At 36.0% G+C, this 45,290-nt stretch carries 58 protein-coding genes and 7 pseudogenes; 49 read left to right on the top strand and 16 right to left on the bottom strand.

Going from position 1 to position 45,290, the window contains the following annotated elements; translation table 11 throughout:
* Window positions 1-254 precede the first annotated feature (254 nt).
* The 3 genes and pseudogenes from JCM19034_RS21300 to JCM19034_RS18700 all read right to left on the bottom strand — a co-directional run bounded on the left by JCM19034_RS21300 (window position 255) and on the right by JCM19034_RS18700 (window position 2,314).
* Window positions 255-368: a YfhE family protein gene (locus JCM19034_RS21300; RefSeq protein ID WP_156324063.1), complete on the bottom strand. Its 114-nt coding sequence runs from the start codon at window positions 366-368 to the stop codon at window positions 255-257.
* Window positions 369-517: 149 nt separating this feature from the next.
* Window positions 518-1,066, bottom strand: a complete 549-nt coding sequence (locus JCM19034_RS18705; RefSeq protein ID WP_197276452.1) for a GNAT family N-acetyltransferase — start codon at window positions 1,064-1,066, stop codon at window positions 518-520.
* A 339-nt stretch (window positions 1,067-1,405) separates the two neighbouring features.
* Window positions 1,406-2,314: pseudogene (locus JCM19034_RS18700) on the bottom strand (TIGR01777 family oxidoreductase).
* A gap of 107 nt (window positions 2,315-2,421) precedes the next feature.
* Between JCM19034_RS18700 and recX the strand changes: the two are divergent.
* Together recX and JCM19034_RS18690 are read left to right on the top strand one after the other, a co-directional pair.
* Window positions 2,422-3,219 carry a recombination regulator RecX gene (gene recX / locus JCM19034_RS18695; protein ID WP_062052164.1) on the top strand — a complete coding sequence of 266 codons (798 nt, stop codon included), beginning with the start codon at window positions 2,422-2,424 and terminating at the stop codon, window positions 3,217-3,219.
* Between the two features lie 15 nt (window positions 3,220-3,234).
* Window positions 3,235-3,543 (top strand): YfhH family protein, encoded by a 309-nt coding sequence (locus tag JCM19034_RS18690; protein ID WP_231687039.1) that lies wholly within the window; start codon window positions 3,235-3,237, stop codon window positions 3,541-3,543.
* Between the two features lie 41 nt (window positions 3,544-3,584).
* Here the strand turns inward: JCM19034_RS18690 and JCM19034_RS21295 are convergent, their stop codons facing one another.
* Together JCM19034_RS21295 and sspK are read right to left on the bottom strand one after the other, a co-directional pair.
* The gene (locus tag JCM19034_RS21295) at window positions 3,585-3,740 is read right to left on the bottom strand and encodes a YpzG family protein (RefSeq protein WP_082394232.1); all 156 of its coding nucleotides are present in this window, start codon (window positions 3,738-3,740) and stop codon (window positions 3,585-3,587) included.
* 23 nt (window positions 3,741-3,763) lie between these two features.
* Complete coding sequence (gene sspK, locus JCM19034_RS21290) at window positions 3,764-3,916, bottom strand: small acid-soluble spore protein K (protein ID WP_082394230.1); 153 nt, start codon at window positions 3,914-3,916, stop codon at window positions 3,764-3,766.
* An 89-nt stretch (window positions 3,917-4,005) separates the two neighbouring features.
* On the opposite strand from sspK, the gene JCM19034_RS18685 reads away from it, so the two are divergent.
* Window positions 4,006-4,272, top strand: a complete 267-nt coding sequence (locus JCM19034_RS18685; protein ID WP_062052162.1) for a YfhJ family protein — start codon at window positions 4,006-4,008, stop codon at window positions 4,270-4,272.
* A gap of 56 nt (window positions 4,273-4,328) precedes the next feature.
* Here JCM19034_RS18685 and JCM19034_RS18680 read toward each other — a convergent pair whose 3' ends face one another.
* Window positions 4,329-5,309 carry a metal-dependent hydrolase gene (locus JCM19034_RS18680; protein ID WP_062052160.1) on the bottom strand — a complete coding sequence of 327 codons (981 nt, stop codon included), beginning with the start codon at window positions 5,307-5,309 and terminating at the stop codon, window positions 4,329-4,331.
* Between the two features lie 84 nt (window positions 5,310-5,393).
* Here JCM19034_RS18680 and JCM19034_RS18675 point away from each other — a divergent pair, with 84 nt between their 5' ends.
* The 4 genes and pseudogenes from JCM19034_RS18675 (at window position 5,394) to JCM19034_RS22035 (ending at window position 7,732) form a co-directional block, all read left to right on the top strand.
* Window positions 5,394-5,705: a hypothetical protein gene (locus JCM19034_RS18675; RefSeq protein WP_062052158.1), complete on the top strand. Its 312-nt coding sequence runs from the start codon at window positions 5,394-5,396 to the stop codon at window positions 5,703-5,705.
* Between the two features lie 13 nt (window positions 5,706-5,718).
* Window positions 5,719-6,809, top strand: a pseudogene (gene mutY, locus JCM19034_RS18670) (A/G-specific adenine glycosylase).
* Between the two features lie 4 nt (window positions 6,810-6,813).
* Window positions 6,814-7,566 carry an SDR family NAD(P)-dependent oxidoreductase gene (locus JCM19034_RS18665; protein ID WP_062052156.1) on the top strand — a complete coding sequence of 251 codons (753 nt, stop codon included), beginning with the start codon at window positions 6,814-6,816 and terminating at the stop codon, window positions 7,564-7,566.
* Between the two features lie 25 nt (window positions 7,567-7,591).
* Complete coding sequence (locus tag JCM19034_RS22035; protein ID WP_156324061.1) at window positions 7,592-7,732, top strand: hypothetical protein; 141 nt, start codon at window positions 7,592-7,594, stop codon at window positions 7,730-7,732.
* Here JCM19034_RS22035 and JCM19034_RS18660 read toward each other — a convergent pair.
* Window positions 7,713-8,048 carry a hypothetical protein gene (locus tag JCM19034_RS18660; RefSeq protein WP_062052154.1) on the bottom strand — a complete coding sequence of 112 codons (336 nt, stop codon included), beginning with the start codon at window positions 8,046-8,048 and terminating at the stop codon, window positions 7,713-7,715. The two genes, JCM19034_RS22035 and JCM19034_RS18660, sit on opposite strands and share 20 nt — an antisense overlap.
* A gap of 18 nt (window positions 8,049-8,066) precedes the next feature.
* Window positions 8,067-8,288, bottom strand: a complete 222-nt coding sequence (locus JCM19034_RS18655) for a hypothetical protein (RefSeq protein ID WP_062052153.1) — start codon at window positions 8,286-8,288, stop codon at window positions 8,067-8,069.
* A gap of 105 nt (window positions 8,289-8,393) precedes the next feature.
* On the opposite strand from JCM19034_RS18655, the gene fabL reads away from it, so the two are divergent.
* The 18 genes and pseudogenes from fabL (at window position 8,394) to JCM19034_RS18565 (ending at window position 21,551) form a co-directional block, all read left to right on the top strand.
* The gene (fabL, locus tag JCM19034_RS18650) at window positions 8,394-9,146 is read left to right on the top strand and encodes an enoyl-[acyl-carrier-protein] reductase FabL (RefSeq protein WP_062052151.1); all 753 of its coding nucleotides are present in this window, start codon (window positions 8,394-8,396) and stop codon (window positions 9,144-9,146) included.
* Between the two features lie 60 nt (window positions 9,147-9,206).
* A complete protein-coding gene (locus JCM19034_RS18645) occupies window positions 9,207-9,428 on the top strand; it encodes a gamma-type small acid-soluble spore protein (protein WP_062052147.1) in 222 nt (73 codons plus the stop codon).
* Between the two features lie 304 nt (window positions 9,429-9,732).
* Window positions 9,733-10,259, top strand: a pseudogene (locus JCM19034_RS18640) (DUF402 domain-containing protein).
* A 262-nt stretch (window positions 10,260-10,521) separates the two neighbouring features.
* Window positions 10,522-12,259 (top strand): annotated as a pseudogene (locus JCM19034_RS18635) (ABC transporter ATP-binding protein).
* A gap of 302 nt (window positions 12,260-12,561) precedes the next feature.
* A pseudogene (locus JCM19034_RS18630) lies at window positions 12,562-13,148 on the top strand (FMN-binding negative transcriptional regulator).
* 452 nt (window positions 13,149-13,600) lie between these two features.
* Window positions 13,601-14,098 carry an RNA polymerase sigma factor gene (locus JCM19034_RS18625; RefSeq protein WP_062052145.1) on the top strand — a complete coding sequence of 166 codons (498 nt, stop codon included), beginning with the start codon at window positions 13,601-13,603 and terminating at the stop codon, window positions 14,096-14,098.
* 9 nt (window positions 14,099-14,107) lie between these two features.
* Entirely contained in the window at window positions 14,108-14,755 is a 648-nt protein-coding gene (locus tag JCM19034_RS18620; RefSeq protein WP_062052143.1) for a hypothetical protein, read from the top strand.
* Window positions 14,756-15,004: 249 nt separating this feature from the next.
* A complete protein-coding gene (locus JCM19034_RS18615) occupies window positions 15,005-15,556 on the top strand; it encodes a sigma-70 family RNA polymerase sigma factor (RefSeq protein ID WP_062052141.1) in 552 nt (183 codons plus the stop codon).
* Entirely contained in the window at window positions 15,549-15,812 is a 264-nt protein-coding gene (locus JCM19034_RS18610; RefSeq protein WP_062052139.1) for a hypothetical protein, read from the top strand. Before JCM19034_RS18615 ends, JCM19034_RS18610 begins: the two co-directional genes overlap by 8 nt.
* Window positions 15,799-16,116, top strand: coding sequence for a hypothetical protein (locus JCM19034_RS18605; protein WP_062052138.1), 318 nt, complete (start codon window positions 15,799-15,801; stop codon window positions 16,114-16,116). Before JCM19034_RS18610 ends, JCM19034_RS18605 begins: the two co-directional genes overlap by 14 nt.
* A gap of 35 nt (window positions 16,117-16,151) precedes the next feature.
* A complete protein-coding gene (locus tag JCM19034_RS18600; RefSeq protein WP_156324060.1) occupies window positions 16,152-16,337 on the top strand; it encodes a hypothetical protein in 186 nt (61 codons plus the stop codon).
* 185 nt (window positions 16,338-16,522) lie between these two features.
* Window positions 16,523-17,008 (top strand): GNAT family N-acetyltransferase, encoded by a 486-nt coding sequence (locus tag JCM19034_RS18595; protein WP_370622232.1) that lies wholly within the window; start codon window positions 16,523-16,525, stop codon window positions 17,006-17,008.
* A 55-nt stretch (window positions 17,009-17,063) separates the two neighbouring features.
* Complete coding sequence (locus tag JCM19034_RS18590) at window positions 17,064-17,621, top strand: histidine phosphatase family protein (RefSeq protein WP_062052134.1); 558 nt, start codon at window positions 17,064-17,066, stop codon at window positions 17,619-17,621.
* 179 nt (window positions 17,622-17,800) lie between these two features.
* Window positions 17,801-18,442 (top strand): annotated as a pseudogene (locus JCM19034_RS18585) (HD domain-containing protein).
* Window positions 18,443-19,229: 787 nt separating this feature from the next.
* The gene (locus JCM19034_RS24320) at window positions 19,230-19,358 is read left to right on the top strand and encodes a hypothetical protein (protein ID WP_269431731.1); all 129 of its coding nucleotides are present in this window, start codon (window positions 19,230-19,232) and stop codon (window positions 19,356-19,358) included.
* Between the two features lie 18 nt (window positions 19,359-19,376).
* Entirely contained in the window at window positions 19,377-20,171 is a 795-nt protein-coding gene (locus tag JCM19034_RS18575; protein ID WP_062052130.1) for a class I SAM-dependent methyltransferase, read from the top strand.
* Between the two features lie 500 nt (window positions 20,172-20,671).
* Window positions 20,672-21,166, top strand: coding sequence for a GNAT family N-acetyltransferase (locus JCM19034_RS18570; protein WP_062052128.1), 495 nt, complete (start codon window positions 20,672-20,674; stop codon window positions 21,164-21,166).
* 169 nt (window positions 21,167-21,335) lie between these two features.
* Complete coding sequence (locus tag JCM19034_RS18565) at window positions 21,336-21,551, top strand: hypothetical protein (RefSeq protein WP_062052127.1); 216 nt, start codon at window positions 21,336-21,338, stop codon at window positions 21,549-21,551.
* Window positions 21,552-21,574: 23 nt separating this feature from the next.
* On the opposite strand, the gene JCM19034_RS23600 is transcribed toward JCM19034_RS18565, so the two are convergent.
* Window positions 21,575-22,147, bottom strand: coding sequence for a LysR family transcriptional regulator substrate-binding protein (locus JCM19034_RS23600; RefSeq protein WP_231687038.1), 573 nt, complete (start codon window positions 22,145-22,147; stop codon window positions 21,575-21,577).
* A gap of 22 nt (window positions 22,148-22,169) precedes the next feature.
* The gene (locus tag JCM19034_RS23595; protein WP_231687037.1) at window positions 22,170-22,463 is read right to left on the bottom strand and encodes a LysR family transcriptional regulator; all 294 of its coding nucleotides are present in this window, start codon (window positions 22,461-22,463) and stop codon (window positions 22,170-22,172) included.
* A gap of 117 nt (window positions 22,464-22,580) precedes the next feature.
* Here JCM19034_RS23595 and JCM19034_RS25365 point away from each other — a divergent pair, with 117 nt between their 5' ends.
* From JCM19034_RS25365 to JCM19034_RS18530, 7 genes are all read left to right on the top strand, one after another.
* The gene (locus JCM19034_RS25365; RefSeq protein WP_370622223.1) at window positions 22,581-23,150 is read left to right on the top strand and encodes a hypothetical protein; all 570 of its coding nucleotides are present in this window, start codon (window positions 22,581-22,583) and stop codon (window positions 23,148-23,150) included.
* An 8-nt stretch (window positions 23,151-23,158) separates the two neighbouring features.
* Window positions 23,159-23,923: a 3-phosphoshikimate 1-carboxyvinyltransferase gene (locus tag JCM19034_RS25360; RefSeq protein WP_370622221.1), complete on the top strand. Its 765-nt coding sequence runs from the start codon at window positions 23,159-23,161 to the stop codon at window positions 23,921-23,923.
* Window positions 23,924-24,371: 448 nt separating this feature from the next.
* Window positions 24,372-24,599 (top strand): hypothetical protein, encoded by a 228-nt coding sequence (locus tag JCM19034_RS18550; protein ID WP_062052125.1) that lies wholly within the window; start codon window positions 24,372-24,374, stop codon window positions 24,597-24,599.
* Window positions 24,600-25,105: 506 nt separating this feature from the next.
* Entirely contained in the window at window positions 25,106-25,483 is a 378-nt protein-coding gene (locus tag JCM19034_RS18545) for an ACT domain-containing protein (protein WP_062052123.1), read from the top strand.
* 252 nt (window positions 25,484-25,735) lie between these two features.
* Window positions 25,736-27,187 (top strand): diguanylate cyclase domain-containing protein, encoded by a 1,452-nt coding sequence (locus JCM19034_RS18540; protein ID WP_062052121.1) that lies wholly within the window; start codon window positions 25,736-25,738, stop codon window positions 27,185-27,187.
* 44 nt (window positions 27,188-27,231) lie between these two features.
* A complete protein-coding gene (locus JCM19034_RS24315) occupies window positions 27,232-27,681 on the top strand; it encodes an EAL domain-containing protein (protein WP_269431730.1) in 450 nt (149 codons plus the stop codon).
* A 269-nt stretch (window positions 27,682-27,950) separates the two neighbouring features.
* Window positions 27,951-28,526 carry a GNAT family N-acetyltransferase gene (locus tag JCM19034_RS18530; protein WP_062052117.1) on the top strand — a complete coding sequence of 192 codons (576 nt, stop codon included), beginning with the start codon at window positions 27,951-27,953 and terminating at the stop codon, window positions 28,524-28,526.
* 44 nt (window positions 28,527-28,570) lie between these two features.
* Here the strand turns inward: JCM19034_RS18530 and JCM19034_RS18525 are convergent, their stop codons facing one another.
* On the bottom strand, window positions 28,571-30,121 hold the full coding sequence (locus tag JCM19034_RS18525; RefSeq protein ID WP_062052115.1) for a BCCT family transporter: 1,551 nt from the start codon (window positions 30,119-30,121) through the stop codon (window positions 28,571-28,573).
* A gap of 548 nt (window positions 30,122-30,669) precedes the next feature.
* Between JCM19034_RS18525 and JCM19034_RS18520 the strand changes: the two genes are divergently transcribed.
* From JCM19034_RS18520 to JCM19034_RS18505, 4 genes are all read left to right on the top strand, one after another.
* Window positions 30,670-31,113, top strand: coding sequence for a VOC family protein (locus JCM19034_RS18520; RefSeq protein WP_062052113.1), 444 nt, complete (start codon window positions 30,670-30,672; stop codon window positions 31,111-31,113).
* A 119-nt stretch (window positions 31,114-31,232) separates the two neighbouring features.
* Window positions 31,233-32,024 (top strand): DUF2935 domain-containing protein, encoded by a 792-nt coding sequence (locus tag JCM19034_RS18515; protein WP_062052111.1) that lies wholly within the window; start codon window positions 31,233-31,235, stop codon window positions 32,022-32,024.
* Window positions 32,025-32,339: 315 nt separating this feature from the next.
* Window positions 32,340-33,260 carry a PAS domain S-box protein gene (locus tag JCM19034_RS18510; RefSeq protein ID WP_370622230.1) on the top strand — a complete coding sequence of 307 codons (921 nt, stop codon included), beginning with the start codon at window positions 32,340-32,342 and terminating at the stop codon, window positions 33,258-33,260.
* Window positions 33,248-33,784, top strand: coding sequence for an ATP-binding protein (locus tag JCM19034_RS18505; protein WP_062052108.1), 537 nt, complete (start codon window positions 33,248-33,250; stop codon window positions 33,782-33,784). The genes JCM19034_RS18510 and JCM19034_RS18505 overlap by 13 nt, the downstream gene beginning before the upstream one ends.
* Window positions 33,785-34,219: 435 nt before the next feature.
* Here JCM19034_RS18505 and JCM19034_RS18500 read toward each other — a convergent pair whose 3' ends face one another.
* Window positions 34,220-34,462, bottom strand: a complete 243-nt coding sequence (locus JCM19034_RS18500) for a hypothetical protein (protein WP_062052106.1) — start codon at window positions 34,460-34,462, stop codon at window positions 34,220-34,222.
* 345 nt (window positions 34,463-34,807) lie between these two features.
* Between JCM19034_RS18500 and JCM19034_RS18495 the strand changes: the two genes are divergently transcribed.
* The 8 genes from JCM19034_RS18495 (at window position 34,808) to JCM19034_RS18460 (ending at window position 38,872) form a co-directional block, all read left to right on the top strand.
* Entirely contained in the window at window positions 34,808-35,185 is a 378-nt protein-coding gene (locus JCM19034_RS18495) for a YmaF family protein (protein WP_062052104.1), read from the top strand.
* 242 nt (window positions 35,186-35,427) lie between these two features.
* On the top strand, window positions 35,428-36,132 hold the full coding sequence (locus tag JCM19034_RS18490) for a hypothetical protein (protein ID WP_062052102.1): 705 nt from the start codon (window positions 35,428-35,430) through the stop codon (window positions 36,130-36,132).
* Between the two features lie 140 nt (window positions 36,133-36,272).
* Window positions 36,273-36,641, top strand: coding sequence for a hypothetical protein (locus JCM19034_RS18485; protein ID WP_062052100.1), 369 nt, complete (start codon window positions 36,273-36,275; stop codon window positions 36,639-36,641).
* Between the two features lie 22 nt (window positions 36,642-36,663).
* Window positions 36,664-36,813 carry a hypothetical protein gene (locus JCM19034_RS23590; protein ID WP_231687036.1) on the top strand — a complete coding sequence of 50 codons (150 nt, stop codon included), beginning with the start codon at window positions 36,664-36,666 and terminating at the stop codon, window positions 36,811-36,813.
* Window positions 36,814-37,057: 244 nt separating this feature from the next.
* Window positions 37,058-37,291, top strand: coding sequence for a hypothetical protein (locus JCM19034_RS18470; RefSeq protein ID WP_062052094.1), 234 nt, complete (start codon window positions 37,058-37,060; stop codon window positions 37,289-37,291).
* Window positions 37,273-37,458 (top strand): DUF2262 domain-containing protein, encoded by a 186-nt coding sequence (locus tag JCM19034_RS25355; RefSeq protein ID WP_082394222.1) that lies wholly within the window; start codon window positions 37,273-37,275, stop codon window positions 37,456-37,458. Before JCM19034_RS18470 ends, JCM19034_RS25355 begins: the two co-directional genes overlap by 19 nt.
* Before the next feature lie 272 nt (window positions 37,459-37,730).
* The gene (locus JCM19034_RS18465; RefSeq protein WP_062052092.1) at window positions 37,731-38,450 is read left to right on the top strand and encodes a nucleotidyltransferase domain-containing protein; all 720 of its coding nucleotides are present in this window, start codon (window positions 37,731-37,733) and stop codon (window positions 38,448-38,450) included.
* A gap of 113 nt (window positions 38,451-38,563) precedes the next feature.
* Entirely contained in the window at window positions 38,564-38,872 is a 309-nt protein-coding gene (locus tag JCM19034_RS18460; protein ID WP_062052090.1) for a TIGR04104 family putative zinc finger protein, read from the top strand.
* 92 nt (window positions 38,873-38,964) lie between these two features.
* Here JCM19034_RS18460 and JCM19034_RS18455 read toward each other — a convergent pair whose 3' ends face one another.
* The 3 genes and pseudogenes from JCM19034_RS18455 to JCM19034_RS18445 all read right to left on the bottom strand — a co-directional run bounded on the left by JCM19034_RS18455 (window position 38,965) and on the right by JCM19034_RS18445 (window position 41,598).
* Entirely contained in the window at window positions 38,965-40,032 is a 1,068-nt protein-coding gene (locus JCM19034_RS18455; protein ID WP_062052088.1) for an aromatic acid exporter family protein, read from the bottom strand.
* A gap of 18 nt (window positions 40,033-40,050) precedes the next feature.
* Window positions 40,051-41,348: pseudogene (locus tag JCM19034_RS18450) on the bottom strand (glutamate-1-semialdehyde 2,1-aminomutase).
* A 40-nt stretch (window positions 41,349-41,388) separates the two neighbouring features.
* A complete protein-coding gene (locus JCM19034_RS18445) occupies window positions 41,389-41,598 on the bottom strand; it encodes a sporulation histidine kinase inhibitor Sda (RefSeq protein WP_062052086.1) in 210 nt (69 codons plus the stop codon).
* Between the two features lie 142 nt (window positions 41,599-41,740).
* Here JCM19034_RS18445 and JCM19034_RS18440 point away from each other — a divergent pair, with 142 nt between their 5' ends.
* The 4 genes from JCM19034_RS18440 (at window position 41,741) to perR (ending at window position 43,586) form a co-directional block, all read left to right on the top strand.
* Complete coding sequence (locus JCM19034_RS18440) at window positions 41,741-42,115, top strand: ion channel (protein ID WP_062052084.1); 375 nt, start codon at window positions 41,741-41,743, stop codon at window positions 42,113-42,115.
* An 86-nt stretch (window positions 42,116-42,201) separates the two neighbouring features.
* Window positions 42,202-42,675, top strand: a complete 474-nt coding sequence (bcp, locus tag JCM19034_RS18435) for a thioredoxin-dependent thiol peroxidase (RefSeq protein WP_062052082.1) — start codon at window positions 42,202-42,204, stop codon at window positions 42,673-42,675.
* A gap of 65 nt (window positions 42,676-42,740) precedes the next feature.
* The gene (locus JCM19034_RS18430; protein WP_062052080.1) at window positions 42,741-43,043 is read left to right on the top strand and encodes a cyclic-di-AMP receptor; all 303 of its coding nucleotides are present in this window, start codon (window positions 42,741-42,743) and stop codon (window positions 43,041-43,043) included.
* A gap of 102 nt (window positions 43,044-43,145) precedes the next feature.
* Window positions 43,146-43,586, top strand: a complete 441-nt coding sequence (gene perR, locus JCM19034_RS18425) for a peroxide-responsive transcriptional repressor PerR (protein WP_062052078.1) — start codon at window positions 43,146-43,148, stop codon at window positions 43,584-43,586.
* Between the two features lie 166 nt (window positions 43,587-43,752).
* On the opposite strand, the gene JCM19034_RS18420 is transcribed toward perR, so the two are convergent.
* Window positions 43,753-44,109 (bottom strand): YgzB family protein, encoded by a 357-nt coding sequence (locus JCM19034_RS18420; protein WP_062052076.1) that lies wholly within the window; start codon window positions 44,107-44,109, stop codon window positions 43,753-43,755.
* 157 nt (window positions 44,110-44,266) lie between these two features.
* On the opposite strand from JCM19034_RS18420, the gene JCM19034_RS18415 reads away from it, so the two are divergent.
* Entirely contained in the window at window positions 44,267-45,139 is an 873-nt protein-coding gene (locus JCM19034_RS18415; protein WP_231687035.1) for a nucleotidyltransferase-like protein, read from the top strand.
* Window positions 45,140-45,290: the final 151 nt, after the last annotated feature.

The raw sequence follows: 45,290 nt of genomic DNA, 5'->3' as shown, positions 1-45,290 counted from the left end.
TTGGGAAGAAATTGCGTGAAAATGTATCTACGGGCGAATAGGTGTAGGACCCGGAAGAAAAATTGCGTAAAAATGTATCTACGGGCGAATAGGTGTAGGACCCGGAAGAAAAATTGCGTAAAAATGCATCTACGGATGACCAAAGTAGACTTGTCATCCACAGTCGCACAACAATGTGGCTTTCTAGATTAGAATCCGTACTTATTAAGTAGAAGCAGCACTGGCTTCGCTCCTCACAGTGCTACTTCTTAATATTATCTTCTCGCGGCACGGTCGGCTGCTCTAAATTCATGACCATAGTTCACTTCTTGTGCTTTTCGTAATTGTTTTTTTGCATCATCTTGAGTTCGGCGTTTTTTGTTTTCCATCATGTCACCACTTTCATTACAGGGTAGTATTAGGATAGACAGGTTAGTGGTTTTTCATGCTTCTTATAGAATATAAATAAAGCACTGGCTCAACACGCTTATCCCATGGGGGAACGTGGAAGCCAGTGCTGATTTGAAAAAAAGATGTCTTATGCTTCTTTCCTTTCGATTGATGGAGTTGATCTCATGAAATGCAAATAGTATAGGTCCTTTTCAATTTGAAATAAGTTATAGTCACCTTTTTGATTCAAAGCTGTGTAAATATCTGGGCGTAAATCGTTCGCGAGCGTACAGTAAGGTAACTTTAATGCTGCGTTATAAGAACGATCATTATGCTTACGAATCCGCATAAAAACAGTTTGAATATCGTAATTAAAAAATAACTCCTGGAAGAAGGCATCCTTTGCCTGTTTATTGTACCCGCGTCCAAAATACGGTGTGCCGAGCCAGGTTCCTAAGAAGCCAGTGTGATCGTCGATATCATATAAAGTGATCGTGCCGATAGGGGAACCCCATTCATCAACGATTGTTCTAGAAATTAATTCTCCGCGTTCCTCAGCTTCGATCATTTGTTTCGTTAAAAAGACGTATTCATCATATGACTGGGCTTTCTCTCTTACATATGGATAAACGGCTGGATCAGTTAACAATTCAAATAGTACATGACATTCAGCAACATCTCTTTGCTTTAAAATCATCAAAAAACCCTCCCTGTAGAGGGTAGAAGCCCGTTCCACCCTCGAATTTAATAATCAATCACATCAAATTCGGGGTGGGAATCGAACCCACTAGAACCAGCCAAGCTGATGGCGCACCAATTGCCTTCCCAATCCTTATATAAAACGATAATCGTATAATTATCGCTATATTCTATGGTTATTATGAGCAAATGTTACTTTAGTATACAAATACGACGTTTAACTCATAAATCCTCTTATATATTAAATGTTTTTTCACAAAAAAGATACCATTTTTTTATGAAAAATCTCATTAAAAAAATGGTAAATTATTTACGAAATTTTAAAGTTAGCTGCGAACTAGAAATTTTTTCTAATCGTATCGATTAATGCTGGTTTTAATGCAGGATAAAGGAACTGATATTGGATATATTCACTTTTTTTAGGCAACACCTTTTGACCATCGAGTACTAATGTGCTCATCTCTCCTAAAATGAGTTTCAGCATAATGCTTGGTGTAGCTAGCCAGTGAGGTCGATTTAATATAGCAGCTAGTGTTTGTCCGAATGCTTCATCCGTAATGGTGAAGGAGCGGTTACATTAAGTGGCCTATCTATTGTCTGATTTTCGATTGCAAGTGAAAAAGGCGAACAACATCATCAAGATGAATCCAACTCATCCACTGCTTGCCAGACCCAAGGTTTCCACCAGCGAACAGCTGATAGGGCAGCAGCATTTTCGGCAATGTGCCTTCTTTCCGGGCCAAAACAATTCCTAATCGACATAAGACAACTCGTGTACCAATTGTGCGTGCGCGTAAAGCCTCATCCTCCCATTTTGAGACAACTGTTGCTAAAAAGCTTTCGTCGACAGGCTCAGACTCTTCAGTAAACGTCTCGTCTAATGAAGTTCCATAATAGCCAATAGCGGATGCGTTCACTAATACAGCTACATTCGGTAATTTTTTTAGTAATTCGATGATTGCTCCTGTCGCATGAAGGCGACTTTCTAATATCGCTAGCTTTCGGCGTTTCGTCCAGCGTTTAGCCCAATCGATTCACCAGCAAGGTTAACGACTGCTTCAACATTTTGCAGTTCTTTCTCTGGATTAGTGCCGTTACGTAACCATTCAACATAATGAACTTGTTCTTTTACTGGTCTGTTCGTTGAATCTCTTGTTAAAATAGAGACAGTATGACCTTGACTCGTTAAATAATCGGTTAATGCTGTGCCAATTAAGCCTGTTCCACCGGCAATCGCAATATGCACTTAAATAACCTCCTTTAGCCATTAACGTATATAGTAATAGTGTAAAGGTTTTTAAGAGCAGCAACTACAACAAATCGAATTGCTTTATTAAAAAGGGGTATACATAGATGGTATCGATTACGAAAATCGAAGTTCAAAAAAACAATAAATCACGCTATTCCATATTTATTAATCGCGGACAAGGTGAGGAGTATGGCTTTAGTATTGATGAAGATATTCTCATCAAGTTCCGTCTTCATAAAGGGCAGCAAATAGATGAGCAGGAATTACTAGAGCTTATTGAAGCTGATGAGGAACGAAAGGTATATCATTTAGCGGTACATTATTTATCATTTCGGATGCGCTCGAAAAAAGAAATTCGTGAGTACTTGCTAAAAAAAGACAAGCTAGAAAAATATATTGATATAGCAATTCGGAAATTAGAAGAAGAAAAATTGCTAAACGATCAAGAATTTGCCCGAGCTTATATTCAAACAAAACTGCTAACACAAACGAAGGGTCCATTGAAATTGAAGCAAGAATTAAAGGAAAAGGGCGTGAATGAGTCAATCATTCATGCACAATTAGCCGAAATTCCATTAGAACATTGGATTGAAAAATGTAAAAAATGGGTTGAAAAGAAAGGGAATCATTCATCACGCTTGTCACGGCGTGCGAAGAAAGATAAGCTAATTGGGCAGCTATATGCAAAAGGATTTTCAGATACGATGATTTCCGAGGCGTTAAAGGGTGAACAAGGAATAGAGAAAGGTGATGACGAATGGGAAGCGATTTGTTATCAAGGAGAAAAAATTAAAAGAAAATATCGCCATCTAAAAGGATGGGAATTTAAACAAAAATGCAAACAGGCATTATACCGCAAAGGATTTACGTTAGATTTAATAGATCAATTTTTAGAAGAATAAAAAGAGGTGTTTACATTGAATGAAAAAAGGTTTAGTGAAATGACCGAGCATGAATTACGTACAGTGATTACCAACTTTAACGAAAAAGCGAAAAAGGCTGAGCAGATGGGGATGCCGAATGAATTAGCGGTTTACGAACGGAAAATGCTCATGGCACAAGCGTATTTATTAAATCCGGATGATTATAAACGAGGTGAAACGTATACATTAAAAGGGAGTACGTCAACGTTTAAAATAGATTATTTGAATGGCTATTTCGCGTGGGGATATCGAGATGATGACAAAGAATTAGAGGCCGTTCCGATTTCTTTACTTGAAAAGTAGGGTGTCGCTTTACACCCTACTGTTCAAAAAAGATACAGCCATTAGCTTCTTTGGATTTTGCGGTGGATTCTTGTTTTAATATCGTGCTGGGACATTTGCGTTTCGCCGTTTACTTGTTGTGAAGCATGTTTAGGATTTGCTCGTGGTGAATCAAAAGGACTTTTATATTCAAATGAATGATGTGTTCCTTTATTCATGAATAGCACCTCCGATTAATCAACTAGCGCTCTTGTTCTTGGCTATTTCTCATACGTTCTTGTGGACGAGTATTCATCTCTCCGTTAGGACGTAATGAGTCGTAAGTGTTGTAATCTTTTGGTGAACTTCCTTTAAATTTCATAGGATTTGGAAAGCCCTTTTCTTTGTTTCGCACGAGTGTCCCCCCTTAAAACATGTTCAGTTATAGTATGGTTATATATAACGTAATTATTTGACGTAATGTTTGACAAAGGAGGAACTGAAATGGAAGATCGTTTTAAACAGTTAACAGAACAGCTTCTAAAAAGAAATATAAATTTAACTATTGAACAAGCACGAACGTGGGTTGAAAGCTTGTGGGAGGATTTTGAAACGACAAGAGCGAAGGGTGGCTGGAGTTATCAAGGGCAGGAAATGACAGAAAAGGTCGTTGCAAAATGGATTGATCAATATGGGCCTCATTTACATCACTATTCGCCGAAAGAGAAGAAATTTAGTCATTTAAATCAAAAGGATCGATTCCCCCATTAAAATAATTGTGGCGCTGGTGTTAGCCCGAAATAGGCTTCACCAACGCTATTCTTCTGCTACTGTAAGACAATGTTTAGCTTTTTTTGTAATGCTTCTTCACTAAAGACCCATCCTGTATATGAATTAATAATCGATAAATCTTCATCAAGTTGAACGATCGCAACAAACGGGTAGTGCCCTTTACTTCGATATCTTAAATCAACAAATCGTACTTCCGTTACGTTATCCTTTTCAACGATTTCCCAGCGATAGGTCGGAGAAAAAGAGAGAAAGGCACCTAAATTTGCATCTTGTTTTGCAGCGTTTAAAACAGGTGTATCAGGTATTGGGTCAAATGCATATTTTTCAAAATACTCAAAGCTTCCACTTTTACATTCGGTCACATATAACATTGAAGGTGTACGGATGACAACGTGCCACTGGCTCCAATTGATCGTCGGCGAAACAAAAATATGTGAAGCATCCGGATGTGCTGATTTAGCAAGCTTAACGACATGTCTCTTAGCTAAAGCCCGCCAGCTGTAATAGACGATCAATACGCAATATAAAATGAGCATTGTCGGCCCTGGTGGGTAGCCGGAAAACCATAAAAATAAAGCGACTAGATGGCTAATAAATATAAATGGATCAAAAATATTAATGACACCGAGTGCGATCCATTTATGGGAAAATGGCCGTAATGCTTGCGTTCCATAAGCATTAAAAATGTCGACGAATACATGCAAGAAAACAGCAATAAGGGACCAAAGTAAAATCGTATGCCAATTTTCTGTACCGGTAAATAAAGTGATACCGCCTGTAATCAGTAATGGCCATGTAAACAGGGCCGGTACTGAATGGGTCACGCCACGGTGATTTCGTATGTAGACGGCATTGTTTTTTAATTTTAGAATAGTATCAAAGTCAGGTGCCTGTGAACCGATAATCGTTGCGGCTATGACTGCTGTCGGTAAAAGAGGGTCATTTGCGACAACTGGATCTAATGTTGCTAATCCACCTAATGCGATACCCATCACGACGTGTGTTCCAGTATCCATGCTGTGATCCTCCTTATCGGTTAAAATAAGTATAGTATATTTATACCCGAAAGTAGCTCGAATAAAAAGGGAGAGAACAAAAAGATGACAAAACCTTTACAAATCTTTATGGAGTATAAAATAATATCACATAAAATTAAGGAATATGAAGAGGCAATGGAATTAATTTTAGAAACATTACCACAGTACGATGTGAGTAATATTGAATGGTTCGTAGCAGAGGATCAGCCTTATTTATACGTCGAAATGTTCCATGTTCCAACTGTTTCTCATTACAAGGCGTTAAAAGAATTAAGACAATCAACCGATCATCCAGTTTTTAGTTCGATCGTTCCATATATTGAAGGAGGAGTGGAGAAAATCCATTGTTGGGCATTTCAACGAAAAAGTGTGTAGGCAGGGGGAAAACATGAAACAGCAGCATTTAGAAGATTTTTCACAACAAACATTTCAAACGGAGCTAGTGGAGTGGTTCCATTCGCAAAAACGAGATTTGCCTTGGCGGCAAACGAATGATCCGTATAAAATCTGGGTATCAGAAATTATGCTACAGCAAACTCGGGTTGAAACCGTAATTCCGTATTATTTGGCCTTTATAAGGCAATTTCCGACGCTAATTGATTTAGCCAATGCACAAGAGGATGAGATTTTAAAAGCGTGGGAAGGACTAGGTACTATTCTCGTGTTCGTAATTTGCAGCAAGCAGCCAAACAAGTCATCGAGCAATTTAACGGGATTGTGCCTAATACGAAAGAGGAGATATCAAGCTTAAGAGGAGTCGGACCATATACAGCTGGGGCGATTTTAAGCATCGCCTATCAAAGAGCTGAGCCAGCTGTTGATGGCAATGTGATGCGTGTACTTTCTCGAGTGCTTTTAATTGACCTTGATATTGCCAAAGCATCAACGCGGAAAGTATTTGAAAACATTTTATATGAGCTAATTGATAAAGCAGATCCTTCTGGATTTAATCAAGGGCTTATGGAGCTTGGAGCATTAATATGTACACCAACTTCTCCTGGATGTTTAATTTGTCCTGTACGTGAGGTTTGTCGTGCTTTTGAGGCTGGGAAGCAGGACGAGCTACCGGTAAAATCGAAAAAGAAAAAACCGCAAGCAAAGGAGCTTGCTGCAACGATTATTGAAAATGAGCTAGGAGAAGTACTAATTGAAAAACGTCCAGAAAAAGGATTGCTCGCACGATTATGGCAGTTTCCAATGGTTGAAGCACTTCGCAAAGAGCAGCCAGCTGTGATTAAAGAAGAGTTTGCTAATTACGATTTTTCACTAGAAATCGATGAAAAGGTGCAAGAGGTTGAGCATGTTTTTTCCCATTTAAAATGGACAATTGATGTGTATGAAGGACATACAAAGGAGCGTCCGTCTTATACAGAAGAGAGTCGTTGGGTGAAGATTGAACAATTAGAGGACTATGCTTTTCCAGTCTCGCATCAAAAGATTATTGAAGGCTTAAAAAAGCGGAAACAGGAAGGAGTGTAATTGTATGGATTTACAATTGCAAGGGAAAGTAGCATTAGTGACAGGTGGTTCAAAAGGGATAGGCTTATCGATTACGAACGCCTTGCTAGAAGAAGGAGCTAACGTCGTCGTTGTTGCAAGAGAAAGTGAAGCGTTAACGGAAGTAGAAGCTGTGCCGAATGTTGCAACAATTGCTGCCGATTTAACGATAGCTGAGGAAAGAGAAGTTGTCGTAAAGCAAATCATTGATCAATTCGGGACAATCGACATTCTTATTAACAATGTCGGAGGAAGTAATGGTTCAACGATTACAAAAACAGATATGGAGCTTTTTCATGAAGCAATGGAATTAAATTATTATTCAGCTGTTCATTTCAGTAAATTAGTGTTACCTGTCATGAAAGCACAAAAATCGGGAGCAATCATTAACATTTCATCGATTTTCGGTCGTGAAGCAGGAGGTAAGGCAACGTATAACAATGCAAAGGCGGCGATGATTAGCTTTACAAAGGCGTTAGCAGATGAAGTGATCATTGATGGAATTCGTGTCAATAGTATCGCCCCAGGCTCTATTTTACATCCAACAGGAAATTGGCAAAAAAGGCTAGATGAGGACCCTGAAAAAATGAAGCAGTTTGTTGAAGATGAAATACCAGGCGGACGCTTTGGGCGACCAGAAGAAGTGGCCAATGTCGTTGTCTTTTTAGCATCTGAAAAAGCAAGCTGGGTATCAGGTGCTACGATTAATGTAGATGGGGGACAATCGAGAGGGTTTTAAGGAGATTAAGGTAGGATTTGTGCACATGTTTGTTAGCTGGGAGAATACGATTTTCACAGAGGAAAGTCAACTTCACACGTTACAAGCAAGACGGAAAGAACCGACTTTCTGTCTTGCTTACATTCATGTAACGGCTGTGCTTGACGTTATTGATCATCGTTTATGAGATGGATTTCGCGGATTTTTGCTTTTGTTTCTTCTGTGCCTAATCGGTATAGCTCTTCGAATACGTCGTTAAGGCCACGTTGGAATTCATTTTTGTCACGATCTCCTTCTTGGTCATCGAAGTGGCGAAATGAAAATAAATTCCCTAGCTCAAGATCGTGAGCTTGTACTTCACGTAGAAGTTTCTCAAGTTCCTTTTTCTCAAGAGGTGTTGCGGCAATTTCATATTCAATAAGCTGACCGTCATCAACTCGAACAGGACTAATCGCATCCATACTGATTGGATTTAAATTGACATAATATAATTGCTTTTCCATCGTATTCTTCCTTTCTCATTAATCAGGGTGAATTTCGCTTCCGTTTGTCCAAGTAGCTTCGTGATGTAAGCCACCTCTTTGTTCAATCTCTTCAATAATTTCGCGATGTATCGTAACACCCTCTACGTTTAAATACGGGGTAACTTGTTGCATACTATGATGGAAGTAAGCTAATTCCTTATCTGTCCACTGATCAATTGACATCATTGATAATTCGGTCATATCACGACCAACATACATAGTGGCACCCTCCTTTTTTTGATCGTCTGATAGTAGTGTTCCTGTTCCTTCCTTAAGCTATACGGTATAATAAATTGTACGGTTGTTATTGAAGGAGGACAAAAAGTGGGAACAAATAAAGTTGCATTAGTAACAGGAAGTAGCCGTGGAATCGGCAGAAATATCGCATTGAAGCTAGCGAATAAGGGTTATGACATTGTCATTAACTATGCACGAAGCAAAAGTGCAGCACTTGAGGTAGCGGAAAAAGTCGAGGCTATCGGTCAAAAAGCACTCGTCGTCAAAGCAAATGTCGGCAAGCCGGAAAAGATTAAAGAAATGTTTGCCAAGATCGATGAAGAATTTGGGAGACTTGATATTTTAGTGAATAATGCTGCATCAGGTGTATTGCGACCTGCTATGGAATTGGAAGAGAGTCATTGGGATTGGACGATGGATATTAACAGTAAGGCTTTACTGTTTTGTGCCCAAGAAGCGGCAAAGATGATGGAGAAAAATGGTGGAGGAGCGATCGTGAGTTTAAGCTCATTAGGTTCGATTCGCTATTTGAAAAATTATACAACGGTTGGTGTTTCTAAGGCAGCTGTGGAAGCATTAACGCGTTATTTAGCTGTTGAATTGGCTGAAAAAGGAATACGTGTTAATGCCGTTTCGGGTGGAGCAGTTGATACAGATGCACTCACTCATTTTCCAAACCGGGACGAGCTATTAAATGATGCAAAAGAGCGTACTCCGGCTGGTAGAATCGTTGAAACGGAAGATTTAACAAAAGCGGTATTATTTTTGCTCTCTGATGATGCTGATATGATTCGTGGTCAGACTCTTATTGTTGATGGTGGAATCTCACTACTAGCTTAAAATTTTTTTGCATAAAGATAACTCACCTCGGGCACCTTAATACCTGTGGAGGTGAGACACATGAATAATCAACAAAACCAACAACAAAATCAAGCTGAGCAGCAAGCAGCTCGTACGAATCAACAGCAAGTACGTCAGCAAAATGCAGCTTCTGCACAAGGATCTAGCCTAAACACTGAGTTCGCTAGTGAAACAAATGCACAAGAAGTACGTCAACAAAACCAAGCTTCACAAGCTCGTAAACAACAAGCTTCTTCACGTGCGAACCAACAGCAACAATAATTGCTGGAAACAAAAGTACCTTCTGGCTTAACGCCAGAGGGTATTTTTTGTTTAAGGGGAAAAAGTGAAAGATTAAATTACAAGATTAAATATAGTACATATATAGCTTTTTAAAAATTCAGTTGAGATAAATAGTCAAATCATTTCAAATCGAACTTTAAAACGGTATAATAGGAGATGAAGGAATATGTTAATTGATTGTACAGAGTAGCGAATAGAGAGGATGTATGTTGATAACGTACTTTGGAATCGGAATCCTGCTCTACCTACTGACGTCTTAAAACTGAATAGAAAGGAGAAGCGTATGAATTTTCCCAAAGTTGGAAGCAACATTGAAATCCATAGTTATAAACATAATGGATTGATTCATCGCATTTGGGAAGAAACAATTGTGCTTAAAGGGACGTCAAAGGTTGTTATCGGAGGGAATGACCGGATATTAGTGAAGGAATCAGATGGTCGACATTGGAGAACTAGGGAACCAGCAATCTGTTATTTCGATGCGGAGAAATGGTTTAATACAATAGGTATGATTCGTTCGGATGGGATATACTACTATTGCAATCTAGGTTCTCCGTTTACATGGGATCAAGAAGCGTTAAAGTATATTGATTATGACCTAGATATTAAAGTTTTTCCTGACATGACCTTTAAGTCTTAGATGAGGATGAATATGAACTGCATAGTAAAATAATGAAGTATCCACCTGCTGTTGATACAATTTTAAAAAGAAGTGTTGATGAGCTGATTTCGTGGATACATCAACGAAAAGGGCCATTTGCTCCACAATTTGTGGAGAACTGGTATGAACGGTTTTTACAATATCGATAGAAGTATGAAATGTATTTCTATTTGAAGTTGTCCCTAAAGGTGGGACAACTTTTTTAAGAAAAGACGCTAACGCGTTTTTCTTAAAAAATATAGAGTATCGCAAGAAGACAGAAGTGGATTCAAGGAAGAGCGTCGGCTCCACTCGTTACACGTAGTTTGAAAAAAACCACTTCAAATCTACTCAAAAGATTGTAACGGCTGCACACGACGCTTTTAAGAAAAGACACTAACGCGTTTTTCTTATAGTTTGGGGGGGATGGCACTGGACAGTATGAAACGTTATATGGCTTTCGTTAAGCCATATTGGAAAGAAATCATTATTACGGTTATTATCGGTTTATTAAAGTTTGGTATTCCGTTAATGTTGCCACTAGTTATGATGTATGTTATTGATGATATTATTTTGCTGAGGCGATGAGCCAAGATGAAAAAATGACGATGCTCGTTCAAGTGATGATTGTTGTCGGGATTATTTTTGTCTTTTTGCGCCCACCAATTGAATATTATCGGCAATATTATGCCAGTGGATTGGCAGTAAAATATTGTACGATATTCGAGACCAACTGTTTACCCATATTCAAAAATTGAGCATACGCTTTTATTCGAATCGAAAAGTAGGGGAAATCATCTCACGCGTTATCCACGATGTCGAGCAAACAAAGAACTTTGTCATTACAGGATTAATGAACATCTGGCTTGATTTAGCGACGATTATTATTGCTATTATTATTATGTTGAATTTAAATGTTTGGTTAACACTCGTCGCGATTTCAATGTTCCCGTTTTACGGGTTTTCGGTGAAATACTTTTATGCCCGTTTACGCCATTTGACGCGTGTCCGCTCACAAGCATTAGCTGAGGTTCAAGGGCATTTGCACGAACGTGTTCAAGGGATGAATGTAATTCGCAGCTTTGCGTTAGAGGACTATGAACAAGGGCGTTTCGCTGAGCGAAATGATCAATTCCTGAATCGAGCAATTGATCATACGAAGTGGAACGCTAAGACGTTTGCTGTTGTTAATACAATTACCGATATCGCACCATTGCTCGTGATTATTGTTTCTGGTTATTTTGTGATAACGGGTCGCCTTGAAGTTGGTGCGATGACAGCATTTGTTTTATATATGGAGCGATTGTATGGCCCGTTGCGTCGCTTAGTCAATTCGTCAACAACGTTAACGCAAGCGATCGCCTCGATGGATCGTGTCTTTGAATTTATTGATGAGAAATATGATATTATCGACAAGCCAGAAGCTAAACCACTTAACGATGTACAGGGGACAGTGACGTTTCAGAACGTGAGCTTTGAATATGAAGAAAATGACCACACCTTGCAAAATGTCAACTTCGAAGTGAATAAAGGCGAAACGGTCGCATTTGTCGGTATGAGTGGTGGCGGGAAAAGTACACTAATTAGCTTAATTCCCCGTTTTTATGATGTAACGTCAGGGAAAATTCTGCTTGATGGGAAAGATATTCGTGAATACGAAGTACGCTCACTCCGAGATAAAATTGGAATGGTAATGCAGGATAACATTTTGTTTAGTGATTCTGTAAAGCAAAATATATTAATGGGGAATCCTGAAGCGTCTGACGATGAAGTGATTGCAGCCGCTAAGGCAGCCAATGCCCATGAGTTTATAATGAATTTACCAAATGGCTATGATACGGAAGTTGGTGAACGAGGGGTTAAGCTATCAGGAGGACAAAAGCAACGTGTGGCAATTGCCCGCGTCTTCTTGAAAAATCCACCGATTTTGATATTTGACGAAGCGACTTCTGCATTAGATTTAGAAAGTGAACATTATATTCAAGAGGCGATGGTAAAGTTAGCTCAAAATCGTACGACGTTTATCGTCGCCCATCGACTTTCAACGATTACACATGCTGACCGCATTATCGTGATCGAGCATGGTAGTATCGTTGAAGAAGGCAATCATGAGCAACTAATGGAAAAGGGCGGGGCGTATAAGAAGTTATTTGATGTCCAGCAGCTATAGGGAAGACCTAGTGAAAGTGAAAAACACCGACCGGAAAATAATACGGTCGGTGTTTTTGCCATATTACGGCGTTATCAAGGTTTTCCTTATGCCCTTAATGGCTATTAAACGAATAGTAATTATTTAGCACCCTTTTTATATGGAAACTATGATTATAGACAGCCTAAATTATCAGTAGACATGAATAGCCAACTATTATAATAACTGATAAATTTAAATTGTTAGGTAGAAGTTCAGAACAATGCTATTATTTCTTCACGGAAAACCGTAATAGCAATATTACATTAAGGAGGGGAATGATTATGTATATCCCTACCCATTTTAGAATTGATGATGAAGAACTTATTTATGACTTTATTGAACAATATGGATTTGCTATATTATTTTCTCAGCATAAAGGGGGACCCTATGCTACTCATCTTCCACTGATATTAAATAAATCCGAAAATGCGTTATATGGACATTTTGCACGTCCGAACGAACAATGGAAAGATTCTAAAGACCAACAAGTCCTCGCCGTTTCCAAGGTCCTCACTGTTATATTTCACCTTCTTGGTACGAAACAGCTAAAGCAGTCCCTACATGGAATTATGTCACTATCCATATATACGGAGAGTTAGAGATTCTTGAAGATGAAAAAAGAATATTTGATTCCTTAACTGATTTGGTAAATAAATACGAAGAGCCAAATAGTCAATATAATTTGAATAATGTCGACCCAAGTTATATTGAAGGTATGAAAAAAGGCATTGTTGCCTTCAAAATCAAAATCACAAAAATGGAAGCAAAAGCAAAGTTAAGTCAAAATCACCCAATAAAACGGCAAGAGTTAGTTATAGAAGAGCTTGAAAGAACTGGTAATCAAGATAAGATACAAGTAGCATCCTGATGAGGGAGAATCTTCAAAAGCGAACATGATTTATTCTTTAAAACTAATAGAAGCATTCCACTAGTATGGGATGCTCAGTCTGTCGACAAAGTTTCGCAAAAACGAGACGGTCGACAGGCTTTTTTGTATAAAGATTTGTCACGATATAGCACTTCGAACCCGCTCCTTAGGATGGGGTACACGCGTTCCGCAGGAGATATTGTTTATTCAAGTAAAGGGAGTACACCAAACCGGTGTGCACTATTTTTGTTTATAGTTAGTTTTGATAAAAAACAAATTTTTTAAAATACTGCAATGAAATACCTTTTTTTACGTCTAATATTGTAAAAGATAATAATTTATTAGACAGTTATTGCTCGCTAAAAATGACCAACAGGGAATTCTCCCAGCTAATAGATCGATGGATCATAAACATTGTTACATTCTGATAGTTCAAGTAAGTGAGGGTAAATATGAATAAAAATGAAATGATCGAGAAATGGTTTCAATTGTATAGTGATGATATTTATCAATACTTTTTTTACCGAGTATCTATTAATGATGCAGAGGATTTTGTTCAAGAGGTATTCATTAGAGCGTTTAATTCTATCGATTCGTTTAGAGAAGAATCACAAGTAAGGAGTTGGTTATTAAGTATAGCTCGTAACTTGGCTATCGATGAATATAGAAATTTCAAAAAGAAAAGGCCTTTTGTTGGAACGAATGTCAATGAACGCATTAATGATGATAAAACACCAGATATAATCTATGAAAGAGGTGAGAATGTAGAAAGATTATATAAAGCAGTAGCTGAATTAAAACCGAGTTTTAAAGATGTTGTCATCTTGTATGGAATAAAGGAGTTAAGTATTCAAGAAGTTGCGAGTATTCTAAATTGGAGTGAGAATAAGGTAAGTTATACCTTTCATAGAGCATGTAAAAAGTTAAAGTCACTTGTAGAAGCCAATTAGGAGGGCAATATGAAAACAAAAAATGATAATGACTTAAAACATTCTTTAAAAGAGCTACCAAAACCTAAGTTAGATAATTATTCAAAAACAAAAATATATAAAAACATACAATCGTTACATAGTCCTTTTAAGAAGAAAGATAGAATGAAGTCACCTTTCTTAATTTGGGGTATTTCTGCTGTTGCTGCTCTTATTTTAGTAATGCTATATTTACCATTTTTCAACTATAATGATGATCATTATATAGGGAATTCACAACAAATTAGTTTTGGAGAAGATTTAACTTTTGAAAATGCGATTGAACAATTACCATTTAAACCAAATATTATTCAGAAAGATTTGTTGCCGTTCAAAGTAGATTATACATATGCGGTTATAGAGAATGATGGGGATTATGGACCATCTGTGCTTTTTGTTTACAAAGGTAACGAATTAAATTTATCTCTTCGGGTAGAAGAAAATACAGAGTTCATACCAGCTTTCTCCGAAGTTGAATTAGATAATGGATTAGTCATTTCTACCCCCTCAGACATAAATCAAACGCTGTGGGTTGAGGATGGTCTATCGTATAACTTAACAATCTTTCCTCTAAAAGCGATGGAGGAACAAGAACTTCATCATTTAATAAAGGAAATGATAATCGATTCAAGAGAATAATTTCCGAAAAAACGTAAGCATTAAATAGTCCTCTAATGGTTCAGATGAGACTAGACATTTAATCAAAGAGGGGTATTAGTGATATTACGAAACCAATACCATATGGGTAAGTGTTATTGAACAAACGAGCAGATGTATTGGAAAGTAAGCTGCAAGAGGATGAAAAAATATATTTTTAGATGATATCGTCCATTTAGATGAAACTAAATGGACATTTTTCCGTCTAAAAGGGTAAAGGGGGAAGAATATGTGTTAACAGATGAAAAATTAATTAACTTAATAGCTGAAGAAAGGAAAGAAGAAATAATAGAAATTGTCATGGCTGAGTACGGGGAAAAGCTGACAAGATTAGCTTATAGCTATTTAAAGGATTGGGGGTTGGCTGAGGATGCTGTTCAAGAAGTGTTTGTGAAATGTTATCACAGTCTAGACCGTTTTCGTATGGAATCCTCAATCCAAACATGGCTCTACATGATAACGAGTAACCAATGCAAAGACATATTGAGGAGTAGCTCTTTTAGAAAAATACTATCACAAATCCCTTTTTTAAAGTTACATCCAGCAACTCAAATCACTCCCGAACTAATTATACTTGAGCGTGAGCAAGACGAGCGGATAGCTAAAGCATTATTGATGCTCCCTATTAAATACCGAGAAGTCATGATCTTCTATTATTACGAAAATGTATCAATATCAGGAATAGCGAAAATCTTAAAAGTCAATGAAAATACAATCAAAACGAGGTTGCGTAGAGGGAAACAATTATTAAAAGAAATGATTAGGAGGAACGAAATTGACTGATTTTGATAAAAGAATAAAAGATGCTTTAAATAATACGGTTTTTAAAGAAACACGGTTTACTGAGAAACAAAAAATAGACATCCGAAATAGAATTCATTCGCGGAAACATTTTATGAAAATAAATCCAAAGTACTTAACCGCAGTTGCTGTTTTATTATTATTGTTCCTAATTGGGCAAATGACTGTAACAGAATTAAAAGATGATTTATCTAGTGAATTGCAAATAGTGAGTCATCACCACATTGAAAGAAATTAATTTAGAGGGAGAGATCCGAAATTTAGAAAAAGAGATGGAAACCTTAATCAGTGTAAATCATGAGTTATGGGGTTACGTGCTTGGATTTGAAGACCCGTTTACCGATGTGGAAATATTACATAAGGAGAAGGTAGGGGAGGATTACTTTCTATTAATAGACAACGAGGATGGGTTGCAAATAAACGTGAAACAAAAGAGCAATGACGTAGTAAATTTTTTACCACTTTGGGACACACATCAACCATTGAAGGATTCGAGTGGTATGGGGGAAAAGATCCAAATGAACATATGTATTACGGTGTAATATCTAATAATGCAGTTTCAACAGTACGGGTGAGAATGGATTCCGTCGAACAAGAAATAACCTTCATCGAAATCGATACGGGAGAACGACTTTGGTTTAGTATTTTCCCAGATGAACCTCAGTCTACAAAAGATGACCAACGTGAAATATCAATTGAAGTACTCAACTCAGCAGGTGATATTATTTGGCAGGAGCATTTTAAAGGTCGATATATATTTTAATAAATTTGGATGAGTACGATTTATTGTATTTCTTATTAATAAACCATAATACATCTAGGAGCCAAGGAAGTGTTGTCCGTTTGTGATAGCACTTCTTTTTTTTACAGAACAACAGCGGGTTTAAATGGTGTATAATCAAGGGCATTATACTTTGTTTAGGAGAGAGAAAAAATGGAAATTAGACAATTAACTCCAACGGATGCAACACAGTATCTATCTATAAGGCTCGAAGCACTGCTAGAAAGCCGGATGCTTTTGCATCAAGCTACGAAGAGGAAAAAAACGATACAGCAGAAAAGTACATAAAAAGATTTGCTAACGCAACACATTCATTTACGTTTGGTGCTTTTGAAGAGTCTCAACTCGTTGGGGTAGTTACCTTAGTAACTGAGCATTTAGTAAAATTAAGCCATAGGGCAAATATTGTGGCGATGTATATTAAACCAGAAAAACGTGGTACTGGATTAGGAAAGTCTCTAATCAATAAAGTAATTGATAAAGCAAATAGCCTAGAAGGAATTGAGCAAATTTATTTAAGTGTTGTAACAACTAATATTCCTGCAAAAAGGATGTATACCTCTTGTGGCTTTGAGGTATTTGGAAGAGAGAAAAAGGCATTAAAAATAGATCATACCTATCTTGATGAGGAGCATATGGTTTTATTTCTGTAAATCTATGCTATTCAACCGTCGGATGCATTTCTAAGCAGATTTAGAAGGAGTTGACATGAAAGTGACTAATTTATATTTTGTTAGGCACGCACACTCTACCTATACCCCCGATGAATTAAATAGACCTTTATCGGAAAGAGGATTTACTGATGCAACACGTGTTACAAATTTATTAAAAACAGAGGAAATTGATATTGTTATTTCAAGTCCATATAAACGAGCATTTCAAACTGTCGAAGCGATAGCAGAATACATAAATACAGAAGTTGAAATTATAGAAGGATTTAAAGAACGTACGTTAACCACTGTACCTGCCAACGATTTTACTCTTGCCATAACAAAAGTATGGGAGGACTATAACTTTTCGTGGGAAGGTGGTGAGTCTAACATTGCCGCTCAAAAAAGAGGTGTCGAAGCAACCTTTAATATACTAGAAAAGTACGAGGGTAAAAATGTCGTTATCGGAACACATGGAAATATTATGGTTTTAATCATGAACTTCTTTGACAAACAATATGATTTTTCCTTTTGGCAAAATCTCGCTATGCCAGATATTTATAAATTAACTTTTGATGGTAGAGAGCTAATAAATGTAGAAGGGTTATGGGGATAGAGTCATTCCTTCAACATACGTTCACTTTTTGGGGTTTTTGACTGACTGCTATGAAGATTAACTAATAAGTTCTGGAGCTATTCTTCAAGAAGGAGAATAGCTCTTTCTTATTGAATATGAGTATAGAGAAACGCTAACTATTCCATAAATGGTAGTTTTTGATTAGTTGAGGTGAAGGTATGAATTATATTTTGGATAGAGCCTATGCTAGAGAATTACTTGAATAGGCGAATCAATTAAACCAAGGGCCGTGGTTTAATCATTCGGTTAATGTGGCAAAAGCTACAGAAAACATTTTACTAGAATTGAATAAAAATGGACACGACCTTAATGTTGACTTAGGGTATAATGCAGCTCTATTGCATGATATAGGTAGATATAAAGGATTTACGAAATCTGTTATCCACTCATATGATGGGTATATTTATATGAAGGAAAAAGGTTTTACTGGTAATGCGATAATATGTGTTACTCATTCATTTCCATGTAAAAATGAACATATTGAGAATGCTGCTGAATGGCACCTTGTGCCAGGATATATGAAGGATCAATTGATTGAAATACTTAATGAGAATAGTGACTATGATTTTTACAACAAAGTAATTACTCTATGTGATGCTCTTGCTGATGCTGAGGGTTTTACCACACTAGAAAAAAGGCTGGTTTCCGTCGGCTTGCGTCATGGTACCAATTCACATACTTCCTTGCATTGGAAAGGGTTTTATTCTATTAAAAAAGAGTTAGAAAAACATCTAAATAAAAGCATATATAAATTACTTCCGAATGTAGAAAAATCAATTTATACCAATATCGATTATTGATTAGCCATTTAATAGTAACAAAGGACATGTCGGTTATGGAAGCGGTAATTTTTAGCGTCGATAAGGTGGCACACTATTTTTCCAAGTAGAGACTTTTAAATAGGTAAAGAAAGAACGAATCTATATGCTTCAATTTATATATTGTTTTTATGGTTGTTCGACAACTACAATGTTATTAATTAAATACGTTTGCATGAGTATGATCTTATATTAGATTCATATTAAACAACGGGCTGTGTAGTTGATGTAAAGTCAAGGAAGGTTGAATATTTTAAATGACTAATAATAAATCAAAAAGAATCAATTTATGGATTCCATTGTTATTATTACTTTTTAACATCATCTTTATTTCATTTTTGGTTGAAGAGTTATTAGATGCTTCTGAACCGAATTATGGATTTTTAGGTTTTTTAACACCAATAATTGCTTTAGTTTCCCTTTTGTATATTAAAAAATTTAAAAGAGAAAATCTTAGTTATTTAGTGCGAATTATACAGGGGTTAAATTGGGTCTTCATAATTTTCCCAATAGTTTGTTTTTATGATTTTTATTTTTAGCTTTTCTATAATAATTTGTTGTAACCTATTGAACAAACGGGTGCTAATCTTCAAGAAAGAGGTTAACTGATCGCACTGGAGTAACCTTTAAATGGATAGCTAGTGTAGAAGTTAGTCCTGATGTAGAACCATCGGTCGGTATGATTTCATATGAACTTCCTATTTAGTATCTAAGCTGTTGTGACAAGTTTAATAGAGAATCTGAAATATAAGGACTAGGGGGGATATTTTTGTTGCTTTTAATTGGCTTTGTTGTGCTAATATTTGCTCTTTTAGCGATAGAAGGACAACTAAAGAAGGGATATAAGCAGAATGAAGAAATAATTAAATTGTTAAAGGAAATAAAGGAAAAGCGATGATCAGAGAGGAATGGGTTAATGATAGATTACGGTAAACACTTGTTTGAAGGAACAGCAAGATATTATTCGCAGTATAGACCTATTTATTCAGCTTCTTTAATAAGGTTCTTAATTAAAAAGTTTTCTCTCGATGGGAAAGGGAATATGCTTGATTTAGGCTGTGGAACGGGGCAATTAGCATTCAGGTTCTCCGATTGGTTTGAAGGGATAGTCGGGATTGATACAGAGCCTGAAATGATAAAGGAAGCAAAACGTCTTAGCAAAGAAATTAGAGTTGAAAATATTGAATTCTTTAATGGAGTTCTTGATAATTATAAAGTTAATTCAAATAAAGTCTTTAGATGTGTAACTATTGCAAAGGCATTTCACTGGATGGACAGGGAGAAGGTACTAGATACGTTATACGGTATGGTTTCCGATGAAGGCGGAATTGCTATAATTGACAATTTTTATCCTAATAAAGATCTTTTACCTTGGCAAAAGAAAGTCAATGAAATAGTAAAACAATGGTATGGAAATGAACGAAGAGCAGGTAATTCTACATACTCTCATCCAACTATTAGTCATCAGGAAATTGTAGCAAAGTCAAGATTCAATTTGAAAAGTTATCAAATTCCTGCTTATGAGCAATTATGGTCAATAGAATCTATAATAGGCAACTTATATTCGACTTCCTATGGGTCTAAAAGGTTTCTAGGAGATAACGTAAATTCTTTTGAACAACATTTAAAAGAAGAATTGTTATCAATCGAAAAAACAGGTGTATTTAAAGAACAAATAAACACAAGGGTTATTCTAGCTCTAAAAAACTAACTAAGGGTTTTCTTATCTAACAAACGGGTACATTCCTTCAACGAGAGCTGACTTTTCTTCTTCAACTAACGGAGCAGCATTCCTGTAATAACTGAAAATCACGTTTGAACAAAAAAACCTCTTGATAAGATGAGTTTGTCGTGAGCTGGCCAGCTTAAAAAGGACAAAACATCTACTTGGAGGCCTCTTAATGAATTATAACCAAAATCATAAAACCGCTCAAATCATACCTGAAACGCTAATAATAGGTTTAGATATCGCAAAACACAGTCTTTTTTTCCGGAAATTCGTTACCATTGAGAGTTTAAACTGAGGTTGTATAGAACCTGCTTAATGATTTACCTATGTAAACCTGAGAATACTAGAGGAAATGTGAGATTATGATTAGTTTATTGAGGGAGTTTAGTGGAAATAGAAGGTATGTAAGGCGTTATTTTAGAAGCTGTTTTATTCTAATAAATGGGTATTAAACATGACAGAAAAGGAGTGACCTGACCATCGTGAAATATTCAATTAGACCATTCGAGCAGAGAGATATGTCGTTCTTATGGGAAATGCTGTATCAGTCTATATTCGTCCCTGAGGGGCAACATCAACCTAGTCGAGAAGAAATATTGAAAGAACCAAACATAGAGAAATACCTTAAAAACTGGGGTAGGAACCATGACCACGCATTGATTGCCTTGGATGGGGAAAATAATCTAGTAGGGGCAGTTTGGATAAGGTTGTTAAATGGTGAAAATGCCGGCTATGGCTTCGTAGACGACGATACACCTGAACTTGGAATGGCGATTATGTCACAGCACAGGGGGAAAGGAATTGGCAAGCATTTGTTGTCAGAAATGATTTGTTTTGCGCGTTCTATTGGTTACTCGGCCTTATCATTAAGTGTTGACCCTCATAATAAAAAAGCATTGTATATGTACGAAAAGAGCGGATTCATAAAATTATATCAAGACGATGGCGGTTCGTGGACAATGAAAAAGGATTTGTAACACGATATCAGATAAATGGGGCATCTCTTTAACAAGGATAGCCTTTTCGTTAGTAACAACAGGCTCCATTAGTTGAACCTAAAGCAGTCGCATTAGTAAAGAATAATTTATGTTCCTGTTGAGAATCCTGAATTATCCTCAAAATGGTATCAAGAAATGTTAGGAGCAATTGAAAAATATAGAAATTCTGATGGCAATCTTGAACTTTGCGAATCAAAGTTTTTTCCTTGTTAAATCCAAGGGAGCAGAGAAGGCCACTTTTCAAGATCATAAAGGAAATGAGCATTTTTTAATGACATTTGAAGTAGATGGAATTGAACAATTAAGGGGATTTCATTCTGTTCTGACTAAAAAACCAAGAAAGAATATAAAAGGGCAACCATAATATCAGTTTGCCCTTTTCAAAATTTAATAATGGCTTGTTTCAACTAAATGGTTAAAAAAATTGTTTGCTGCCACTGACAAAGGAATCTCGTTTCTTGTTATTAGCCCAATTTTTCTGTTTTCTATTTGTTCATTTAAGCACACTTCAATTAATTCCCCTTCAGATAATTCTTTTAAAACCAATTCTTTAGTGACAAATGCAATCCCCATTCCAATTTTTGCACATTCAATTAACAATTCAACACTACCCACTTCAATGTCTGGTTTTACTTCCAATCCTTTTCTTGAAAATATTTGATTAAGAAATCTCCTAGAGCTACTTGTTTCAGAGAAAGAGATTATTGGGTATTTCAACATCTCTTCAAGTGAAACAGGTTTCTTAGCCAACTCGTGATATTTTTTCCCCACTATAAAGGTACTGCTAATACTTAAATAATCGGTTACTTTTATTTGATTTTCGTCAATTGGTAAATGAACAATCCCAATATCAATAAGTCCATTCACTAATTTATCTAATATTTGAGGTGTCGAGCCATGTTGTAGCTTAATCTGAATTTCTGGAAAGAGGCCTTGAAATGTTTGTATATTTGGTAGCAAATAATGTTTACATGTTGAATCACTACCACCAATTGAAACATGACCACTTTTTTAAATTCTTTAACTCTGAAATCTTTTGTTCAGCAGTATCAATTAATCCAAGAGCTGGACTAATATATCTAAATAGAGTTTCACCCTCTTGTGTCAATGTAACGCCTTTTGAGGTTCTAACAAACAATTGAATACCAAGGCTTTCTTCCAACTGTTTGATTGCATGACTAACGCTTGGTTGTGTTATATATAACTTTTTCGCGGCCTTACTGAAGTTCTTTTCCATAGCCGTAACATAAAAAACACGATACAGATCTAATTGCATGATATAGATACCACCTATAACTGTTATGGGTTATATTAATATCGTTTATACCTTAATCATAATTATAATAAATATATAGAAAATAATAAATAATTTGTTAATAAGGGGAGTTAGGAATTGGAAAAGAATATTTTTGATGTAAAAGCCCGTAGCCCATGGACACCATTAAAAGGTGTAAATGTAATAAGTGTTTCACCAAGTAAAAGGAGAATAGATGGAACAATTACTATTCCTGGGAGCAAAAGTTTCACTAATAGAGCTCTAATTATAAGTGCTTTAGCGAATGGCAAGTCAAAAGTTAAAGGTATTTTAAAAAGTGATGATTCCTTTTGGTGTTTAGATTCCTTGAAAAAGTTGGGTGTAAATATAGAAATCCAAGGAGAGGCAGTTTTCATTGAGGGAAATGGTGGCAATTGGGAATCAGGTAATTTGTATATTGGTGCAGCAGGAACCATTGCACGATTTTTGCCTGGAGCGTTAGCAGTTTCTGGTGAAGGGACTTGGGAAATAGAAGCCAGCGAAAGTATGAGTAAAAGACCTGTTTCACCCTTAGTAGATGCTTTAAGGGAGCTTGGTGCTGAAATAACATATCTAAGTAATGAAGGTTACTACCCGTTGTTAGTACAAGGAAAAGAATTAACTGGAGCGAGGTCAGCCTTTCGGGTAATATTTCTAGTCAGTTTATAAGTGGTCTATTGATTGCTGCACCTTATTTGAAAGATACGGTCACAGTCAATATTAATGATCATATAGTTCAACATTCATATGTACTTCTAACTTTAGAATTAATGGAGAAATTTGGTGCAAAAGTTCAATATGATAACGGACTAAAGAAAATAGTAGTATATCCTTCGAGGTACACTCCCCAAGATGTAAATTTAGAAGCGGATGTTTCAACTGCTTGTTACTTTCTTGCCCTTGCAGCAGTGACAAATGGTAGAATACGAATTGATAATCTAACTTGTGCAACAAAGCAACCAGATATTAAAATGGTTGATGTCCTTGAACAAATGGGATGTAAAGTAACAAAGGGTTCATCATTCATTGAATTAGAGGGGGTAACCCAATTAAAAGGTGGATTTGAAATCTCTATGAGGGAGATGTCTGATCAGACATTAACATTGGCAGCAATTGCGCCATTCGCAGATGGACCAATAACCATTAAAGATGTTGAACATATACGTCATCATGAATCGAATCGAATTAGTGTAATATGCGAATCACTAGCTAGGTTAGGAATTAAAGTAGAGGAATTTAAAGATGGATTAAAAGTATATCCAGGTAACCCGAAGCCCACTTTACTAAATACGCATGATGATCATAGAGTTGCAATGTCATTAGCACTTATCGGTTCAAGAGTTGATGGGATACAAATAAATGATCCAGGATGTGTTTCTAAAACCTGTCCTCAGTATTTTACGTTGTTGGAAAGCTTAGGTTTAAACATAATTCAACATTAAATAATTTCCGAGTTCTTCAGAAGATGGTCGCCTTTTTTATTCCATAAAAAAATTGTGAAAAAATATACTTAAAGTAGAACGGAAGCATTAGTTTAACATAGAGATTTAAATTGTTGTACGTATTTTTTGTAATAAAATGGTATAATTTTCTTTAAGAATTGATATGAGGCGTTGTTTATGAAAATGACAAAAACTACAAGTGGGGTTCTATTAATTTAAGGGAATGGGTATCAAGCCCCTATAAACTACGTGATCCCTTACTTATAAAATGGGAGGATTATAATTTGAAAAATATTCAACAAACGAGTTTGATTACGTTGACAATTAATGAGGTAGATCTGGTGTAATTGATTATGAAATAGCAGAAGTCAACGTTAACATATTTGAACTTTGTTATTGCTCCACTAGTGTTTTAAGTGAAGTATTCACTAAAGAGGAATTAAGGGAAATGTGGTTAGAATTTGTTGGAAAATTAATAGCTAGCTATAATCAAGTTAATCCTTTATCGTCTAATGAAAAAGCGTCTATTTGGTACGTAATGCTGTGTATTCAAACTATATTTATGGCTTATTTTTCAAATAATGAAGACTTTTTCAAAATGAACAAAGAAATGTTTCAATGGATTTTTGAAAATAGAAATCTAATAGAAGGTAAAATTATACTTAATATAAAATAAAGGTAGTGTTTGTTTGCTGGATGTATTTAAACAAACGGGAGCTTAAGTTGAACGAGCATTATATTAAAAGAGGGCAAAATATTTATTAATGTTTTGGCTTTCTGTATTTCTAAACCTAGTTATTACCAATAGAGTTGAACATGTTTTAAACAAATGATCTCTTCTTTAGAGGATAATTTCGAGTTGAAAAGAACACCTATTTCCAGTAAAGTGTTTCATTTTAATTGGCGGTCCATGGGGGTGGGAATTCTTTATATTTTGGTTTTATAGCATTCAAATTAAACAAATGGCGTTATTACGTTCAATGAAATGAGGTTGTGTCTTTATAGACTAATCACAATTGTAGCTAATTGCGTCTCTATCAACTTAAAGCACTGCTGAATAGCATTAATAATCTCCCCTATGTCTGTCTAGGAGAACCATTGAAAAATTATAAACGACGTTTTCAGAGTTTATATAAAATATGTTATTTTATAGTATATAACATTTATTAAGGGTGGATGAACATGAATTTAGTTATATTGGACACGATACTCTCTGTTGTGAAATTGCCACCAACAGAAGAAGTACCATCTTGGGCAGGTAAAGGCGAATTCATTTCGATTACACGCACTAACGAAGAGCTGTCTATTGTATGTCCAACATCTAATGTTCCAAAAAGCCTTCTAAAGGACGTGGAGCATGATTGGATGTGTATGAAAGTAGAGGGTGTATTAGATTTTGGCTTAACTGGAATATTATCTTCATTAGCTAATCCATTGGCGGAAAATAAAATAAGTATTTTTGCAATTTCTACTTTTAATACGGACTACTTGTTGATTAAAGTACATTCCATAGAAAAAGCAAAATCAGTTTTAGAGAATGCTGGGCATACATTTATTTAGTGTAAAAAGTTACATAACAAACGGGCACTTTCCTAGAACAAGGATAAGTGCTCTTTTTCCTTATTAGAGACTGGAACATAATGTCCGGTCAACCAGGGAAATCTAGCTTACCATAACATACGAACGGGGGCATTTCTTCAAGAAGGGGTAATGCTTCTTTGTGGAAGTTATATTAATAACGGAGTAAGTTTGTTAAAATAAATGTTAAAGTAGAGTCGTAGATATATAGTCTATTAAGTATGAATCTGTCGAATGACAAAAAATAAGAGAAGAGATTTAACAGAAAAAGAGGTGTCTTCTAACTGTTACCCTCTTTATAGTAATGTTGCAACATATTATCAGGTATTTCACAAATGTTTACAAAGGGCTGAAAAGATGAAATATACTTGGCGAATTATCTGTACAGCAATTATGCTAATTTCAAATACAATCTCTATTATTAATTTCCGGGAATTTTCCGTTTTGGTTGTATATGTTGTTATAAACACAATAATAGCTTGGTTTATCGGTTATTTTATTGACAAATATCAGTTCTCAAAAAGGGAGTTCGGTTCAACTAGAACGGTATTGGATAATTATTCATTCGCTCTTGACTCTGTAATAGATGCAATTGGTATTACGAAAGAAAATGGAAAGTTTGAATTTGTCAATGAAGCACATATCCAGCTTTATGGGTATAGTAAAGAAGAGTTTCAAACAAAAACTTGGCAAGAATGCTATTCAAATGAAACGATAGAAGAATTAAATAAGGTAGCTGTTCCTGATTTACTTAAACATGGAAAGTGGAGAGGGGAAGCAATTGGGATAAGAAAAGATGGTTCGACCTTCCCACAGGAAATTGCCTTGTCTTTTATAAAAGACACAAACAAAGTGTTATGTGTAGTTCGAGATATTACTCATCATAAACAACAAATGGATCAGATCCAATATATTGCTGAACATAACGACTTAACAGATTTACCGAATCGTCGTAGATTACTGAGGGATCTTGAGAACTACAAGAAAGAGGCCAAAGCTGCATCTTTGCTATTTATTGATTTGGATCGATTTAAAATGGTAAATGATACATTGGGTCATGACATCGGTGATATCTTGTTGAAAAAGGCAGCCGACAGATTGAAGTCCTTTCAAAGCGAGCACATTAATGTCTATCATCATGGAGGGGATGAGTTTATCGTTCTTATCCAAAGGAATTCTTATAAGGAAGTCCAAAATTCTGCTAATAAAATGATAAACCTTATAAAAGAACCCTATTATATTAATGGAAACGAAATAGTTATTACAACTAGTATAGGAATAAGTCGATATCCTGACGACACTGCTAATTTCAGTGACTTAATCAAATTGGCGGATACTGCGATGTATTATGCAAAATTAGAGGGGAAAAATGCCTTTAAATTCTTTAATATAGATCTTAAATTGCAGCTTGAGAGAAATGCAAAAATCGAAGCAGAATTACGAAGGGCCATTCAAAGAGAAGAATTTTCTATCTGTTATCAGCCCAAATTCAACTTATCGAATTTAGCATTAGTGGGGATGGAGGCTCTCATTAGATGGGAGAATCCAAATTTGGGAACGGTTTCTCCCGTGGAGTTTATCCCAATTGCCGAGGATACAGGTTTGATTAATGAAATAGGAAATTGGGTCATCGAAGAAGTACTTAGTCAAATGAGTAAGTGGCAAGCAAAGGGATATCCTCAGTGAAAATATCCGTTAATGTCTCACAAAGACAGTTCAGAGACAAACAATTGGTTGATTTTATCAAGTCTAATTTACACGCAAATAGAATAGAAGCGAAGTTTTTTGAAATAGAAATTACGGAGAGTGTAATAGAGAATTCCGAACTCGTTATTCCACAATTAAATTCACTAAAGAGACTAGGTGTCGGTATATCAATTGACGACTTTGGAACAGGATATTCATCTCTTCATTTTGTTAATAAGCTGCCAATTGATACTTTGAAAATAGACAAATCATTCATTCGTGACATGCTAGGAAATGATAATGAAGGTTTATTAGTAAAGGCCATTATAGATATTGGAAATACATTAAAGCTTACTGTTGTTGCTGAAGGAATTGAAACGGAGAAACATCTTAATAAACTAGTGCAATTAAATTGTTCTTTAGGACAAGGTTATTACTTTAGTAAGCCATTAAGGGCATCTGAACTAGAATTAAAATATTTAAAAAAGGATTAATCAATTTGCATAATTACCTAACAGCCATTCCAGTATATTTATATATGCTGGATATTTGCTTATAGCCCAATACATTTCACCTGCATTATCAAAGCTTTCTGGTTCATGCAAATCAAATCATTAAATTGCTTTCACGTCTATCTCAGAATGAAACCTCTCAAGTATAATCAAAACTGAATGAACTTATGGTGTGATAGCACAAGAAACAGAGCCGTTCACTAACGAAGCAGGATTCTTCGATAAAAAGTTACAATACCGGGGGAATTTATATGGAAACATTAATAACTGAAAGATTAATATTGCGAGAATGGAAAGAAACTGACAGTGAAGACTTATATGAATATGCTAAAAGTGAAATCGTAGGTCCTAATGCTGGTTGGCCACCGCATAAAAATGAAGAAGAAAGTAAAGAGATTATAAATATGTTTATAAGAAATAATGATACATATGCTGTTGTTTTAAAGGCGGAAAATAAGGTTATTGGAAGTTTAGGACTTCACGATAGAAAACCAGATGATCGTCTTGTCGAATTAAAGCAAAGGGAAATAGGGTATGTGCTAAATCCTGAATATTGGGGAAGAGGATTGATTCCAGAGGCAGTCAATCGCTTAATTAAACATGGGTTTAATAAACTAAATTTAGATTTAATTTGGTGTGGTCATTTTCATTTTAATCATAACTCAAAACGAGTAAGCGAGAAATGTGGGTTTAAATATAGATTTCAGAAAAAGGAAAAATTAAAGTTGTTAAATGATAAGGAAGTTACTACTTTATATTATTGTATGTTTAAATCTGATTATATGGAGCATAGTGATATAAAGAAAGCACCCCCAATTGACGACTAAGAGTAATCTATCAATTAGGGATGTTCCCATGTTTATATTTTTACTTACTCTTCTTTTGTAGATTCAGCAGAAGGTGCTATCGTTTGTTCTCTAGCCATCTGCTTGACAATTTTTGGTGCACTCCATAGTGGTGGAAGTAGTAAAATTGATACAGGTACTGCTGTTACTACTATAAAGTTTTGTAATGCCTGTATACTTCCTTCACCAATAGTTAGTAGTACGACGGATAATATACCGAATAAAACGACCCAAAAAACTCTTAGCCATTTTTGTGGATGTTCTGTACCTTGAAGGGTTACTGCTACTGTATATGAAATGGAATCAACTGTAGTTGATACAAACACAATACTAACGATTAAGAACCCTATTGCTAACCATAACCCCATTGGAAGTTGTTCCGTAATGGCCATTACGGTCGCGGGCATTCCACCATCACTTAGTGGGTTTGAAATGGAACCTGGACTATTTAGCTCATAAGATAATCCTGAACCACCAACAACAGAAAACCAGAAATTACTTACTAATGGAGCAATAATCGATACTGCTATGATCAGCTCCCTAATCGTGCGACCACGTGATATTTTACTAATGAAAATAGCCATCATTGGTGCATATCCTAAAAACCAGCCCCAGAAGAATATAGTCCAATAACCAAGCCAAGCTTGATCCCCGCGATATAAATTCATTTCGAAAAAGTGCTGTAATTGAAATGCTTGAGCACTAATAAAAGAATCTATTAAAAACATTGTTGGACCAATAATGAGAATGATTACTGCTATTAATACAACAAATATAACATTTAATCGACTTAAGAATTGAATACCTTTGTCAACACCACTCGCTACAGATATAGCAGCAATAAGGATTAGAGATCCAACAACGATAACATTCGTAGCCAAAGTATTTGGAATATCAAATAAAAAATGTAGGCCATATCCAATTTGCAGACCTAAAAAGCCGATAGGCCCCATTGTACCTGCTGCAACTGCGATAATTGAAACAATATCGGCAGTTGAGCCAATGATACTTTTATTAAAAACCTTTTCTCCGAGAATAGGATATAAAATTGCACGTGGTTTAAGTGGGTATCCTTTATGATAATGTGCATACATGAGGACAATTGATGTTAAAGTACCTAAACACGCCCAAGCTAGGAATCCCCAGTGTACAAAGCTTTGTGATAAAGCTGGTATAATTGCCTCGAGTGGTGTCATCCCATTATTCTCAAACAACGGGGGAGTTGTAACAAAATGATAAATTGGCTCTGATGCAGCCCAAAATACACCACCACTAGCTAGAAGCGTACATAAAATCATAGAAATCCAACGGAAATAACCATTCTCAGGCTTCTCCATTTTACCTAACTTCATCTTTCCATATCTTGAAAAAGCTAATATCATTCCAATTGCAAAATTCCCTAGTAATAATAATTGCCAATAAGCACCGAAAAATGTTACTGACCAATTGAAGGATGCAGTTACCCAACCTTCAACCATAGCAATGTCAATTAGTGAAAAAATGACAAAGAGGAATAAAAACCCTCCACTAACAGCAAATGTAGTCCAGTCCATTTTCAAATTCTTTATTGTTTTCATTCTTTTCCTCCCATAAAGTATAACGAAACGAGAACGTTATTGTAGTCTTCCATTAATTATCCTTAAATGTCTTGAGGAAAAGCTTACGGAACTGAAGTGCCACTTGCTCTCTTACGAACACGTATACACCTATAATAGTCGTCTAAGATAATTTCACCCGACTTTCTTTTTATAAATTTATTTCTTATCCGAATGTTAACAGTTCAATATTATAGTTATAAAATATTATTCAGTCAAATGGCTTTCACTTTTTTTGGGAGAGGGAGAATAGTGCGTCTGAGAGAATAGAATTCGGAAAAGATGGTACAAAGAAGTCAAAACACAGAAGTTCCTTTTGCTGTGCAATAAGCTTTGACCTAATATTTGAAATAAAGAACATTGTCGTTCTCTTTTTTCGTAACTAGAGTCTTTAATGTAACAGTACCTCACAGGAAGAGGTATTTTTTATGCCTTCCATTTGGATATATGTGGTATTATTGTAGTGTGTTATTCAGTGTAAAGAATGGAAATATTATCAGGCCAATGAATAGGTTAAAGGGGTGCAAAAAATGAACGTGCAACAGAAAGGGAAATTAGGGAAAACAATTCAAGTACGCTTAGTCTCTGACTTAAAAAAATCACAAGAATACTACCGTGATGTGCTTGGATGTGCAATTGACGATTGGGGACACGCAGAACGAGATGAAATGACTTTCATTCTACAGCAGGCGAACTCCTTACAGGATATTCAGCCTAACACTGTATCAAAAAAACGTTCAAATTATCCGACAGAGTGGGAAGGGCCTGAATTTGGTTGGGACACGTTTATTCACGTTAGTTGGGATCATTTGGATTCTCTAGTTGAAGAATTTCGAGGGAATGGTGGAAATATTGCAGTCGAGCCCTTTACTAATGCACACGGGAAATGGGAGTTTAAAAATGCGTGTCTAAAAGACCCCGATGGTTACAATATCGTATTCGGTGCAATGCGAGAAATCAGCAAGAATAATTAGGTATAAGTATTTAAAATAAACTTCTAAACGATCGGTCTAATTAATGGAAGTTCCAGTTATTGGACGATTTATTTACTACATACATATGAGAGGAGATGGAAAAATAAGGAGGAGAAAAAATGGCAAATCCGATTGTTGCTCGATCTTTAGATGAAATTCAATTTTGGTCAAGGATTATGAAAGAACATGCTTTATTTTTAAGTTTAGGATTCACCTATGAGCATCAGCAATTAATTGATGAAGCAAATCAGTTTATTACATTGTTCGAAAGAATTGAGGAGAGGCTAGCAAGATTTACGGTGAATTCAGATTTACGCCAAGTCCAAGCCTTCAATACTGAGGTTTATCAAGCGGCTGCAGCAATATGGAGTTATAAAAGAAAGGTATTAGGATTAACGTTACGGTGCGAAATCCGTGGAAGCAACAATTATCCTTTATTAGTAGACCATATTAGTAGAGAAGCTGCATACTTTGCCAATCGCTTAAAAGAACTAAACGAAGGCAAATTAGCCCCAACCCAAGATGCTATCATTGAAGAAAATGTATTCTTCTTAAAAATAATGGCTGATCATGCTAAGTTTATTGGTCATCTTTTAGACCCTTCAGAAAGGAAATTAGTTGAACAGGCTAGAGAATTTAGTCATGATTTTGACCAACTAGTTTTTCAGGCGATTGATTTAGACTCAATGCGACCACAATCTGAAACGGAACCAATACTAAGTCAATTTTTAGACCAAAATAAAGTATCAGTTGCTTCATTAAGAGATTTTAAGAAAACAGCTAGAGAGTTAATCGAAGCATGTCGTATTAAGAGCAACATTCACCCTCTCCTTGCTGACCACACATTTAGAGAAGCTGAAAGATTTTTAGAAATTATAGATTTATTCGAAAGCAGTTTGGAAAGAACATGATTTTCTATCTACCGATGACGTATTTTAGTATAGTTGAACCATTAAAAAGACGATTGCTTTTTATAGCGATCGTCTTCTCTTTTAGTTCTTTCAAGGTAAGAACTCTAGATGTCATCAAGTCGTACTCTATTCGTCCCCTCCTCTGATAAATTCCATAGTGAAAACTATATTTTCAATAAAGAACTATTGACATTAGCGGTTATAATAATAAGATGTAGTAGGTATTCACATTTAATAGAAAGCAAATTGCTTAAGAGGAGACACCAATTAAATGAAATGTTCCCAATACCCCGATAAGCGTAAAATCTTAGAAGAATATATAGATCAATCTTTAAAGTCATTTTTTACATATACCCTAATTCAATTTGGGTGTTGGATTTAGATTTCAATTTCGTTCATCTCAACTCAGCTTGTGAGCAATTAATCAGTTATAATATAGAAGAGTTTACTAGCCTTTCACTTTCAAAAATAGTACATCCGAAATTCCTCGAAATGACAATGAAGCTTTTTAATCAATCATTTTATAAAAAGGTGGAGAGCTTCGAGTCAACATTGATTAATAGGTTTGGTCATAGTATTGGGGTGAATTTTACGAACATCCCTATTATTGTAGAGAATGAGGTTATTGGAATATACAGCATTATTAATGAAATAACTGAATTCATGCAAGCCGAAAGAAAAGAAACAGAGGTAGAACAAGCATATTCAGAGAATAAATTCCGCTCTGTTTTTGAATCTTCTAATGATGCAATTATTCTTACAGATTATGAAATGAGAATTATCGCATGGAATAAAGCAGCCGAGCTAATATTCGGATATGAAGAGAGAGAGGTACTTGGGGAGCCTCTAGAATTTATGATTCCTGAACGATTTCGAGAAGGACATAGACAAGGTGTCGAGCGATATCGTTCAACAGAAGAAGCTAAGGTAATTGGTAAGACCGTGGAGTTGTTTGGGTTGCACAGGGAAGGGCATGAATTTCCTCTTGAACTGACCCTCAATACGTGGAAGGATGGCACGGATATGTTTTTTAGTGCCATCATTCGTGATGTCACTGAAAGACAAAAGGCCCAAGAGTTATTCCTGAATTCTGAGAAGCTGTCGATAGCGGGACAATTGGCAGCTGGAATCGCTCATGAAATTCGTAATCCGCTTACCGCAATTAAAGGATTCATTCAACTATTGCAATCTCAATCTAAAAAAATCAATACTTTGATATTATCATGTCTGAAATGAATAGAATCGAAACAATATTAAATGAATTATTGGTATTAGCAAAGCCTCAAGCGACTAAATTTGCAAGTCAGGATGTAATTGAACTATTGTCAAGTGTCGTCACTTTATTTGAAACTCAAGGCAATTTAAATAACATTCAAATTGCTGAGGAATATTTGGCTACCGATAGAATGATTGAATGTGATGAAAATCAGATCAAACAAGTTTTTATTAATTTTATAAAAAACTCAATGGAGGCAATGACTACGGGTGGTGGCAAAATAACTTTACATGTTAGCAATGAAAACGCCGATTTCATTCTAATTCGGGTAATTGATGAGGGGTGTGGTATTCCAAACCACGTACTGGAAAGACTAGGTGAGCCTTTCTATAGCACAAAGGAAAAAGGAACTGGTTTGGGTATGATGGTGAGTAATAAAATTATCAAGGATCACAAGGGAAAAGTGAATATTATTAGTGAGATAAACAAAGGAACAACAATTGAAATATGGCTTCCAGTTTCAAAAGGAGAGCTGGATCTCTAATTGAATCTTATTATGCAAAAGGTGCTTATATGGAAGTAGAACGATAAAAACAACAGTATCTAATGCTGTAAAGTACAACGATACTTGTAATAGCTGAACTAGCAAAAGACGATTGCTTTTATAGCGATCGTCTTTTTTTGAATTCATCCTATTCAAAAGATATATGTTTTCCACAATTATGCGATTACGGAAGAAAAGTAACATTTTATAAGATGGCTTTTTATTTTGAGATCCACTTAAATGCGTTGAATAGGGTATATCTACAACTACATAAAATAACTTTTTGTAACAAAAGTTCAATTTAATGGTAGTTAAGAACAAAAGTTACCCGATTAATCTTTGCTCGCTTTGCAATATGATTAACCGTTAATTTATTCATTAAGTTGTTCAAATACAGCATAGAGAAGGAACTGAGATAGCTAGCCAGCTTTGAATTTAAAATGATCCGCCACCATAATCATAAGGTGAGTACTGATCTCTTGGAAAACAACGGAACACCCATCGACATTCACGGACCCAACGACATCTAGGTTGAAAAGGAGGATAGTAAGGCTGCCCATACTGCTGCTGTCCGAAAGGCTGGGCAAAACGTTGTTCGTCGTGCTGCTGTCCATCTACCATATTTTGATTATAAACCAACTGATTATTGTAAGGTACCATTCCATTTGGATAATTCATGTTAATTTCTCCTTTATAATTTGATTGTGTAGTACATTACACTATATGATTCTCGAGATGAATGTTCATAGACTTCTACCTATATACAAGCCTAATTTTTGGGTATTTGATCTAATCATTTCTTAGTTCAATTAAAAATAGCTACGATAACTAGAAGGTGAAATACACTGATAACCAAACAATAGCAGTTACTTTTTTATTTACTTTCCTGCTTAAAAATTCTTTGTATAACAAAGTAAATGGCGTGAAAAATAGGCTACCTACTTCTCGTCTTCTTCTAATATTCGCACTTTTTTTATGTTTAACATAAAATGTAAAAACTGAAGTGAAAGGATGAGGGCTTAGATGACAAGCGTACCAGTAACTGGATTTCTTTATCATTCTGATGAAGATAGCTGTGAACATTCACATAGACTTTTTATAACTTCATGGGATGGCAGGCCTGTTCATACCCATGAATTTAGAGGAGTAACATCATTTGATGTAGGGCATGACCATCGTTATGCTGGAACAACAGAACCGGCTCCTAATGATGTACAACATACACATCATTATCGCACTTTTACTAGCTTTGACGCACGACATCGACATGAAATTCAAGGTGTTACTGGACCAGCAATTTTCCTCCCAGAAGGAGGGCATTACCATGAATTCAGTGGAGTAACGACTGTTGACGGTGATACTCCACATAGACATAGGTATAGTGGGCGAACTAGCTTTTAGGAGGTTAGGATTTTTTTTGTGATAATGGGTAATTTAAGATCTATATAAAAATAACTGTAGGAGCTGTTGTTTTTCGGCAGCTCCTTGTTCTGTTATATCAACAGTCCTAAAAAAGACCTAGAGAAATTCAAGAAGAGATACGACAGTTTGAGCATCATAAAGGAGAAAATTTCCCTTGTTATAGCTGAACGTTTCTAATTTATGGTAATATAAAAGTAATCTTTTAGAAGAGGTGAGTTTAGTTGAGTATAGATGAGAAGAGTACAAAGTTAGATTTAGAGAGAATTGTTTTTATTGGAAGAACCTTTGAAGAGTATGTTGAGATGTTCTCGCTTTCAGAAGAAGAACTGCAAGGAAAGAAAATACTCGATTGTCCAGCAGGAGCTTGTTCATTTACTGCTATTGGTAATAAAAAAGGTATAGACATTACAGCCTGTGATATTGCTTACGATCATTCGAGTGAAGCCTTAAAAAATAAAGGAATACAGGATATTGCACACGCAATGGAGCATGTGCAAAAAGCCGAAAGCAATTACAGATGGGATTATTTCAAAGATATAGAAGGTCTTAGAAACCATCGATTAAACGCCCTACAAGATTGTGCCAAAGATATGAAGGAATGTAGAGAAAGATATGTTCCAGTTACCTTACCTGATTTACCATTTAAGGATGAGGAATTTGATCTTCTTCTCTCTGCACATTTTCTATTTATGTATGCGGATAGGCTAGATTATGATTTTCACATAGAAACGCTAAATGAGTTAGTAAGAGTTACAAAAGAGGAAGTTCGTATTTTCCCATTGGTGGATTTAGAGGGGAAAAGATATGAGCATCTCGATAAAATAATAAAGTATGTAACAAAGAATGGCTGCACCGTTGAAGAAGTGAACGTTCCTTATGAGTTTCAGTTAAATGCTAACTCGATGTTAAAAATAGTAAAAAATTGAACTAACTTAGTGCATCCCTTCTACACAAGGGATGCTTTTTCGAAACAACCTCCCATTATATTTAAGTAGTTAGAACTTATTGTTGAACGGACTTACCTCGATATGATGGATCTCGAGTAAGTGTGAGAAAGGACATAATAATGGATTGGAATGATAATCACATCGTAAAACGAGAAAAAACAAAATTATTAACTAAAATTGGCTGTTTTTTCGGTGTAGTCACTTTAGGACTTCTAGTTATTATTATAGTAGCTTGGTATCTCTTATCGCCCCAAGAAACCGAGCTAAAGGTAAGCGATTCTCCCAATAATATAAACTCAATCAAGATTGTTAAAATAGATGATTTTCCCGACCCTACCATAAGGATTAATTACGATAATAAAAGTATCATGAAAACAAAAATACCAGACAAAATATCTATTGAATGGGAAAATGACTATGAAGCTATCGTCATCCTTACAAGACAAGGAAGAGAACCAGATATTGTTAAGATAGAGTTTGGGAAATAACCATGAAGATGTGGGAGAGTGTTTGGAAGAGACTGGACTAAATGTAGAGGCAAAAGAAATTTGGAATGTATCAATATATATAGGGGAAAATCATCAACATGCTGAATGGGATTCTCATGTTCATGTTGTTGTTCATCTATTCTTCTGTTCCATAATAGATGACATTTTTTGAGGAGTCAGAACAGCAAGATTTCCCAGATGTTTCAATAAGGTATTATACATTAAGTGAAATAATCAATTCAGTGATTAAAACTGGTTTTACTTTACAAAGATTTGATGAACATCGTGGATGGAATGATGAAAATATACCTTGGGAATTTACTATATTAGCTAGTAAATAAACAGAAGTTTGTTCCACTAAAGGGTGCGAGCGGGCAGAATACAAAAAACAAGTTAACATGGAAAGGGAAAATAATATGAAGGAGCATTTAAAGTTTGATTCTGAACGAAAAGAATTCACAGGTAAAATTGAACTTATTAATAAATTTTTTGATATTACAGTTTCTATTGAAGAATCCAATGTGGATGATGTATTTAAAGCAGTAGAAAACACATTAAATATAATAGTACAGCATGAGGCGATTATAAAAGAAAGAATCTCTCGGGACTTGCTTGATTTACATAATGATACATGGAATGGAGGGAAATAATATCTCAGTCAGATTTCATAAGTCGTATTCAACTTGAGGGTATCTTATTTTTCTGTGAAGGTAATGCAGGATTACATTATAATGACGGAGACTTATTTTGGGGACATACAATAGTTGCGGATATATCTGAAAAAGGACAATATGAAACCTCACAAATTTATGGCTGATAACTTACTCTAAGTTTGTACAGCTAGAGGAGACTTTATGTAATAAAGCAGGGATTTTTTATAATACCGGTGAAAAACAGCAAGTTATTCGAATAGTGTCCTTTTCATTTCTGCACTTTTTCCATTTATCTTCACATACAACACTTATACAACTTAAGATCAAATGTAGTTTTTTCTGCGTTATTATGTATCCCTGTATTAAGTCTACCGAGGGGATAGCTTTTTCTTATTGAATTACAGCAAGTTAGTAGAATAAATAAGAGGTGAAAACAATGAGGGAATTAAATAAGTTAGCCCCTATCGAAGCTGCACACGAATTTATTAATAAGTATTTCCCGAATTGTCAAGCAGCATTATTAGCAGGAAGTGTGGTTCGCGGGGAAGCAACTGAAACCTCTGATCTTGATATTGTTATTTTTGCGAAAAACCTAAATTCATCTTACAGAGAGTCATTAATTGATTACGGTTGGGCTATAGAGATCTTTGTACATAACTTAACCTCTTATAAGAAATTTTTCCAAATGGACTTTGAAAGAGCAAGACCTTCAATGCCAAGGATGGTTTCAGAAGGAATCGTCCTAAAAGATGAAGGAATCATTAATTCCATAAAAAAAGAGGCAAAGGATATATTAATTAACGGTCCAAAAGAATGGTCAGAAGAAACTATAAATACAAAGAGATATTTTATTACGGATGCATTGGATGATTTTATAGGCTGTTCTAAGAGAGCAGAAGAATTATTTATTGCTAATACACTCGCTGAATTAGTAAGCGAATTCGTTTTGAGAACAAACCGCCAATGGATGGGTGCATCAAAATGGATCATTCGTTCTTTAAGAAATTATGATGAAGAATTCGCAAATCATTTTGTAGAGGCTTTTGATATTTTTTATAAAACCGGTGAAAAACAGCAAGTTATTCAAATAGTTGATGATGTCTTACAGCCCTTTGGTGGACAGTTTTTTGATGGGTTTTCTATAGGGAAAAACTAATTGGTATTTTTACTAAACAGTGCATTCCTCCAACAAGGAATGCTTTTATTTATCAACATAAAAGGGAATAATGTTAAACTATAAAGAGATGTAGTGGATACAGGAGGTGAGGTATGAGCTTACCAAAATGTAATGGCTGTCATAGTCGAATACAGTGGAAAGATGTAATGAAATCATATTGGTTCGGCTATAAACCAATTCAATGTCAAAAATGTAAAACGAAACATCAGTTTCCTTTGTCATCAAGGATCACATCTGTCATTTCTCAAGGCTGTTTGCTATTCATAATATTTATTCTTCTTCAATATCAGCGAAATGTATTCTTAGTGGTTACGATCTATTTAGTAACAACCTTTTTCATTACTGCACTTTTTCCATTTATCTTCACATACAAAACTAATACAACTATAGATCAAAATTAGATCATTTTAAATCATTCAAAAAAGCTCTAGATATTTCAAAAAAAGCAACGGCTCCGCACGTTACACGTTTATCAGAACCGCTTCGCCAGTTGCTATACTTTTACTTTATTCTCGCTCGTATGGTAGCTAAAAAAGCTATCCATTAATTGCTCGAGGTGTTCGAGTTGCTCTTGGTATTCCATTAGCTGAGTGATGATAGGTAATGTGTGCATCCATTCCTCTGACGTTAACGTCCCGTTATCACGTAAGACGATTAATTGGTTGAATAGTAATTCTTTGCGTTCATTTAAAATTGATTTTGTTGGGTCGGTCTTCTCGACATGAGATTTACCGACATAGTGCAGCAATAATTGTTCATGGTAGGCCGTTAACTCGTAAAGCTGCTTCTCTAGCAACGTATGGACTTCTGGTGCTTGCTCATGAAGGTTTCCTAAGCGACTTTCTAAGTTTTTAAGGACGAATAGTGATTTCCTTGTTGTTAGTGCCATTTGCCGGAATAGGACGACTTTACGTGCTTTCGCGTATTTATTCCGCATAAAGTAATTCCGTTCCTCCTTGTAATAGAGGAAGAGGCTGTCGATGGCCACTAATTTTTCCTCAAGGTGTCCGATATCCTTTTTGAGAGCCTGGTGATCAGCACTTTGCCGAATAAATAATTGCAGCCAACGGTGAATTTCTTCTGATACGTCTAGAAGCTTTTGATAAAGCTTCGTTTCGTATTTTGGCGGAATAAAGAGCAAATTAATGACAAAGGCTGAGCAAACCCCCAATAAAATCAATGAAAATCGACTTAAGGCAAATTCAATAAAATGAGCATCAGGACTTTCCATAATAATGATGATTGTTACAATCGCAATTGGAATCGTTGTTGGCTCAAGCTTAATTTTCAAAATAAGGGCAATCGCTAAAACGACGGTTAACCCGACCACAAACGGATCAGCCCCTAATGTTAGCACGAACAGGACGGCAAGAGCCGCTCCGATTATATTTGCTTGAAATTGATCGACGATCGTTTGAAATGTACGATAAATCGATGGTTGAACGGCGAGTGCAGCAGTCAATGCGGCAAAGGTCGGAGGCTCAAGTCCGATCCAACTGGCGATATAGAGTGATAGAATAACCGCTAAACCAGTTTTAAAAATACGAGCACCTAATTTCATCTTGATCCCTACTTGTATTTAATTTTCTGCTTTCATAACAGCAAACGTTTCATCGACGGCGACTAACGTTCTCTCTATATCTTCATCAGTATGTGCAATCGTTAAAAACCATGCTTCATATTTTGATGGTGCTAAATTGATTCCTCTTTTTAACATTTCCCTGAAAAATACGGCAAATTGTTCACTGCTTGATTGCTCTGCCTGTTCATAATTGGTAATCGTTTCGTTCGTGAAATAAACAGTTAATGCTCCTTTCAAACGATTGATCGTAATCGACTGGTTATGTTTCTCCGCTAGCTTTAAAATGCCATCCTCTAGACGAGCTCCTAGGCGATCAAGTTCATCGTAAATGCCTTCCTCCTGTAAAACCTCAAGGCAAGCAATACCAGAACTCATCGAAGCAGGATTTCCGGCCATCGTTCCAGCCTGGTAAGCAGGACCGAGCGGAGCTACTTTTTCCATAATATCTGCTCTTCCACCATAAGCCCAATCGGTAAACCACCGCCGATGATCTTTCCAAGTGCCGTCATATCAGGTTCAACGCCAAGTAAATTTTGAGCACCACCATACATGAAACGAAAGGCTGTTATCACCTCATCATATATGACTAATGCACCGTGCTCATGTGTAAGAGTATTCACCGCTTCTAAAAAGCCTTCCACCGGCTCGACGATGCCAAAGTTACCGACAATCGGCTCGACCAGAACCGCAGCTACTTCGTCTCCCCATTTCTCGAGTGCCTGTTTATAGGCATCAATGTCATTGAAAGGAACGGTAATCACTTCTTTAGCGATGCTTTTTGTTACACCAGCAGAGTCAGGGGTACCGAGTGTTGATGGCCCCGATCCAGCAGCAACAAGCACAAGATCGGAATGACCGTGATAGCAGCCGGCGAATTTAATAATTTTGTCTCTACCTGTGTATGCCCGTGCAACACGAATCGTCGTCATAACTGCTTCAGTACCAGAATTAACGAAGCGAACCTTTTCTAATGAAGGGATTGCTTCTTTCAGCATTTTCGCAAATGTATTTTCTAATTTCGTAGGTGTCCCATAAAGGATGCCATTTTCGGCTGCTTTTTGAATCGCATTTGTTATATGTGGATGAGCATGTCCTGTAATAATTGGACCATAAGCCGCTAAATAATCAATATATTGATTCCCATCAACATCCCAAAAGTACGCACCCTTCGCCCGCTCCATAAATATCGGCGTACCACCGCCAACCGCTTTGTATGCCCGTGAAGGACTATTCACCCCTCCTAAAATATGCTCTTTCGCTTCTTTATAATAATGTTCTGATTTCGACCAATTCACAGTGATCTCTCCTATCCATTAATCCATGTCATGATAGTATTCAATCATAGTTGGATAACGAGGGCAAGTGCTGCTTATTAGAAATTGCTGATGAGGTATATAGTATGGATGAATTAGATATCTTTACATGTGATTCGAGATTACGTCTTTTTAGTTCATCTGCTATTAGTAAAATAAAGTCTGTAGGTAACTTTTCTCTCTTTGCTTGAAAATACACATGTAACAGCTGTTCATCTGTTAATTTGTGCACGAATTCCGCCTCCACTCCTTAAATATAAGTACGAATGTTCCGTAGCTATTTTACCAGTAAAAAAGTAGAAAAACTATGAAAAAATTAACATTCTACTGCAGATTGTTTCCTCATATACGTAGAAAGTAAGGGAGGCGGACAAATGCAGCTGCTCGTCATTACGATATTATTAATATCTACAATTGGAACGATTGTAAGCTTGTTAATGCTCTTGCGATATCAGCCTAAGCCTTCAACTCATCTCGTATCGTTAAGACATCTTGCGTTGCTTATACTCGTCTATTTAACGTTAATCTCATCTTTTGCGATTCTTTATACCGGTATTGAATTAGTTGGCATTCAAGTGATTGAAGGAGAAACGACTAGTATAATCGATATCATCTATTTTAGTGCGATTACGATGCTATCAGTCGGATATGGCGATATTGTCCCAGTTGATGGGGCGAATATTTGCGATTGTCCAAGCACTCATCGGCTTTCTTCTTCCTGCCGCATTTGTTATGAGTACATTTCTTAATACTAGGAAATAAGTCGGTAGTTGTATTTCTTTGTCGCATCGGCTACTCTAGAAGAAAGAAAAAGTGTAGAAAAAAGGGAAGGGTGATGAGCATGATAGTTGGACAACCTGCACCAAGCTTTACTTTAGAAGATGTATCAGGAGAGCGTGTCTCATTAGAAGACTTTCATGGTAAATATGTCATTTTATATTTTTACCCTAAAGATATGACACCAGGATGTACGACACAAGCGTGTGATTTTCGCGACCGTATCGATGATTTCTCTGACTTAAACACGGTTATCATTGGCGTAAGTCCAGATCCTATTTCAAAACATGAGAAATTCAAAGAAAAGTATAACTTGCCATTTTATTTATTAGCTGATGAAGACCATCAAGTAAGTGAATTGTATGATGTTTGGAAATTGAAAAAGAACTTTGGTAAGGAATATATGGGGATTGAACGCTCAACATTTGTGATCGATCAGGATGGAACGCTCATTAAAGAATGGCGGAAAGTTCGCGTGAAGGACCATGTCGAAGAGGCGTTGTCTTATATTAAGGAAGTAGTAGAAGAGTAGTGCACATAAGCACCAATTACTGAATAGAAGAATATATGTAAATAATAAGGTTGAGGGGGATTGCGATGAAACTGCTTGTATGTATTATAGATAATTTCTATCGTGATGAGGTTGAAAGGCAACTGAAACAGAAGGAATATCGCATGACTGAGCTTGCAAGTTCGGGCGGATTTTGGCGTAAAGGTAATACAACCTTCTTATTTGGGGTGGAGGAACAGGATGTCCCTGCTTTAAAGGATGCAATGAAAGAAGCCTGTCTTCAATTAGAAAAGAAAAAGCAACGAAAGAACACTCAAGCTCATCGTTTTACGTCATTCTTGGTTGACGTGAAGGATTCGGCCCCGTTTCTGGCAATGAGTCAGCAGTAGCGAAGAGATATTCCTCCAATCACCTTGATTGACAACGTCTCGATTCGATATTATACTTATTATAAAGTAAGAATGGTTTTTTAGAAAGAGAGGTGCATGACTATGTCTGGTCATCGCTTACAGGATGCACTTGAAATGCTGAAAAGTACTCGTGTGCGTATGACTCCTCAACGTCATGCGATTCTAGAATTCCTATTTGAATCAATGACCCATCCAACGGCTGATGATATATACAAAGCGTTAGAGGGACGTTTTCCAAATATGAGTGTCGCGACTGTTTATAACAACTTACGCGTCTTTAAGGAAGCTGGTATCGTAAGGGAGTTAACGTATGGTGATTCATCGAGTCGCTTTGATTCAGTTACATCAGATCACTATCACGTTATTTGCAAGGAATGTGGCAAGATTGTCGATTTTCACTATCCAGGTTTAGATGAGGTAGAGACACTTGCGGAGCATGTAACAGGATTTAAAGTGTTAAATCACCGCATGGAAATTTACGGTATATGTCCGGATTGCCAAAATAAAAATAAGCAACATTAAAGGTGGAACTCAATCGGATCAAATCTGTTTGGGTTCTTTTTTTTTACAATTAGTGCTTTGTTAGACATGAGAAAAAGCAATGAGAAGCCAACTTATGTGGCTCCATTGCTTTTTGCGTTAGCTCGTAAATGAGAATGTATTCATGATAATGATAGTCAATTATCACTTAGTGCTTCAATTTCTTCTTATTATAAGCTTCATCGAACTCCTTACCTTCTAATGACTTATCTAATGTTAATGGTTCATTGCAATGCATACAAGCATCTACACGCCCGAGCATTTTCGTTGCACCACTACAATTTGGACAAATAACCTGTACCGTTTTCGTTGATAGCATGCCAATCCAAAAATAAACGACCGTGCTAGACATAACAAATAACAGTCCAAGCAGCATCGTGATGATCATAATCACTTGAGATTCACGAAAGAAGATCCCGATATACATCACTAATATCCCGACAAAAACAAGACCTAAGGCAAAGGTTCTGATTTTGTTGATTTTATTTGAGTATTTCAATCCCATCCTTTTCCCTCCTTACTCTTCCTACTAATTATACCATAGAAGAAGTAACAGGAAATTGACAGAGAAATGAATTGTCTTTAGAAGGATTTTTCTAGTAATGGGAGAATAGTTATTATAAGTTTATCGTTCATAATAGGGAATAGGGAGTGAAGGTAGTATGGTGATCAATCAATCTCTTCGTCAATTATACCAAAAGTATGCGAGCCAAGACGGGACTTTAGCAATTATTGTGGTGGAGAAAGCGAATGTACCATTAACGATAACGGATGGATTTGATGTGATCATTCTATTAGTAAAAAGTGATGCCAATCATTCATGGGATATTCAGCATTATATGCTTGAGAATAAAACAATCTCGTTCCACTCTCTTACTATAGAAAAGGTTTATCATTCATTGCTATTAGGAAATCATCGCCGGTTAATTGATTGGATTGTGAACGGAGAAATTGTGTTTGACCGGAATGAATGCTTACGTAAGATTAAGGAAAGAATTGATACATTACCTGAGGGAGACCGACAAAAGAAGCTGACGATTCAGTTCAGTAAATTATTAAGAAGGTTTGAAGAAGGAAAAACCTTTTTCCGTGAAGGGCATTATTTTGATTCGTACAATCATATGATGCATGCCCTTCATCATTTAGCACGTTTGTCAGTCGTCAATCAAGGGATCTATTCTGAAATTGCCGTTTGGGAGCTAGTGAAGAAAATCGATCCACCGATTTATAAATTATATCAGGAATTATTTTATAGTAACGAATCAGTTGAAAAGCGAATAGAATTATTATTGTTGGCGACCGAGTTAGCGATCCAATCTAAAATAGAAATCGGAACGCAGCATTTCTTTTATGTATTGCACAAAATGAGCCGTGCATTAACAATGAATGAGCTGATGCAAATAGAAGAATTCTCTACCTATCAAGTTGATTTAGAATTACTCGTTAGCCATCTAGTTGATAAGAGAAAGCTTAAAGTCGAGGAGCGAGAAGTTGGCAGCTCTGGATACAAACAGTTTTTTTATTTTGTAGATTAATTTTTTTGAAAAGAGTATTGACGTTATGATTTGTAGATGGTATATTAGTATTCGTCGCTGCAACAAGCGATTAACTGCTTTAAAAAAAGTTGTTGACATCGATGATTGATTGATGTTATGATATGAAAGTCGCCAAAAACGACAACGGCAC

The organism is Bacillus sp. JCM 19034 (assembly GCF_001310635.1).
Taxonomy (GTDB): Bacteria; Bacillota; Bacilli; order Bacillales; family Bacillaceae_D; genus Halalkalibacter.
Note: the sequence above shows the minus strand (reverse complement) of the source record. Positions and strands in the feature narration are given on the sequence as shown.

Excerpts from the sequence above, each read along its gene's own strand:
- JCM19034_RS18705 (WP_197276452.1), bottom strand. The coding sequence starts at position 1,066 with ATGATTTTAAAGCAAAGAGATGTTGCTGAATGTCATGTACTATTTGAA.
- JCM19034_RS18515 (WP_062052111.1), top strand. The coding sequence starts at position 31,233 with ATGGCAAATCCGATTGTTGCTCGATCTTTAGATGAAATTCAATTTTGG.
- perR (WP_062052078.1), top strand. The coding sequence starts at position 43,146 with ATGTCTGGTCATCGCTTACAGGATGCACTTGAAATGCTGAAAAGTACT.
- JCM19034_RS18505 (WP_062052108.1), top strand. The coding sequence starts at position 33,248 with ATGTCTGAAATGAATAGAATCGAAACAATATTAAATGAATTATTGGTA.
- JCM19034_RS18460 (WP_062052090.1), top strand. The coding sequence starts at position 38,564 with ATGAGCTTACCAAAATGTAATGGCTGTCATAGTCGAATACAGTGGAAA.
- JCM19034_RS18440 (WP_062052084.1), top strand. The coding sequence starts at position 41,741 with ATGCAGCTGCTCGTCATTACGATATTATTAATATCTACAATTGGAACG.
- JCM19034_RS18500 (WP_062052106.1), bottom strand. The coding sequence starts at position 34,462 with ATGAATTATCCAAATGGAATGGTACCTTACAATAATCAGTTGGTTTAT.
- JCM19034_RS18685 (WP_062052162.1), top strand. The coding sequence starts at position 4,006 with ATGGAAGATCGTTTTAAACAGTTAACAGAACAGCTTCTAAAAAGAAAT.
- JCM19034_RS18520 (WP_062052113.1), top strand. The coding sequence starts at position 30,670 with ATGAACGTGCAACAGAAAGGGAAATTAGGGAAAACAATTCAAGTACGC.
- JCM19034_RS18545 (WP_062052123.1), top strand. The coding sequence starts at position 25,106 with ATGAATTTAGTTATATTGGACACGATACTCTCTGTTGTGAAATTGCCA.
- JCM19034_RS18470 (WP_062052094.1), top strand. The coding sequence starts at position 37,058 with ATGAAGGAGCATTTAAAGTTTGATTCTGAACGAAAAGAATTCACAGGT.
- JCM19034_RS22035 (WP_156324061.1), top strand. The coding sequence starts at position 7,592 with ATGTTTGTTAGCTGGGAGAATACGATTTTCACAGAGGAAAGTCAACTT.
- JCM19034_RS21300 (WP_156324063.1), bottom strand. The coding sequence starts at position 368 with ATGGAAAACAAAAAACGCCGAACTCAAGATGATGCAAAAAAACAATTA.
- JCM19034_RS18590 (WP_062052134.1), top strand. The coding sequence starts at position 17,064 with ATGAAAGTGACTAATTTATATTTTGTTAGGCACGCACACTCTACCTAT.
- JCM19034_RS23595 (WP_231687037.1), bottom strand. The coding sequence starts at position 22,463 with ATGCAATTAGATCTGTATCGTGTTTTTTATGTTACGGCTATGGAAAAG.
- JCM19034_RS25355 (WP_082394222.1), top strand. The coding sequence starts at position 37,273 with ATGGAATGGAGGGAAATAATATCTCAGTCAGATTTCATAAGTCGTATT.
- JCM19034_RS18495 (WP_062052104.1), top strand. The coding sequence starts at position 34,808 with ATGACAAGCGTACCAGTAACTGGATTTCTTTATCATTCTGATGAAGAT.
- JCM19034_RS21295 (WP_082394232.1), bottom strand. The coding sequence starts at position 3,740 with ATGAATAAAGGAACACATCATTCATTTGAATATAAAAGTCCTTTTGAT.
- JCM19034_RS18415 (WP_231687035.1), top strand. The coding sequence starts at position 44,267 with ATGGTGATCAATCAATCTCTTCGTCAATTATACCAAAAGTATGCGAGC.
- recX (WP_062052164.1), top strand. The coding sequence starts at position 2,422 with ATGGTATCGATTACGAAAATCGAAGTTCAAAAAAACAATAAATCACGC.
- JCM19034_RS18675 (WP_062052158.1), top strand. The coding sequence starts at position 5,394 with ATGACAAAACCTTTACAAATCTTTATGGAGTATAAAATAATATCACAT.
- JCM19034_RS18625 (WP_062052145.1), top strand. The coding sequence starts at position 13,601 with ATGAATAAAAATGAAATGATCGAGAAATGGTTTCAATTGTATAGTGAT.
- JCM19034_RS18575 (WP_062052130.1), top strand. The coding sequence starts at position 19,377 with ATGATAGATTACGGTAAACACTTGTTTGAAGGAACAGCAAGATATTAT.
- JCM19034_RS18660 (WP_062052154.1), bottom strand. The coding sequence starts at position 8,048 with ATGGAAAAGCAATTATATTATGTCAATTTAAATCCAATCAGTATGGAT.
- JCM19034_RS18665 (WP_062052156.1), top strand. The coding sequence starts at position 6,814 with ATGGATTTACAATTGCAAGGGAAAGTAGCATTAGTGACAGGTGGTTCA.
- bcp (WP_062052082.1), top strand. The coding sequence starts at position 42,202 with ATGAGCATGATAGTTGGACAACCTGCACCAAGCTTTACTTTAGAAGAT.
- JCM19034_RS18530 (WP_062052117.1), top strand. The coding sequence starts at position 27,951 with ATGGAAACATTAATAACTGAAAGATTAATATTGCGAGAATGGAAAGAA.
- JCM19034_RS18465 (WP_062052092.1), top strand. The coding sequence starts at position 37,731 with ATGAGGGAATTAAATAAGTTAGCCCCTATCGAAGCTGCACACGAATTT.
- JCM19034_RS18525 (WP_062052115.1), bottom strand. The coding sequence starts at position 30,121 with ATGAAAACAATAAAGAATTTGAAAATGGACTGGACTACATTTGCTGTT.
- JCM19034_RS18600 (WP_156324060.1), top strand. The coding sequence starts at position 16,152 with ATGGATTCCGTCGAACAAGAAATAACCTTCATCGAAATCGATACGGGA.
- JCM19034_RS18620 (WP_062052143.1), top strand. The coding sequence starts at position 14,108 with ATGAAAACAAAAAATGATAATGACTTAAAACATTCTTTAAAAGAGCTA.
- JCM19034_RS18430 (WP_062052080.1), top strand. The coding sequence starts at position 42,741 with ATGAAACTGCTTGTATGTATTATAGATAATTTCTATCGTGATGAGGTT.
- JCM19034_RS18550 (WP_062052125.1), top strand. The coding sequence starts at position 24,372 with ATGTGGTTAGAATTTGTTGGAAAATTAATAGCTAGCTATAATCAAGTT.
- JCM19034_RS18455 (WP_062052088.1), bottom strand. The coding sequence starts at position 40,032 with ATGAAATTAGGTGCTCGTATTTTTAAAACTGGTTTAGCGGTTATTCTA.
- JCM19034_RS18680 (WP_062052160.1), bottom strand. The coding sequence starts at position 5,309 with ATGGATACTGGAACACACGTCGTGATGGGTATCGCATTAGGTGGATTA.
- JCM19034_RS18645 (WP_062052147.1), top strand. The coding sequence starts at position 9,207 with ATGAATAATCAACAAAACCAACAACAAAATCAAGCTGAGCAGCAAGCA.
- JCM19034_RS18420 (WP_062052076.1), bottom strand. The coding sequence starts at position 44,109 with ATGGGATTGAAATACTCAAATAAAATCAACAAAATCAGAACCTTTGCC.
- JCM19034_RS18485 (WP_062052100.1), top strand. The coding sequence starts at position 36,273 with ATGGATTGGAATGATAATCACATCGTAAAACGAGAAAAAACAAAATTA.
- JCM19034_RS18655 (WP_062052153.1), bottom strand. The coding sequence starts at position 8,288 with ATGTATGTTGGTCGTGATATGACCGAATTATCAATGATGTCAATTGAT.
- JCM19034_RS18540 (WP_062052121.1), top strand. The coding sequence starts at position 25,736 with ATGACAAAAAATAAGAGAAGAGATTTAACAGAAAAAGAGGTGTCTTCT.